Below are 57,671 nucleotides of genomic sequence, written 5' to 3'. Positions count from 1 at the left end.
GGCGGAAAATCGGCTTCACTGTTGTATGAGGATGAGCGGAAGTTTAATATCATGGTAAGATACAGCGAACAATTCCGTCAGAATGAAGAGGAGATAGGTAAGATATTGGTTCCGGCGATGGATGGAACGATGGTACCTATCAAAGAATTGGCAGATATAACGACGATTACGGGACCGTTATTGATATTCCGTGATAATCACGCTCGTTTCTGTGCAGTGAAATTCTCGGTGAGAGGTCGTGATATGGGTACGGCAGTTGCCGAGGCGCAGAAAAAGGTGAATGCTTCCGTACATCTGCCGGCAGGCTATTCGCTGAAATGGACGGGCGATTTTGAGAACCAGCAACGTGCCACAAAACGTCTGGCACAGGTTGTCCCTATCAGTATTGCTATCATTTTTATCATCTTGTTTATTCTATTCTCTAATGCGCGGGATGCGGGACTGGTATTGCTGAATGTACCGTTCGCTGCCGTGGGTGGTATTGTGGCTCTTCTGATAACGCAGTTCAACTTCTCCATTTCTGCCGGTATCGGTTTTATTGCCTTGTTTGGTATTTGTATTCAGAACGGGGTGATTATGATTTCCGATATAAAGGCGAATCTAAAACTCGGCTCGCCTTTGGAGAAAGCCACTAAGGAAGGAGTGCGCTCGCGTATCCGCCCTGTGATTATGACAGCGGCAATGGCAGCTATCGGTTTGATGCCCGCTGCCATGAGTCATGGAATTGGTTCGGAATCACAGCGTCCGTTGGCGATTGTCATTATCGGTGGATTGATAGGAGCGACTTTCTTTGCTTTGTTTGTCTTTCCTCTTATTGTGGAAGTGGTATATGAACGAATGTTATATGATAAAAATGGAAAGTTATTGCAAAGACGTATTTAGTTCATTTCTATTCTGTGGAAAAAACGTTCATAGATTAAATTTGTAGTTTTCAGTAGGTAGAGAGAGAAAGGGATAAAAGAAGGGTGATTAAAAAATCACCCGTACTTTTGTTCCTTTTTCTATTTCTGAAGATATATCCAGCTTTGCATGATAAGCAGAAATGATTTTCAGGGTCAGGCTAAGTCCGATGCCTTGTCCGGCATAGTCCCGGGTATTACTGCCCCGATAGAAAGATTGGAATATATGTTCTATTTCTTCTTGCGGAATACCGATTCCCCGGTCTTCTATATCAAGAATGACTTGTTGTTGCTCCCGGTAGAGAGTCACATTTACTTCTTTATCAGAATATTTGCAGGCGTTATCTATTATATTTTTTAATGCTATCTTCAACAGATATGGATTGGCTTTTACAGTCATCTGCGGGTCTGTCTCTTCCAAATGAAGATGGATTCTCTCATCGGAAGCTGTCAACTCTTTTAATATATCGGCCAGAATAATCTCTTCAATATTGTTTTTCAGGAGTTCTTCTTCTTGTCGTGAAAGAAAAAGAAGATGCCGGATCAGACTGGATAACCGTTTGCTTTCTGAAGAAATTCGTTGAAGGGATTCAATGTATTCTCCCGTGCTTCTTTCTTTCAGCAGACTGATTTCACATTCTCCCTGAATGGCAGTAATCGGATTGTTCAACTCATGTGAAGCATGACTGACAAAGGACTTTTCTGCCTTGAATGCACTGTCCAAACGGTCGAGCATACTATTTAATGTCTTTATCATGTCCTCCAGTTCGTCATTATTGCCAGTAGTCTTTAATCGGCGGTTCAGACTGTTGGCACGTATTCTTTTCAATTCCTTTAGTATGTGTTGCAGGGGAACCAGAATACGGCCGGAATATATTTTTCCGATAAAAAAGATCAGGACGGAACTGGCTAAGATGAGAAATATGGAAAGCAACAATAAGTGTTCCTTGATTTCTGTTCCGTAGGCATTCCGGGACATGACGAGTACGATAAAGTTGCCTTCATTATCCGGATAATAAAGGGCGGCTCCCAGTTGATCCTTATATTTGAAGGAGAAAGGGATGCTGTCCTGTCCTGCCAGCAGAAGAGCCTGCTGGTGTTGCGTGAGGTATTTATTCAGTGTATCACGTACTTCGGAAAGACTGTCCATATTTAAAAGAATCTCATGGGCTTCAGGCAGGAGTTCGTCATATTTGCGCTGGATAATCTGGTAGCTCTGTTCGTCTACTTCATCTTTTTCCCAATGCTTCTGTGCGGTCAGGTAGGCTTTTTCACGCAGGTAAGAAGCATAGAGCTTATTGATGTACTGCGTACTGAAAATATAAAATACAGCAATGATAATGACAGTAGTCAACACACTGATTAACGTATAGAAAAGAGCTATTTTGGAACCTATTTTCATAGCCGGGATTAGTGTTGGTGAGTTTAAGTATTCATGATATATCCTAATCCTACGACTGTATGGATCAGCTTTTTATCAAAGTCACGATCAATCTTTACCCGGAGATAGTTTACGTAAACATCTACGATATTGGTATTGGTATCAAAATTCTTGTCCCATACATCTTTGAGCAGAGTGATACGTGAGAGGGCAACCCCTTGATGAGTCATGAAATATTCGAGCAGGCGGTATTCTTTAACAGTAAGGTCGATGTCTATGTCACCCCTTTTGGCTTTTCGGGTATTGCAGTCCAATACCAGGTTATCGCAAGTCAATAGATTGGAAGGGACTTCTTTGTTGCGTCTCAACAGGGCTTTGATGCGTGCTTCCAGTTCCTGGAAACTAAAAGGTTTGACGAGATAATCATCTGCTCCCGCATCCAGTCCTTTGACGATGTCTTCGGTTGTTCCTAAAGCTGTCAGCATGATTACCGGGATTTGATACCCGAACATTTGGCGATAAAGGCGGCAAAGCTCCAAACCATTTATTTTAGGCATGATAATGTCCAGTATTAAAAGGTCGAAAGGTTCGTCCTGAAGGATTTTCCAACCCGTATCCCCGTCATGGCAGACGGTTACCGAATGCCCGAATTCTTTTAATCCCCGTTCGATGAAAGAGGCGATATTAATTTCATCTTCAACCAATAGTATCTTTGCCATAATTCAGATTGTTTATGTGCAAAGATACTTTTTTCCTGGCATCCGGAGAAAGAAATCCGCCCTACATTTAAGTGTTTCTCCTTTTTGAGTTGTACTATATACAAACAATAGATATGCTATGAAAATAAATTATGTCATTGGAGCTTTTCTGTGTGTGCTGGGATGTTACGGGTGTAGCAGTCCGAAAACGGAAGTGAAATCGCCGGACGGTCATATCAAAATGGCTTTAACAGTAGATGACAACGGTAAACCGTTGTATAACATTTTAGTAGATGACTCATTGTTGATTGAAAATTCGACATTGGGATTTACGGAGAAAAACGGTATCGACCTGGGCGGAGGATTTCAGATAAAAAACACGACTTTCGACAGTAAAGATGAAACATGGACGCAACCATGGGGTGAAAATAAAACCAATAGGAATCATTATAATGAGATGGCGGTAAATTTGGTCAATAAAGATCAGGTGGAGTTAACTCTCCGTTTCCGTGTGTTTGATGATGGGGTAGGGTTCCGTTATGAATATAATGTGCCCGCAGCGGATTCCCTATTGATTACGGATGAACTGACAACTTTCCGTTTTCGCCAAGACGGTACATCATGGTCTATTCCTGCCAGTGCCGAAACTTATGAATTGCTTTATGCGCAACGTCCCATTTCCGAGGTGGAGACAGCCAATACTCCTTTCACCTTTAAAACTGCCGATGGCGTCTACGGAAGTATTCATGAAGCGGCATTGTACGATTTCTCGGAAATGACTTTGAAGCAGGCAGGAAACTATACGTTGAAAGCTGAACTTGCTCCATGGCCTGATGGTGTGAAAGTGCGTAAAGGTAATCATTTCACTACTTCCTGGCGTACTATTCAGATTGTTCCGGATGCCGTTAGTCTGATTAATTCGGCTATGATTTTAAATCTGAATGAACCAAGTAAAATAGAAACGACCGATTGGATTCGTCCGATGAAATATGTAGGTGTATGGTGGGGGATGCATCTCGGCGTAGAAACCTGGAAGATGGATGAACGTCATGGAGCCACTACTGTCAATGCCAAGAAATACATTGATTTTGCCGCTACCAATCAGATTGAAGGCGTTTTGTTTGAAGGTTGGAATGAAGGCTGGGAAAGCTGGGGTGGTATGCAAAACTTTGACTTTACGAAACCGTATGCTGACTTTGACATTGATGAAGTGGTTCGTTATGCAAAGGAAAAAGGAGTTGAAGTTATCGGCCATCACGAGACCGGAGGGAATATTCCCAACTATGAGCGCCAGATGGATCATGCTATGCAATGGTACACAGACCACGGTATCCATGTCCTTAAGACAGGATATGCGGGAGCTTTCCCGAATGGTTATCTTCATCACAGCCAATATGGGGTCAACCACTATCAGAAAGTGGTGGAAACAGCTGCCCGTCACAAAATGACGCTGGATGCGCACGAACCTATTAAAGATACCGGTATCCGTCGTACATGGCCTAATATGATGACACGTGAAGGAGTGAGAGGGATGGAATGGAATGCATGGAGCGAAGGAAATCCTCCGTCTCATCATGTCATGTTGCCGTTCACCCGTATGCTGTCCGGTCCGCTGGATTATACACCGGGTACGTTTGATATTTTGTTTCTGAACACCAAAGATTCTCCCCGTCGCCAGAAATGGAACGATCAGGATAAAGGAAACAGCCGTGTGAATACAACATTGGCGAAACAGCTTGCTAACTGGGTGATTTTGTATTCTCCCTTGCAGATGGCATCTGATATGATTGAAAATTATGAAGGCCATCCGGCTTTCCAGTTCTTCCGCGATTTCGATCCGGATTGTGACGAATCGAAAGCATTGGCAGGAGAACCGGGGGAATTTGTAGCCATCGTGCGTAAAGCAAAAGGCAACTATTTCTTGGGAGCGGCAACGAACGAGAAACCCCGTACACTGGAAATAAAACTGGATTTCCTGGAACCGGGCAAACAGTATAAAGCTGTCATCTATGCGGATGGAGAGAATGCGGATTGGAAATCAAATCCTACGGATTACCGGATAACGGAACAAACGGTTACTTCTGAAAATACGTTGAACATACGAATGGCTGCCGGAGGCGGACAGGCTATTTCATTTATGGCACTTTAAAAAGATCGATTGATTATAAAGTTAGACTGTTAATAATGGAAATAGGATTCGTTTTTAGGTAGGAAGATAGAAAAATAGGTAGTATAAATAAAGTTAGTTAGAGGTTAGAAAAAACGGTGGACAGTGTTGAGGCTGTTCACCGTTTTTATTATTAAGCATGTTCTCATTATCAGTTTATATAATCCGTGCCTAATACTATGAGAATTATTGCAAGGATACTCATTGTGTTATCCGGGATAATTATCCCTTTGCTTCCTGATACATAAAGCGCTTGATTGACTTTTTCGCAGTCTTTTCAAATTCTTCAAAATGGATTTTAATCTTGCTTATTTGAGAATAGTTAGGAAGCTGTTGATTCAATTCGATACGGTTTTGCTCCATTACTTTCTGAATATCCGTCTGCTGCAATCCATGAGCGAAAGCATCGTCGAAATCCGGGTAGATCAGGGCTACCAGTTTTTCGTGCTGTAAGACGATCAGTGACTCCGAAACATACGGCATGTTGTTCAGCTTGCTTTCAATTTCTTCGGGATAGATATTCTGTCCGCTAGAGGTGAGAAGCAGGTTCTTACTACGTCCGCGGACTGTCACATAACCCTCTTCATCCAACGTACCGAGGTCACCGGTATGCAGCCAACCGTTAGCATCAATAATTTGCGCCGTAGCTTCCGGATTTTTATAATATCCCAGCATCATATTCATTCCTCTGCATACGATTTCTCCGGCATGTGTTTTCGGGTCCGGTGAGTCGATGCGGACTTCCATTCGGCTGGTTGCCTTTCCGCAGGAAGCAAGTTTCAGTGTTTCCCAACGGCTGGAACAAATAATCGGACCACATTCCGTCATACCGTAAGCGATGGTGTAGGGGAACCCTATCTTTTTAAGGAAAGCCTCTACTTCCGCATTGAAAGGAGCACCTCCGATAATAATCTCGTCAAAGTTTCCACCGAAGATTTCCATGGCAGCCTGTCGTGCCAGCGATTTGATTTTATCGTTCACAATAGGCACTTTCAGCAATAACTTGCCGATTTTGCTGTCTACTTTAGGAAGAATATCTTTCTTGATAATCTTTTCCACAATCAACGGTACACAAGAAATCACTTTGGGTTTGATTTCGGAGAAAGATTGGGAAATGATTTTTGGAGACGGCATACGCGTCAGGAAATAGATGTGTGCACCTGCAGAGAATCCGTAAAGGAAATCATATACCATACCGAACACGTGTCCCATAGGCAACATGGAAACGATATGATCTCCCGGTTTAACGGGAAGCATTTCGAAGCAATAAGCCACGTTTGACCAAAGACTGCGATAGGGGAGCATCACTCCTTTAGAGTAACCCGTGGTACCGGAAGTATAGTTGATGATAGCCAGTTCTTCCGGACGATCTTTCCGGTAACAAATATGTTCCGGTCGAAAGTTCTTGGGATACTGTTGACCGTAAATAGCGTTCCGGTGTTCAAAAGCGTAAGTGAGTTTTTCGTTCCGGGACACTAATGCCGAGAAATCAGCCAGCGAAGCGATGCCCTCTAACAAAGGCATGGCATCTTCATTCAGGTTCTCCCATGCCTGGTCGCCGACGAAAAGTAATTTGGCTTCGGAATGGTTGACGATATTATGAATATTATCTGCCTTGAATTCATGCAAAATGGGAACAATAACAGCTCCGTAAGTGATAGTCGCCAGGAAAGTAACTGCCCAGTGAGCACTGTTACGTCCGCAAACGGCTATTTTATCTCCCGGCTGGATGCCGGCACTCTCCAAGACGATGTGAAATTTAGCGATTTTACGCGCTACATCCTTATATTGGAGGGTAATTCCTTTATAGTCAGTTAAGGCATCTTTGTCCCAGTTTTTGATGATGCTTTGCTCAATATAATCAATGAACTGATGTTCTTGTTCCATTCGATTTTTGCACATTTAGTTTAAAACTGCGCAAAATTAATACTTCGTAGATGTAAACCGAATTTTAAATTCAAGTTTTACGGTTAATTAACGGAGGGGGAGCGAACAATTTTATCAGCCGGATAAAGGTCATTCGTGTTTCTTCCTTAGAACTAGTTCATTGGCCTATATAAAACATTTCGTCTCCACGCATGAAGATGAAACGAATGTCTTGCCAAGGCAAGAGGTTCCATGCGTGGAGACGAATCAGTTATAGTGTACTGAATAACTCTTTTCAGATGTTATTCTGAATCAGTATCTTCTTCTTTGGATTTTTCGGAAATAAGTAATAGTTTATCTCCTTCGTGCAGTTTCAGTGTTCCGTTGGGAATCAGGAACTCATCTCCGCGCTTCACGATCATTACCAGCGTGCCTTTCGGAAGATTCATATCTTTCAATGTGTCTGCTTCTTCCAGCATACTTTTGGTGATAGTCATGTCACTAAGATCAGAGTCTATTTCTTCCGGAAGTTCCACTCCGAAGTCGTTACCGGTTTTTTCCAGCGGTTTGGAAAGATTCAAAATCCGGGCGACGAAAGAAATGGTTGTTCCCTGTACGACCAATGAGACAATGGTAATAAAGAATACAATGTTGAAAATGAGGTTCGAACCTTCTACGCCCGCCACTACCGGATAGGTAGCAAAGATGATAGGAACTGCACCGCGTAATCCTACCCAAGATACGAAAATACGTGATTTCATCGTGATTTTCCGGAATGGAAGCAGACAAAGGAACACGCTTAACGGGCGCCCGATAATAATCATGAAAACACCAATCAACAATGCCACGGCAGCTACTTCGAGCATTTCGTGCGGGTTGACAAGCAATCCCAGGCAAAGGAACATGATGATTTGCGACAACCAGGTCAGTCCGTCCATAAAGGTGTAGATATCCTTACGGTGCATGATTTTATTGTTTCCCACCATGATACCGGCGATATATACGGCAAGGTATCCGTTACCTTTCAGTAAGTCGGTGATGGAGAAAGTGAAAAACACAAATGCCAGTAATAAGATGGGATACAAGGCTTGATTATCAATATTGAGCTTATTTAACATCCGGATAGCTAGCTTTCCAAGTACATATCCGGCAGCCGCGCCGACGATAAACTGGATGACAAAAGAGCCTACGATAGCTCCGACTCCCATACCTGACGATTGAATAAACTGTATCAGGACAATGGTAAGCATATAGGCCATCGGGTCATTACTTCCGCTCTCCAGTTCCAGCATGGGACGAAGGTTGTGTTTCAAGTTCATCTTCTGTGAACGGAGAATGGCGAACACCGAAGCCGAATCCGTAGATGACATGGTGGAGGCCAAAAGCAGGGAAGTAGTGATAGGTAAATAAATATTTGACCAGCTCATACCTGATATCCACCAGATAAAGAGTCCGGTGAAAAGAGCTGTAAGTAGTACTCCGACAGTGGAAAGCACGATACCGGGACCTAGAATAGGTTTGATTTCTCTGAATTTCGTATCCATACCTCCCGAGAAAAGGATAATACTAAGGGCCACCATACCGATAAATTGGGCGTCTTTCGCGTCGTGGAACTGCAGGCCGAGGCCGTCACTTCCAAACAACATTCCTACTACGAGGAACAATAATAAGGTAGGTACTCCAAAGCGGTATCCGGTTTTTCCAACAACGATGCTGACGAAAAGTAAGATAGAACCGATAAGTAGGGTGTTTTCTGCTGTAAATATCATAGGCAATATATTATAAAGTTATAAAATTGTCGTATTAATTCTCACCGTGCGAAGTTACACATTATTAACAACAAATAAAAACTCTTTTTGGATGTATTTTTGTGAAAAAAGGGAGTTAAATTGTCTAAAAAGACTAATTTTGCAAAGAATAATCTACATTATACTTATGGATTCAAATAATCTTACACCTTTGAGGAAAGGGGTGGTGGGGGTACAATTCTTGTTTGTAGCTTTCGGTGCTACGGTACTCGTACCGTTATTGGTAGGGCTTGACCCTTCTACAGCTCTGTTTACAGCAGGTATTGGTACGCTTATCTTTCATGCGGTTACGCGTGGAAAGGTTCCTGTCTTTCTGGGGAGTAGTTTCGCATTTATTGCGCCTATCATTAAAGCGACAGAACTTTATGGGTTGCCCGGCACCTTATCCGGCATGGTTGGAGTAGCATTAGTTTACTTTGTGATGAGTGCGCTTGTCAAATGGCAGGGAGTGAGGGTGATTGAGCGGCTGTTTCCTCCTGTTGTCATAGGACCTGTCATCATTCTGATAGGTTTGTCACTGGCGGGAACAGGAGTGAATATGGCAAAAGAGAACTGGGTACTGGCACTGCTTTCGTTGGTTACCGCAGTCGTTGTTTCAATGAAAGCCAAAGGGCTTTTGAAACTGATTCCTATCTTCTGTGGAATTGTAGTAGGGTATCTGGCTGCATGGCTTTTCTACGATTTGGATTTGTCCGGTGTCAGGGATGCTGCCTGGATTGGATTGCCGCAGTTTGTCTTTCCTAAATTCTCATGGGAACCTGTGTTGTTTATGATTCCGGTAGCCATTGCTCCGGTGATAGAACATATTGGTGATATTTATGTCGTTAATACGGTCACCGGAAAAGATTTCGTGAAAGATCCGGGGTTGCACCGCACCTTATTGGGTGATGGTCTGGCCTGTTTCTGTGCCGGATTGCTGGGTGGGCCTCCTGTGACTACCTATTCGGAAGTGACAGGAGCCATGTCACTGACAAAGATTACTAATCCGCAAGTGATCCGAATAGCTGCCATTTCCGCTATCTTATTCTCCGTTATCGGTAAAATCAGTGCATTATTAAGATCCATTCCAAGTGCGGTACTGGGCGGCATCATGTTATTGCTTTTCGGAACGATTGCTTGTGCGGGTATTGGTAATCTTGTGAATAATTGCATTGATTTGAGCCGTACCAGAAATATAATCATTGTATCTTTGACACTGACTGTCGGCATTGGTGGCGCTGCTTTTAATTGGGGCGATTTTTCATTGTCCGGCATTGGACTGGCAGCTTTGGTGGGAGTAGTTCTCAATTTAATATTACCCAGAGAGGATTGAAATTCTATTCAAAAAAACATCCACTATGCGGGAGTAAATGCAGGACTCCTGATTAAGCAGGAGTCCTCCTAATATAGAAAAAAAGATAGTGACGGTATATGATGGAAATAGTGACGGTATGGTTGTTGTATACCGTCACTATCCTTATCAAATACCGTCACTATTTTGTAGAAGAGAATCTGCTTGTAAAATACCCTTCTGTTTCCTTATCATTTATGATAGAAACTTCACAATATCTTCATCCACTGTACTGATACCTCCGATCCCGAATTGTTCGATCAATACGTTCCTGACATTCGGTGAAAGGAAAGCGGGAAGTGTAGGACCCAAATGAATGTGTTTCACTCCCAAAGCCAGTAATGCCAATAAAACAATGACCGCCTTTTGTTCGTACCAAGCGATGTTGTATACGATAGGCAACTGATTCACATCATCCAATCCGAAGATTTCTTTCAGTTTTAAAGCGATGACGGCCAATGAGTAACTGTCGTTACATTGTCCTGCATCCAACACTCTCGGAATGCCGTTGATATCACCTAAAGCCAGTTTATTATATCTGTACTTGGCACAACCGGCAGTAAGAATCACGGTGTCACCAGGTAATTTTTGAGCAAATTCCGTATAGTATTCACGGCTCTTCATACGTCCGTCGCATCCTGCCATTACAAAGAATTTACGGATAGCTCCGCTTTTCACGGCGTCCACCACTTTATCTGCCAGGGCTGTCACCTGTGCATGAGCGAATCCTCCGATAATCGTTCCGTTTTCAATGGCTACCGGTGGCTGACATTGTTTAGCATGAGCAATCAGTGCAGAAAAATCTTTCGGTTTTCCGTCTTTACGTTCGGGGATGTAATGTGCCCCGTCCAAGCCGCAGGCTCCTGTGATGTAAATACGATCCTTGTAGCTGGCATTTGCACGTGGCGGAACGATACAGTTACTTGTGAACAAGATAGGACCGTTGAAACTTTCAAATTCCTCTTTCTGCTTCCACCAGGCGTTTCCGTAGTTTCCTGCCAGATGCTTGTACTTCTTTAGTTGAGGATAATAATGTGCAGGCAACATTTCGCTGTGAGTATATACATCTACTCCTGTACCCTCTGTTTGTTCCAATAACTCTTCCAGGTCTTTCAAGTCATGTCCGCTGATTAATATACCCGGATTATTGCGTACACCGAGACTCACTTGTGAGATTTCCGGATTTCCGTAGCTGCTGGTATTCGCTTTATCCAGCTGTGCCATTGCCGATACTCCATACTTTCCTGTTTCCAAAGTCAGCTGAACCAGTTCTTCCACTGTAATATCATTGCGGGTCAGTTCAGACAAGGCATGTTGCATGAAAGCAAATATTTCCGGTGACTCGTAGCCCAGGTTATGCGCATGCTCTACGTAGGCAGCCATTCCTTTCAGGCCATAGTGTACAAGTTCTTTCAGTGAGCGGATATCCTCGTTGGGAGTGCGAAGCACACCGACAGTTTTTGATTTCTCTTCAAACTCATCTTCGCTTCCATTCCAAAGACATTCGTCGGGAGCATTTTCGATCTTTACCTTGTTGGCAAGTTCATTTTTCAGTTTCAGTCCTTCTTTGATTTTTTCAGTGATAGCCACTTTATCAAAATTGGCGTTGGTGATGGTAATGAACAAAGCATCATAGATAAATTTGTCTGCTTGTTCGGAAGGATGTCCATCTTTACGCAGATGTTCGTTGTAGACAGCAATTCCACGTACTACGAAGAGTAGTAAATCTTGCAGGTTAGCCACTTCAGACGTTTTACCGCACACACCTTTCAAGGTACAGCCGGTACCCATTGCGGTTTCTTGACATTGATAACAGAACATACTCATAACTTTTACGTTTTTAATTAGTCCAATATTTTATTTATTGAACGCAAAAGTAGAGGAAAAGTTTCAGGTGATTCTGTAACCAATGTTACAACAATGAATATTTTTTATCTAAAACACTCATTATTCGATTCATAAATCTTTAAACTGCTCCTATTATTGAATAAGCCGTACCAGTTGTTCTTTCTGTAAAATAGTGATATGCTTGCGATCGGCTATCAATAATCCATCTTCCTGCATGTGCGCCAGTTCACGGGCGAGGGAAGGACGGGATACTCCGAAATAATCACTCAATTCCTGTTGTGAACGGTCGAGGGTGATATGCGTCTGTTGTTGCTGTTTGTATAATCGGAGCAAGTACGAAGCAAGTTTCTGACGAATCGTTTTAAACGACATAAAGAAAAGCTTATCCGATAAAGTCCGTGCATAATTGGCAGAAAGATTCATATAGTTTTCCAAAAACTGCTCGTTCTTACGGAATAAACTCAATACACTTGATTTAGGAAGTTCGATAACCTCTGTCGGTTCGTTGGCAGTCACTTCCACCGGATAGCGGTTCTCCTCACCGAACAGAAACAGAGGGGCAATCGCTCTTGGAGCAGCGATGTCCTCCACTTTGATAAGACGCCCCGAATAATCAATCATCTCTCCACGCACGCTTCCTTTGGTCAGGATGACGAGGCGATTACACACAGCTCCCTGTTGAGCCAGGATTTCTCCTTTCTTATAAGAACGTGTATGGAAACTGATCTCTTCCAGATCGGCAAAAAGTCTTTCCGGAGTGATCCCTCGAAATAAGGGATTGTTGACGAGTACAGGTATCATATATCAATAGTTATTTGAATTTTAAAATAAACGTTGTTTCTTTCTCCCGCAGCAGAGTGAGACTCCCGCCCGAAAGACGCATGATCTGTCGTGAAATACTAAGTCCGATTCCGCTACCATTTTCTTTGGTGGTGAAGAAAGGAATAAAGATATGCTCTGCTATTTCCGACGGGATTTCAGGACCGTTGTTTTTGATCTCGATCCATATTTCTTCCATATCATTGCAATAAGCCCGAAGCTCGATTCTACCATCCGGCTGGCTGCCGATTGCCTGGATGGCATTCTTCAGAAGATTGATAACCACCTGGGCGATGAGGTTTTCATCCGCATACAGAATTAAGTCCGCAGGAGAAATCTCCGTGTGGAAACAAATGGTGTCACACGGATTCTGATGGCGGGCAAGTTCAATCATCCTTTCTATGAACGCTTTCACGTAGAACAATGACGGTTCCGGTGCAGGTATGCGTGTAAACTGCCGGTAAGATTCTACAAAAGAGAGCAACCCTTTTCCTGTGGTGCTGATGGTCTGCAACCCGTGACTGATCTCTTCGTCTTTATCCTCGGACATGGAAAGAAGAGTGTCACAAAGAGAAGTGATAGGAGTGACCGAATTCATGATTTCATGCGTCAGAACCCGTGTCAGGCGAATCCATGAATCTATTTCCTTTTCATCGAGTTCGGTATTGATGTCGTTCAGAGCCAGAATACGCAGATGCTCTTTGCGCACATTGATTTCCGATACACGTATGGATAGATTAACGGTTCCCCGTTCGTTGTGAAATATCACTTGCAGTTTGTCTCCGGGACGGCAGTTCTCTATTTTCTCCATGAGCGTAGTGTCTACTTTACTCAACTGATGGATATGCGTGAATATATTCAGCCCCAAAAGACGGAGTGCCTCCTTGTTCTTCTGATAAACAGCCCCATTGTCATTGAGTACCAGCAATCCTGTACTGACAAAATCCAGAATCAGCTCGTAATATTTCTCTTGTTGTGCGGTTTCCGCTTTTACATTATATAAGATATGTCCCACCCGGTTGAGTGCCCGGTTGATCTTTTGGCTTTCGGGAGTACCGTTTTCTTCGGGAAAATGAAAAGTGTTATCATTATTTTCAAGCGCGTTAATCATGAAAAGCACCTGCTTGGTGTGAAGCTGGTACAGGCGGATTTGCCAGATGATGCTAAGTACCAGCAGACAAAGACTGACGCCCAGCCAACCGTATGATTGATGAATACCGAACCAGACGGTCGATATACAGAAAAGTACAGTCAGCAAAACTCTGAACCAGTACCGAATCCCCAGTTGTTGGATCAGTGAGCTCATAATCCGAATTTTTTCATCTTGTTATAGAGCGTCTGCCGGGTTATTCCCAGTTGAGCGGCCACTGCCGATAGATTTCCCGCACAGGCATCGAGCGCTTTCCGTATCATCTGCACTTCCATTTCTTCCAGGGTGGAGATACTCTGTTCCTGAATGGCTATCCGTGGTACGGATAATTGGAATAATTCAGCAGGAATCAGCGGACTGTCATTGATGATAACCGCCTTTTCGATGACGTGCTCCAATTCGCGGATATTACCATACCAGGGATGCGCAGTCAATTTATCCTTTGCTTCGGGAGTGAACTTCATCAACGACTTGTCATATTGCTTGCAGAAGTGAACCATAAATCGTTCGGCCAATGGGATAATATCCTCTTTCCGTTCGCGCAGGGGAGGAATTTCCACATGAATGGTATTGATGCGGTAGAGCAAGTCTTCCCGGAATTCGCCTTTCGCTACCATCTCCTGCAGGTTCCGGTTCGTGGCACATATCAGTCGGATATCAATAGGAATTGGCGTGTTACTTCCCACTTTCACAATGCTTCGCCGTTGGATGGCGGTTAGTAGCTTTGCTTGCAGATGGTAGGGCAAGTTTCCTATTTCGTCGAGAAACAGCGTACTCTTTTCGGCAGCCTCGAACTTACCTGTCCGGTCGGCGTGTGCATCAGTGAACGACCCTTTTATATGTCCGAAAAGCTCACTCTCGAATAAAGATTCGGTGATGGTTCCCATATCCACAGCAATCATTTCTTTATATTTGCGGTTGGAAAGCGCATGGATTTCCCGTGCCAGCATCTCTTTTCCCGTTCCGTTTTCACCCGTTATCAAGAGGTTGGCATCGGTGACGGCAACCTTTTTAATCAAAGCCCGTAGTTGTTGCATAACCTTGCTTTCTCCCCAGTACATAGGCGAGTGAACAGGCTTTTCTTTACTTGCCGTTTTCCTATCGTTGTGCGTAGAGGTTGCTGCAGTTTGCAGCGTTTCCACCAGTTTCTGGTTGTCCCAGGGTTTGACGATAAAGTCCGTTGCTCCTTCTTTAATACCCCGGATAGCCAGTTCAATATCGGCATAAGCCGTAAAAAGTACGACCGGAAGATCCGGACGTACTTTTTTTATTTCATGTAACCAGAATAATCCCTCATTGCCGGTATTGATGCCCGATGTGAAATTCATGTCCAGCAATACCACTTCCGGCATTTCCTCCCGCAGGACGCTCGTCAGGGTGACAGGCGAGGAGAGTGCAACGACCTTTGAAAAATAACTTTTTAAAAGGATTTGTATGGCAGTCAGCACCCCTTTATTGTCGTCTACAATGATGATTGTTCCAGATTTACTCATTTTCGTTCAAGTTTGTAAAGCGCAAACTTACGAAAAAAGGATGTGATAATTCAAGAATCGTAATTCAAAATTGATTTTATCCCCCTTGTGTCTCCAATCATAACCACTGGAACTTCAATCCGAATGATAAACTAAGGTAGTCACGTGGACGGAGATAACTATTGTTTACCGCACTAATCACATAAAGGTCACACGTACTTATTTCATAGAAAAAGGTTACAGACTTGGCCATAAATCTACGTTGCGGGTCAATGTCATAGGTCAGGCGTTGTCCCATAAAGACATGGAAACGCACTTTGCTTGAGAAACCATAATACCCTTTCGGATAACGTTCCGGTTCGTTCACCCAGAACTGATTTCCAAATACGGTATTCACATAAAGACCACAGGCAAGAGGCTCTGTCGAGAATCCTTTTCCAATATTAATGCTCCAGGGCATATAGTTCTGCTTGAGCGTCATGGTCACTTTTGCTTTCTTCGAAGAATATTTCGGAATGAATCCGAGCAATACATCCGTTTCCCACTGATTACGTTTTCCATAATCCCATCCTGTACCGAAAGAGAGCAATCCCATATTTCCGGCATATTGTATTTTGGAATGAGTCGGGATAATCCGTTCCCAGTTTCTGCGGAAACGGTGAACCCGATTATCGTAGCGGGTATGTTTGGTGTGCTTCGGTGTGGCAGGCAACACGGAGTCCGCTTTGATAATGGTGAATGAAGACTCCCCGTTACGAAAGGTGATAATTGAATCATCCTTGATGATAAAACGGAGCGAATCATCCTTGTAGTTGTTGATGATTGTATCCCTCTTGCAGGTAGCAGACATCAGACCGGGAAGCAGGAGAAGCACGGACAGTACTCCCGCGCGTAAGATATAATTAGTATTTAACCAGCTCATATTCGTATTTTTCCGGAGTTATTGTAAATACCAGATAAGTACGGTAATCCATACAATCACTGGTAACATAATGTATTCCATCATCAAAAATCACATCGTCCTGATGGTGATGGGTATGGGCGGCCGTGCAGAACTGTATTCCTGCATACTGTTTGACATAGTGTTGGAATACTTTTGCCACATTATCATTGAACACATCCGTATAGGGACGCGCGTGCATACAAATGACCGTTTTTTCAAACTCATCCCGCCTGTTCGTTATCTCATTTTCCATAAAGGTAAAGTCCGGTACAGGTTCGGAGTAATCATACTCCAAAGCGTTGGTATTCAGGCAGACAAACTTCACATCTCCTGCGATGAAAGAGAAGTTTGTGGGGCCGAATACAGCCTTGTAGGTTTCCGCTCCCGTTCCCAGACAGTCATGATTTCCGATCAGAGCCACATAAGGCACATGAAGTCCGTTCATGATATCCCTTTGCCAAAGAAATTCCTTAGTCAGTCCGAAGTCACTCATATCCCCTCCGTGGATAACGAAGTCAATATCATTTCGTTGATTGATTGCTTTTACAAAATCTTCCGTTTCGTCATACCATCGTTGTGAGTCGCCCATTGTCACGAACCGTATCGTAGTTTTACCCTGGCAATTTGCTTCTATTCTTTCCATATTGTGGGCGTTGACCTCTGTTTCTCCGCTGATGCGGACGTCATACGGATGATAGTCTATCATACCGCATCCCGAAAGGAACAGGCACGAAAACAGTGCATATAAATTCTTCCTCTTCATCATTACTTTAATAGTTTAGAAAACTAGATGCAAAGATAAAGTTTTCTATCGGGATGGACAATCTCCCCATGGATAATAGAGACTGTTGGAACAATTTAAAGGAGAAATGGAATAGTCTCCCGGTTGTCTAAAAATTAGACGGTACTGTCTAATTTTTAGACAATATTCAGAAAGGTTGAAATGATAAACACTTGATAATGAATTGTTATTCTTTTTTGGCATGCTTTCTGCATTCTTGAAAATAGAAAAAACAGAAATAAAATATAATATGAAACAAATCTATTATGTGATCCGTACTTTATTGCGGGGGCATGGTTCCAACGTTATCAAAATCCTCTCTTTGGCGTTGGGGCTGACGATGAGCATCCTGTTGTTTGCCCGCGTGGCTTTCGAACAGAGCTTTGACAAATGCTTCAAAGATTATGATAACCTGTATCAGATCTTCTCCGTCTTTTCCGCCAATGGCCAAACCTTTGAGCCGCAGGAAATGAACTGCGGACCGGTGGCGGGTGCCATACAGGAGAACTTTCCTAAAGAAGTGGAAGCAGCCACCAGCTATTGTGTCTGGATGAGTGCCCCTCTTTATTATGGAAGTGTCCGTTTTGAAGCTAACAAAGTGACAGCCGATTCACTATTCTTTCAAACTATGGGTATCGATGTTTTGAGCGGTGTTCCGGAAAAAGAACTGATGCAGAAAGATGTTGTCTTTCTTAGTGACCGGTTGGCGCGTAAGATGTTCGACCAAGAAAACCCGATAGGCAAAGTAATCTCCTATAATAAAGAAATAGAACTGACAGTGAAAGGCACGTACGCCGACATACCCGAAAATGCTACCGTCAGACCGGATGCAGTGATTTCTCTGCCTACCGTATGGAGCCGTGGATGGGGAAATTACTCCTGGAGGGGAGGCGATAGCTGGATCGCATTTATCCGTTTTCGTCCCGGAGCAGACAAATCCGTGGTGAATGCACGGTTGAATGACCTGATAAAGAAATATCGTCCTGCGGAAGACCAGAAAGTGGTAGGTTATACCGCTTTTGTAAAGCCGATCCGTGATGTATACAGGGAAGAACCGGACGTGAAGCGGATGCGGAACATCATGTCTATCTTGGGAATAATCATCCTTTTTATCGCTACCTTGAACTACGTACTGATCTCCATCTCTTCACTCTCATACCGTGCCAAAGCCATCGGCGTACATAAGTGTAGCGGTGCAGGCAGCGGCAAAATCCTGGGAATGTTCCTATTGGAAACAGCTATCATTATTCTCTTCGCCTTGCTATTGATGGGATTAATCTTACTGAACTTCCGCGACTTTATAGAAGACACAACCGCCGTTGAACTCGGAGCCCTGTTCTCTTTAGACCGTCTTTGGGTACCCCTGCTGACGGTAGCTATCCTGTTCCTCATAGGAGGAGCACTGCCCGGACGCATCTTTGCCAGAATCCCCGTTTCACAAGTCTTCCGCCGCTACACAGAAGGAAAAAAAGGATGGAAACGCCCGCTATTATTCGTGCAGTTTGCCGGCGTAGCTTTCATCTGCGGATTGATGTATGTGGTGATGCTGCAATACTACTATGTCTTGAACAAAGACCTGGGATACAATCCGAAGCGCGTTGTCGTAGCCAATACTGATTTCGGCAATAAAGAAAACCAGGACTATGCCCTGACTTTCTTCCGTGACCTGCCTTATGTAGAGTCCGTGTCCAGTGCCGATTCCCATCCCGTCTATAGTTATAGTGGAACGATGATTCAGGATGAAAGTGGACAATCACTTTTCTCCTCCCGTTTTTGCGAAATGATGGAAGACTATCCAAAGATGATGGGTATGGTGATGAAGGAGGGGCGTATGCCACGGAATGAAAACGAAGTAGCCATCAATGAAACATACGGCGAATGGATGCATTGGGGAACAGAGCTATTGAACCGTACTGTCTATAATTCAGGCTACGTATGTAAAGTAGTGGGAGTGATTAAAGACTTCCGGATCGGTAATTTCACCAACCCGCAAGCACCCTTCATCCTGATGAGTACCAAGAATTTCGGAAACTGTGTTCATGTCCGGCTGAAAGAACCTTTTGCAGAGAATCTTCAGAAACTGAATAAAGTATCGGCAGACGCTTTCCCCGATAAAACGGTCGATTTCCGTTCGATGGAGCAGATGATAAAAGAGAGTTATAACTCCATCCGCGTCTTCAGCAATGCTACCATACTGGCGGCGGTTACCATGTTCTTTGTGATGATGATGGGATTGATAGGCTACACAACCGATGAAGTCCGCCGCCGTTCCAAAGAGATTGCCATACGTAAAGTCAATGGTGCCGAAGCCTCCGGCATTCTGGAAATGTTGGTGAAAGATGTGCTCTATGTAGCCGTTGCAGCCGTTGTGATCGGTGTAGCGGCATCATGGTACGTCAATGATATGTGGATGGATATGTTTGCCGAGCACGTGCCTGTCAGTTGGGCGGCGTATGTACTGATAGCGATTGTAAATCTTCTCGTTATCGTAGCCTGCGTACTTTGGAAATCGTGGCGGATTGCCAATGAAAATCCGGTGAATAGCCTTAAAAGTGAATAATTAAAAACATAAATAAAAAGAGTATGATTGAAATAAACAACATCAGTAAAGTATTCCGTATTTCCGAAGTAGAGACAGTTGCCTTGAATCACGTAAACCTTGAAGTAAAAGAGGGAGAGTTTGTAGCCATTATGGGCCCCTCCGGTTGTGGTAAATCCACTTTGTTGAATATTCTGGGTTTGCTCGATAACCCCACCGAAGGTTCCTACCGCTTGATGGGTGAAGAAGTGGGCGGATTGAAAGAGAAAGAACGTACCCATGTGCGTAAGGGCAAACTCGGATTCGTATTCCAGAGCTTTAACCTGATCGACGAGCTGAATGTTTACGAGAATGTAGAACTTCCTCTGACATACCTGGGCTTTAAAGCATCCGAACGCCGCCGCATGGTAGAAGACATTCTGAAACGGATGAACATCAGCCATCGTGCCAAACACTTTCCGCAACAACTTTCCGGTGGTCAGCAACAACGTGTCGCCATTGCCCGTGCCGTAGTGACCAACCCGAAACTGATTCTCGCCGATGAGCCGACCGGTAACCTCGACTCAAAGAATGGGGCAGAAGTGATGAACCTGTTGACCGAACTGAATAAAGAAGGAACAACCATCATCATGGTGACACACTCACAACACGACGCATCCTTTGCCCATCGTACAGTTCATTTGTTCGACGGCAGCCTGGTAGCCAGTGTGATAGCATAAACCAGATCAGAAGCAAGTATGAGACAAATCTATTATAGCATACGTACATTACTGCATGAGCGTACTTTGAATATCGTAAGAGTGCTCTCCCTTTCTTTAGGACTAACAGTTGGCATCTTGCTTTTCTCGCAAATAGCTTTTGAGATGAGCTATGAGAAATGTTACCCGGAAGCGGAGAATCTGATAATGGCGAGAATAGCGGCACAGAATATGACGACCGGCGAAGTGCAGGGTGATGACGGAATGAATTATGACTATACCGTCTGTGATCCGGTAGCTTTTACCTTGGCGCAGGATATGCCTGAAGAAATAGAATCAGCCACCTGTGTACTTCCTTCCCAGTTTTATCATATTTATAAGGAAGACAAACTGCTGTCAAAAGCAAATTACATGATGGTCGACACCTGTTTCTTTGAAACGATGGGTATACCCGTACTAAAAGGGAACGCGAAAGATCTCATCATCTCGAATAGCATATTTGTATCAGAACATTTTGCCCGTGAAACATTCGGTAGCGCAGACCCTATTGGGAAAACCCTTTCGGCCGACAAGCAGTTGGAGCTCACAATTCGCGGCGTCTATAAAGACATACCCGAAAATTCGATGCTCTCCCGTGACTTTGTGATTACCATCCACCGCGATGGTCGCTATGCGAGTGGTAACGGTTGGAATGGGAATGATATCTTTTATGCCTTTGCACGCTTGCGTCATGCGTCGGATATAGACAAGGTGAACAGCAAAATTCAACAAGTAATGGCAAAATACAGCCCCTTGCAATGGGATGACTGGAAGTTGGAATACAGCGTTGTTCCTCTTTCGAAACGCCATCTGGATTCTGCCGATACCCAGAAACGTTTGATGATATTCGGCTTCCTCGGCTTTTCAGTGTTTTTTGTAGCCATCATGAATTATATGTTGATTTCAATAGCCACTATCAGTCGTCGTGCAAAAAGCGTAGGAGTGCATAAATGCAGTGGAGCCAGTTCCGGAAACATCTTTGGCATGTTTCTGGCAGAAACCGGAGTATTGGTTCTACTATCCGTCCTGTTTAGCTTCCTGTTGATAATCAACATGGGCGAATTGATCGAAGACCTGTTGGGAACCAGCCTTGCCTCACTGTTTGCCTGGGACATCATTTGGATACCCTTGCTCACTGTAGTAGTCCTTTTCCTCCTGGCAGGAGGCATACCGGGAAAACTGTTCTCACGTATTCCCGTCACGCAGGTATTCCGGCACTATACGGATGGAAAAAGAGGATGGAAACGTTCATTACTATTTGTCCAGTTCACGGGTACCTCCTTTGTACTCGGATTATTGCTGGTTACCCTGTTACAATATTCTCACCTGATGAATGGAGATATGGGAATCAAGATTCCGGGACTGGTAGAAGCCGAAACCTGGATGTCCGGCGAAACAGTAGAACATGTAAAAGACGAGTTGCTCCGCCAACCGATGGTGGACGGGGTATCGGCATCCACACACAGCGTACTGGGAGAATATTGGACACGTGGATTGATTGGTAACGACGGCAAACGCATTGCCACCCTTAATTTCAATATGTGCGACTATGATTATCCGAATGTGATGGGAATCAGAATAACAGAAGGCACTACCATCAAGAAAAAAGGCGATCTATTGGTAAATAAAGAACTCGTTCGTTTGATGAAATGGACCGATGGTGCCGTAGGAAAATCAGTGAGTGGGGTAGAAGGTACCATCGTGGGAGTGTTTGATGATATTCGTAATAGAAGTTTCTATTCCAGTCAGTCTCCTATCGTATTGATTGCCGATAAAGAATCGGCCAATCACACCATCAATGTTCGTCTAAAAGAACCCTATGACGAGAACCTGAAACGCTTGAACGAATGTGTGGCAAAAACATTCCCGAATGTAGCCCTGAACTTCAATTCAGTAGACAGCATGATTCGCGAAGGCTATAAGAGCGTATACCGTTTCCGTAACGCAGTCTGGATTTCGTCCTGCTTCATCCTGCTTATTGTCATCACGGGATTGATTGGCTATGTGAATGGAGAAACTCAACGCCGCAGCAAGGAAATAGCCATACGCAAAGTGAATGGGGCAGAGGCCTCCGGCATCCTGAAACTATTGATATACGACATTCTGAATATCTCCGTAATCTCTGTGCTGATAGGTACTGCCGCTTCCTATTTTACAGGCCAAATATGGTTGGAACAGTTTAGCGAACGAATTGATATGGATCTGTTACTTTTTATAGGAATAGCCCTGCTGGTACTATTGGTTATCGTGGCTTGCGTGGTAGTGAAAGCCTGGCACGTTGCCAATGAAAACCCCGTAAAGAGCATCAAAGCAGAATAAAGAATAAAAACCAACAGGCGGAGTAAAGCAGTTAATGCTTTATTCCGCTACCGTTTCCGGATGTTGTTTAGACACTTTCTTAATGTAAATCATCAGACTGACAACCGCCGTAATAAACGCCAATGCATCCGATACTGGCATACTAATCCAGATACCTTCCAATCCCCACCAGTTGGGAAAGAGCAGCAAGCAAGGCAAAAGATAAAGCAACTGTCGCGTCAGCGAAAGGAAAATACTTATTTTAGCCTTCCCGATACTTTGGAAGAAGTTACCAATCACAATCTGCGCCCCTACAAACGGGAACATCAATACAGCCAGCCGGATACCGTCTACGGCCAAATCAATCAATTCATCGCTATCCGTGAAAAGAGCCGATACGGCATGAGGGAAGAACTCGCAGATAATAAACCCGCTACTGGTAATCACGACCCCGGAGATAATCCCCAGTCGCAATGTCTGTTTCACACGGTCTATCTTCTGTGCTCCGAAGTTATACCCCACAATAGGCTGCATACCCATCGTCAGACCTAACACAATCATCACATAAAGCGTCAGCAAACGGTTAATAATCCCATAAGCACCAATCGCCATATCGCCCCCGTAATTTTGCAGACTGTTATTGATGATAATCACAATGGCACACGCACACACATTCATCAGGAAAGGAGACATACCGATGGCGAAGATACTCTCCACAATCCTCCGTTTCATCTTCCAGATATTCCCCTCAAAATGCACCGTACTGTCTTTCTTGACAAAATGGCTCACCACCCACACCATACCGATCAACTGTGAAATCACCGTTGCCGTAGCAGCTCCCCTCATTCCCCATTCAAAGTGGAAAATAAAGATAGGAGCGAGGATAATGTTCGCTACCACCGTCACCATCGAAGTCAACATCGCCTTTTTCGGGTATCCGGTAGCACGCATCACGTTGTTCAACCCAATCATCGTATAAGTGATAGGAGTACCCAATAAGATCACCTGCATAAAGCTCCGCGCATAAGGAAGCGTCTCGCTACTGGCCCCGAAGAAAACCAATATATCATCCAGGAAGATGAAAGACAAAATACCAAAGAAGAACGAATTAGTGATACAGAGCATCAACGTGTGTGACAAGATTTCCGTAGCCCCCTTCATGTCCTTTTGCCCCAGACGGATAGACGCCAGCGTAGAACCGCCCGCCGATACCAATGTACAGAAAGCCACCACCAGATTCATCAGTGGAAAGCTGATGGCTAGTCCGGCAATCGCCATTGGGCCTACACCATGTCCGATGAAGATACTATCAATAATATTATAGATAGAAGTAATCGTCATTCCGATAATTGCAGGAATGGAATATTGTAACAGCAATTTGCCGATACTTTCTTTGCCTAAGATATGTGGGTCGTTCTTGCTCATGCGCTAGTAGATTTTGTTGGATAAAAACGTATGTTACGTTTTTTTTAGCTTTGCAAAGGTACGAATTATTTGCCTGATTCGATGATTATTCGGAACTTTGCAACGACGGATACACAAGGTTTAACGTTTAGGTAAAAAGAAAGTTTATATATGAATACAACGAAAACGATTGCGGCACTCTTCGATTTTGATGGTGTCATTATGGATACAGAAACGCAGTACACAGTCTTCTGGGACGAGCAGGGACGGAAATATCTGAATGAAGAAGATTTCGGCCGCCGTATTAAGGGACAGACATTATTGCAAATCTATGAAAAGTATTTCTCGGACCAACCCGAAGCCCAGCTTGAAATAAGCGCCGAACTCTACGTTTACGAGCAAAAGATGTCCTACGAATACATCCCCGGAGTAGAAGCCTTTATAGCCGATCTTCGCCGTAACGGTGCAAAGATAGCCGTAGTCACCAGCTCCAACGAAGAGAAGATGGCTAACGTCTACAATGCCCACCCCGAATTTAAAGGAATGGTAGACCGCATCCTGACCGGAGAGATGTTTGCCCGTTCCAAACCGGCTCCCGACTGCTTCCTGCTCGGGATGGAAATCTTTGAAGCCACCCCCGAAAACACCTACGTCTTTGAAGATTCTTTCCACGGCCTGCAAGCCGGAATGACTTCCGGGGCAACAGTGATCGGACTTGCCACCACCAATACACGTGAAGCCATCACTGGCAAAGCACATTATATAATAGACGACTTCACCGGCATGACCTACGACAAGCTCCTGATCCTGCATCGTTAAGAGAAAGAATAAATCCGAAACGCATTATTGCACTTGATAAATCGCTTCCTTATATTGTTAAGGAGCTTTTATTATACCTCACAGAATCCTTCCAACCGCCTCCCCAGCTATCCAAGCGAGGTGTTTGAAAGGATTTTTTGCATTTCCTTCTCTGTTATGAATTAAATGTTATAACTTTGCCGCGATTTTTGAAGGCGCTTGACGTCGTTTTAATTTTTAATCATTAATTTTTAATTTAAAAAGACATGGCTGGTTATATATCAGATGACTCAAGAAAGGTGACTACTCATCGCCTGGTTGAAATGAAACAGAGAGGTGAAAAAATATCTATGCTGACTGCTTATGATTACACAATGGCACAGATTGTAGACGGTGCGGGAATGGACGTAATCCTGGTAGGCGACTCCGCTTCCAATGTAATGGCAGGTAATGTGACAACACTTCCTATCACACTCGACCAAATGATCTATCATGCCAAATCCGTGGTACGCGGCGTGAAACGTGCGATGGTAGTGGTTGATATGCCTTTCGGATCCTATCAGGGCAACGAGATGGAAGGACTTGCTTCTGCCATCCGTATCATGAAAGAAAGCCACGCTGACGCTTTGAAGCTCGAAGGTGGTGAAGAAATCATAGACACGGTGAGACGCATCGTATGTGCTGGCATTCCGGTAATGGGACATCTGGGACTCATGCCTCAATCCATCAATAAATACGGCACCTATACCGTGCGTGCCAAAGACGACGCCGAAGCCGAAAAACTGATTCGCGACGCCCATCTATTAGAAGAAGCAGGCTGTTTTGCCATTGTACTCGAAAAGATTCCCGCAACCCTTGCCGAACGCGTAGCATCCGAACTGACCATACCTATTATCGGTATCGGTGCCGGTGGCCACGTAGACGGTCAAGTATTGGTGATTCAGGACATGCTTGGCATGAACAACGGATTCCGTCCGCGTTTCTTGCGTCGTTATGCTGACTTGTACACGGTGATGACCGATGCCATCAGCCGTTACGTTTCTGACGTGAAGAATTGCTACTTCCCCAACGAGAAGGAACAATATTAAATATAGTATATGGCAGTTAAATTGTGGACAGTTCATTTTATGCGGATATGTGTAGCTAATTTGCTGTTGTTTATATCCTTGTATGTGTTATTTCCGGTGCTTTCCGTAGAGATGGCCGACCGTCTCGGAGTGCCGGCTGCACAGACAGGAGTAATCTTTCTCTTTTTCACCTTGGGGATGTTCCTCATCGGTCCTTTCCATGCCTATCTGGTAGATGCATACAAGCGTAAGTACGTCTGTATGTTTGCTGCTGCCCTGATGGTAGTGGCGACCATCGGATACGCCTTTGTTACCAACCTCACAGAACTAATTCTGTTGAGCACCGTGCAAGGGCTTGCCTTTGGCATAGGCACAACAGCCGGCATCACATTGGCCATCGACATCACCAACTCCACATTGCGCAGTGCGGGAAACGTCAGTTTCTCCTGGATGGCACGTATGGGAATGATCGCAGGCATTATCCTCGGAGTATGGCTTTATCAAAGCCAATCCTTCCAAACCCTGCTCACTGTATCTGTCATAACCGGAGCTGTCGGAATCCTCATGTTATCAGGAGTCTACGTACCTTTCCGTGCGCCGATTGTCACCAAACTCTATTCCTTCGACCGCTTCCTATTGCTTCGTGGATGGGTTCCTGCCATCAATCTGATCCTGATAACCTTCATTCCGGGACTGCTGGTTCCCATGGTACACCCTTTCCTAAACGATTTCGTACTCGGAAACACAGGAATCCCCGTACCGTTCTTTGTAGGAACAGCCCTCGGATACATCGTTTCCCTGTTCTTTGCACGTCTGTTTTTCCTGAAAGAGAAAACACTGCGGCTGGTCATTATAGGACTCGGATTGGAAATCGTAGCCATCTCCCTACTGAATACAGACATCTCCATAGGCATTTCCTCCGTACTCTTAGGACTGGGCTTAGGCTTTATCCTGCCGGAATTTCTGGTGATGTTCGTAAAGCTATCCCACCATTGCCAACGCGGAACAGCCAACACCACCCATCTGCTGGCAACCGAAATCGGCATTTCCCTGGGAATCGCTACCGCCTGCTACATGGAATTGGATACAGATAAGATGCTACATACCGGACAGATAGTAGCATCCATTGCTTTACTCTTCTTTGCATTGATTACCTATCCTTATTATATAAAGAAGAAAGTAAGATAGGAGAGTAGCCGGAATTAATTCCGGCTAACTTGTTTTACTCCCTTTATAGTACGTAATTTCTTGATAAGAGCCTCCAAACGTCCCGTATCACCCACCATGACCGTCAGTGTTCCGGAGAACAAACCGTCGTTCGAGTCAATACCGATGGAGCGCAGCGTGATACCATTCTCTTTGGATATAATAGAAGTGATATTAGTCACGATACCAATATCATCATGCCCTACAACCCGCAGCGTGATAGGATATTGCGTACCTACCGATTTTCCCGCCCAACGAGCCTTCACAATACGATAACCGAAACGTTCGCGCATCTGATTGGCATTCGGACAGTCCGCCCGGTGTATCTTGATACCACCGCTTACCGTAACGAAACCAAACACATCATCCCCGTAAATCGGATTACAACATTTAGCCAACTTGAATTCCAACCCTTTCAGATTCTGATCGATTACCAGAACATCTTCCTTGGACGTCGTTTCCTCTTGTTGCGCAGCCTGCAAGTTATACCCTTCGGCACTGCGATACACAATTTCATCGTGCGTATCACTGTCCCGCTTCTGTTGCTCCACATACTTATCCAGAATCTCGTTAACGTCCAGTCCACCGTCGGCAATCCGCTGATAAAACTCCGTCACATTCTTGAAGCCCAAACGCTTGATGAGGCGCATCATGGTCGCTTCATCATATTCCAACTTACGATTCTTGAATTTCCGTTCCAGCGTCTCCTTGGCAAAAGCGTGCTGGCGTGCCACTATCTCTTTGAGAGCCTGCCTTATCTTGGTGCGCGCTTTGGAAGTCGTCACGATGTTCAGCCAGTCCTGCTTCGGCGTCTGGGTGTTTGAAGTCATGATCTCCACTTGGTCGCCGCTGTTCAGTTTCTGTTTGAGCTGCACATTCTTGCCGTTCACTTTCGCGCCGATACACTTGCATCCCAACTTACTATGGATATGGAAAGCAAAATCCAATACCGTAGCCCCTTTGGCGAGCTTGAACAAATCCCCCTTGGGCGTGAAGACAAACACTTCATCCTCGTAGAGATCCATCTTAAACTGATCCATCACTTTCAGTGAATCGTTGTCTGCATTCTCCAACGCCTCCCGCACAGAAGTCAACCACTCGTCCAGACCCGTTTCACCCTTGATACCTTTATATCTCCAGTGAGCAGCCAATCCGCGTTCCGCGATCTCGTCCATGCGGCGGGTACGTATCTGCACTTCCACCCATTTCCCTTCCGGGCCCATCACAGTGATGTGCAACGACTCGTAACCATTGCTTTTCGGGATAGAGAGCCAGTCGCGCAGACGCTTCGGGTTCGGCTGGTACATATCCGTAACAATCGAATAAACCTGCCAGCATTCCTGCTTCTCCTTAGCCGGGTCCGGCTCCGAATCGAGGATGATACGGATGGCGAACAAGTCATAAATCCCCTCAAAAGACGTTTTCTGCTTCTGAATCTTGTTCCATATCGAATGAATCGACTTGGTACGCCCCTTGATGTCGAACTTCAATCCTGCTTCCGACACCTTCCTCTGGATCGGTTCGATAAAAGCAGCGATATACTTGTCGCGGGACGCCTTCGTCTCGTTCAGCTTATCCTTGATAAAATAGTACGTTTCCTTCTGCGTATATTTGAGAGACAAATCTTCCAGTTCCGATTTCAGCTTGTACAATCCCAGCTTATGTGCCAGCGGAGCATACAGGTAAGCAGCCTCGTTCGCCACTTTGAGCCGGTCCTCCTCGTTGCCCGTGTCCTTGATTTGGCGCATCACATTCACACGATCCGCAATCATAATCAGGATTACACGCATATCCTCCGCAAAAGAAAGCAGCAGATTACGGAAGTTTTCCGACTCGATAGCCGGACTCTTCGCATACAGCTCGTTCGTTTTCACCAATCCCTTGATGATACTTGCTACGTCATCCCCATATTCGGCGTTCACCTCGTCGATAGACAATACATGCCCCTTCACGATTTCGTGCAACATGATACCGATCAGGCACGAACCTTTCATACCGATTTCCTCGGCAACGATCACTGCCGTTTGTAAATCTCTGATGACGGGATTCATCCCGAAGTTATTGCGTTGCAGACCGTTACACTGGGCCGCTTTGATAAGATGTCTCTTTAACTTTAGGCAATCCTTCCAGGAAATGCTATCTCCTGCAGATTGCAACAAATGCCGGTAGAGTGAAAAAAGCTCCTTTTTTTCCTCTGATGTAAAAAAGTCGTCCATATTCAATCTTGTTAATTCGATGTAAAATTAGTTTTTTTCCTGCACATTCAAAAGGAAGTAACAATTATTTGTTATCAGTAACTTATAAATATGGTTTGGTTATCAATATGTCACTTTTCAGCCCTAAAAGAACCAAAGTGAAGAACAATAAAAAAGAACCATTTTAAAGAACCGATTATGATAGGGCAGATTTTTTTTAATGAAGTCAAAGCTAGTTTTAATTTGAGGAAGCCGAAAAGTGACAAACCCACTAATATTTATTTGGTATGTCGAATAGATAAAAAACAGGTAAAGTTATCAACTGGAGTTAAGGTATATCCTGACCAATGGAATACTAAAAAACAGGAAGCATATCTAAGCCCACGGTTAACAGAATTGGATAATATAAATAACGCAATAGTAAACGATGAAATAAATAAACTCAAAGCTGATTTTATTGAATTTAAACGTTATATTTGCGATAATCCAAATGAGATTGATAATAGCTTATTTTTACTAAGGAAATATATTTACAAGGATAAAATAATGAAGCAAGAAGAACTACAAAGGCCAATTCAATGGTTGCGTAAGGCTATTGGACAAGATAAGTCTATAACATCAGAGGGACAGAGGAATACTTTGGCTATTTATTTGGGGCATTTGAAAGTATTTGAAGAATTTCTTAAGAAAACAGGTAGAGAGGGTATAACGTTTGCAGATATAAATTTGGCTTTAATTAAAGATTATGAGACTTATCTGTTTAATAGACCAGTAGGAAAAGGGAAAACTACCAAAACAAGTACAGTTGGAAATAAAGTAACAGCTTTAATTTCAATTATCAAGCGAGCAGAGCCATACGGTTTGATAGATATTTCTGCTGCAAAGTTGAACCAGTATAAGAAGCCTAGAAACAGAGAAGGTGATAATAATGGAATATATTTGACAGATGAGGAAGTAAATAGAATATATGCATTGGAACTTAACGGCTTGGAAGAAAAAGCAAGGGATGTTTTTGTATTGCAATGCTGGACAGGGCAAAGATTTAGTGATATGCAATTATTAAATACTGGAGTTATTAAAGATTCAGATAATGGGAAAATATTGGAAATAGTTCAAAAGAAAAGAACACATAAAGTTTCAATACCGTTGCTTCCTATTGCTTTAGAAATATTGGAAAAATATCATTTTCAAGTTCCAAAAGTACGTGAGAATACTATGCTGAAGTGTATAAAAGAGGCAGGAAAAAAGGCTGGAATAACGGAAAGGTGTATTGTGACGGAAGATAGGGGAGCTACAGTTACTAATACTTCTGTTTGTAAATACGAATTAATAGGTACTCATACTGGGAGACGTTCATTTATTAGTAATATGTTATTACGTGGATATGATAGTCATATTATAATGAAGGTAACTGGACATAAAACAGAATCTGCATTTAAGAAATATGCTAAAATAAGTTCAGAAGATGCTGCTAACTTGATGCTAGAAACAGAAGCTAACAAAGTTAACCAAGTTAATAAAGTTAAACAATCCAATGACGTTACACCTTCTAGTAATGAAAATATAGCAGAAGCAATAAGTAAAGGAATTGAAGCTGGTTTGAAACATAAGGATGATATAACTTATGACTTGTTATTTAATAGTCAGGAAAGTAATATTGAATCTTACGGGATAGATAGAGATGTGGATATAAGCCAATTCGATTTAAATAAGAACGAAATAGATTTCCTTGATAGAACAATGGATAGTTTTGATGTAGGAACGCCATCTTTGAAGGTCAGGAAAATACTGAATAGATTGCTGGAACTGGGAATAGTGGTACGACTTAAATAGATTGTATTGTATTTATCAAGGAACTTGCTGTTTTTGTTCGTGAGAAGCAATATCAACTGATGATATGGTTAAAAATATTATATTCAGATAGTTATAAAGTGAAAATTTGATGGGTAGTGGAAAAATTTCGATGTCCCCATATTCAGCCCGATATGGTCAGATTTTTCCACTACCATAGAAATATAAGATAAACATGGAAATAGAACAAATAAAACTCAATGGTGACGAACGTCTGATTGATGCGCTTAAATCAAGGGGATATAAAGATATACCAAGTAACGTTATTCTTGACAAGACACTAACAGGGATAGGTGCTACTTATGCAGAGTTACATTCATACCGTAATTCAATCATTATTGAACCCAATGTTCCAGTTATTGTGGGTAAAGCTGCAAAGAATAGTGATTGGTTAGCTGTTTACAGCGATACGACAGTGGCACAAATAAAAAAGTATTTGAAAAGAACTGATGTCAAGTACAAGAAGATTCTAACTACTCCCGAAGGATTTAAGAAAGTTAGGAAAGCAGCAGATAAGTCTTACAGTCTAATTCAAGAGACATACTTCTGTTTATTTGATGAGTGTGAGAAGTTGACGCAAGATTGTGACTATCGAGCAAGTATTTTACAACCTGTCTACGACTTCTTCGACTTTAAAGAGAAAGCGTTTGTATCTGCAACTCCATTGGAAATGTCACGCCCAGCATTTGAAGAACAGGGGTTTAGAAAACTGAAAATTGTTCCTCAATATGATTATAGGAAAGATTTACATTTGATTGTAACTTCAAGTTATGAAAGAACAGTTCGAGAAGAATTTCAACGACTGAAAGACAGCCCATGTGTTTGTATATTCCTCAACTCCGTAACTGGAATTAATGAATTGGTTAATTCTCTGCATTTAGAAGGGGAAAGCCGTATCTTTTGTTCAGAAGAAGGGGGTGGAAAGTTGAAAGACGCAGGCTTTACTAATGCCGTATCGTCAATAGATTATCCATTGGCAAAATACAATTTCTTCACATCAAGATTTTATTCAGCAGTTGATATTGAATTGAATGTAAAACCCGATATTCTGATACTTACTAATCTGAATAATGCTGTATATACAACCGTTGACCCATATACCGAAGCAATACAGATTCAAGGACGATTCAGAAGAATGTTTGAGGATAAACAGACATTTAACAGTTTAACGCATATAACAAATACCCGTGATTTGGGAGCTTTATCACGTGAAGAACTGGATAAACAAATAGACGAGTATAAAACTACTTATCAGTCTCTCATTGAAAGATATGATAAAACAACAAATTCGGCTCGTAAAACATCTCTAAAACAACAACTTAAACAAATCTGTGAGGATTACTTATTGGATGAACGATTAAATATTGATTATTTTGGTATAGATAATAAGTATAATGAAGAACGGGTTAAAAGCTACTATCAATCAGGAGAGAAGTTGTATGCTGCTTATGAAGCAACTAAATTCTTTCGAGTTAATTACGAAGAAAGACAAGAAATAATCGGAGAAGATGATATATTTAGAATAAAGAAAGCTCCAAATGAGAAAGAACGTATTCGTATATTTGCCACAAAACTAATCCAGTTGAATGAACAATGCAAGGAGAATCCAAGTATTGACAAGCAGTTTTTTCTAAAACTACTTCATGATTCATGTGATTTTGCAGATTTAATCATTGAAGCATACGAAGTTATACCGTTTGAATTGAAAAAACAAGCGGTATGGAACTGTTGCAATAAAAAGAAATTGGAAATAGCTTTGAAAGACCAAAAGAATGAAAATAAACGTTTTTCTCCAGAAGTTCTACGGGATATAGAATCATCTTTTAGACCATACATAGGAGATAATATAGCTAAGGAAGAAACTAAAAAGATGTTTACAGATATTTACAGTAGGCATTATATACTTCATAATGAGACAGGCATCACAGCAAAGGTAAATCAGCAAACTATTTGTGAATATTTTGAAGCAACACCACAAAATAAGAAGAAACCGAATGAGTGGAAAATCAAATGTATGTTGCCCCAATATGCTGCATTGGTAAATTAGTTGCTGTTTCTCTTGTAAAATAAAGTTTGTAATTGTATATTTGTGACCTCTATATTGGTAATCTATAAAATTAAGAGTTTATGAAAAAAATATTTTTTTTCTTTTTATTTGCTGTTATATCCTATACAGTATTTGCACAATCCGCTTCAGAACATTTGACTTTTAAAGGTGTGCCTATAAATGGGACATTAAATGAATTTGTTTCTAAATTGAAACAGAAAGGACTTGCTCACATTGGAACAGAAGAGGGAATCGCAATGTTAAAAGGAGATTTTGCAGCATATAAAAATTGTACTATAGCTGCTGTGTCTTTAAAACAAAAGAATTTAGTAGCCAAAGTTGGAGTAATATTTCCTTCTTTGGAAACATGGTCATCACTCTCAAATAATTATTTCTCCTTAAAAGAAATGTTAACTAAGAAGTATGGTGAACCAGCAGTTTGTGTAGAAGAATTTCAGAATGACTTTGGTAAAGATAACGACAATTTGAAAATACATGGAGTGAAAATGGATAAATGCAAATATGTTACAGGATATGCAACTGCAAAAGGAAACATTGAATTACATATTAAAGGTGATGTTATGAATGGGTGTTATGTGACACTTATTTATTTCGATAAAATTAATGGCGAAATAATTGAAGCTGAAGCAATGGATGATTTATAAATAAAAAACTACTCGATTAAATACAAAAAAAGCCGCAAGCGAGTACACTTACAAATGTGCTCAATTACGGCTTTTTTTGTGGAACTTCTAAATTCATGTCTAATACAAGGGATATAGCAGTTCGCAATTTTAAATATGGGAGTTAATTTTCCCAATGGAAGTGTGGGAAAATGCAAATATGACCTGTTTGATTTACATATAATTCAAGGAGTTGAACCATTGACAAACAGGTAGTTCTTGATTTTTAAGAATACTCAAAGTTACTCATAATAAACAAGGTAAAAAAATAAACAATACTCAATTTCTAATATTACTACTTAGCATATCTTTATATGGCAGTATAATACTCTCCTTTCTATTATAGTGAATAGTAATACATAGGCACGCAATAAAGTATAGGTACTTATATATAATACCCCCTACCTGTTAAAATAAGAGCCTAAATATATATCAGCTTATTTCTCTTATGATTTACTGAATTGAAAGTTACATGAGCGCATGAACAGTAGTTCTAACAACCCCCTAGGGTAGTTGGAAGAAAAGTGAAATATCTATTCTCCACGTAATCAATTTATAAATCATTTAAAATTTTATTCGTTATGAGAAATCTACAAATTATTGGCAATGTGCCACAGGTAAGAAGAGAAAGTAACTTTGGTGAATATGCAGAAGAAGCAACAATAATCGAAGAACAACCAAAAGTTAAAAAAGAGAATCCTCATTTCTTGGAAGCTAATACACTAGAGGTAACAATGCAACATTTAAAAGAAGATTGTATTACACCCGTATTCGCCAAAGACAATGAGCTTACAATTCCTCACCCTACATTTATTGATACTGTTTATGACGCTGCAAATACGTTTTTCAGTGGTGAAAGCATTGATAAGCCCGATATTCGTGTAAGTCACATTATCAAGGGAAGAATACCCGAAGCAATACACAAACCTGCAAATCAACTTCTTGAAAGTGATAAGACTATCTACTACGAAAGATGTGCTTTTATTATTCAGATTCCTACGATTTACGAAACGGTGAACGGAAATAAGCTAACTCTTACTATTGGTGGTGTGAGAGCTTATAATCACACAAATCTGTATTCAAAGAAAGGAGCAGAAAGGTTTAAGGTATTTATTGGCTTTACTTGTAAAGTTTGTACAAACTTGTGTGTATCAACAGACGGTTTTCTTAGTTGTTTGGAAGTTACTAATACCAAAGATTTATATCGGGCAGTATTGGAAATGTTTCAGAGTTATCAACCTGCAAAACATCTACATTTGTTGCAAACACTTAGTAACTCATATCTCACAGAACATCAATTTTGCCAATTACTTGGTAGAATGAGACTTTATCAATCATTGCCACAAGGTTATCAGAAAGATATTCCTAAAATGCTTATCACTGATTCACAAATAAATACAGTTGCAAAAGCATATATCAATGATAAGAACTTTGGGAGCTTGGGGAATGATATTAGTATGTGGAAATTGTATAATCTATTGACAGGGGCAAATAAGAGCAGTTATATAGATTCATTCTTGGATAGAGCGGTAAATGCTACTGAAATAGCAACGGGAATAAATGCCGCTTTGCATGGAGACACTAAATATAAGTGGTTTATTGATTGATTAAACAGGGGAATATTCAGAAATGGGTATTCTCCTATTTTATTAATTGTATTGCAATGGATAAAAAGAAAGAAACTATGGTTAGTAAGATTGAATATCTGAAAGAAACAATTTGTCATTGTGAGAATAATCTCCAATATATAAAGAGGTTACAAGCATTGAAATATTGGTTGCTGAAATTAGATGTCTTATTGGATAATTCCAATGATGAGATTTATAGAAAGTATTTCTATTCAGATAAGGGACATTCTTTCTTTGATAGAATCTGTTTATCAATAACAGATTATCAATATGGAAATAAACCTTTCAATTATTAATCTATTTAAAATAAAGAATCATGTTTTATTATAAGATACTTGTTTGGCTCTTTTGGGTGGTATTGTCTTTTATAACAGGTTGTGTTCCGTTAATCCTGCTTATTCTTTTAGTTGGCTTATGGGAAGTGGAAGAAGCGGATAAACGTCACTAACTACTTGTGTGTTCAAAACAGGAATGTGTTCAAATAAATCTACAAAGGTGGTTTGAACACATTCTTTCATGTTATCAATTTAATCAAAGAATAAAATGAAAACAGCCGTAATATACGCTCGTGTTTCGTCAAGTAATGACAGACAGGACACGAGCAGACAAATAGAGGATTTAAAGAAATATGCTATCTCACAGGATATAGAAATTGTGAATATATTCCAGGAGCATATTTCAGGTGCAAAGAAAATAGAGGAAAGACAGATTTTAGGAGAATGTTTGGAATACTGTAAACGTGAATCTGTGAATATCCTACTTTTGTCTGAATTGTCAAGACTAGGGAGAAGTACATTACAGGTTCTTCGCTCTTTAGATATATTGCATGAATCGAAAGTATCGGTTTACATACAGAACTTAGGCTTATATACTTTGCAACCAAATGGGGAAGTTAATCCAATTGCTTCTATTATGGTGACAGTACTTGCAGAAATGGCAAATATTGAGAGAAGTAATATTCAATACCGTTTGAATAGTGGTAGGGCAAATTATATCGCCAAAGGTGGTAAACTTGGCAGAAAGACAGGTTCAATCAAAACGAATGATAAGAAGAAAGAAGAATATAAAGAAGTCATAGCTTTACTAAGAAAAGGCTATTCAATCAGAAATATAGCTAAGCTACAAAGTATTGGTATTTCCACCGTTCAACGGATTAAAAATCAGTTTATAAAGCCATAAGCATGAAATATCGGTGGGGTGGAAAAATTCAGAAATTTAGTTTTTATATGGGGAGTCTTGAATTTTTCCACTACCATAAATTTATAAAGCAGAAATAGCCCTCAACTTTTAATAAACAATAGTTCTTGCTATTACAAACGCTTTTTGTAACTTTGTACCAATTTCAGATACCTAATGTGTTGGGGCTGAAAGGACATATTAGTTAACGAAGAGCGTTTTAAATATTATCCTATCATGAAATCTGGACAATTTCACTTGCACGGGATAGTAGGCAAGAACGCTCACGTCAATGTTATATACCTATCTTGTTAAGATAGTCTATATATCGTTTGGCGTGGGCTATTGTTTATTATTGTGCAAGGGCAGTCCAGAGCCTCATGATGATAATATTCGATAGTTCCCACGCTTTTCTCATTGTGTAATACTATCCAAAGGGAACAGGGTAGATAAAACGATATATAACTACGAATCAGACATTAAGAAACAACTTTTGCTACTATCTTTCAAGTAGCCAACTCAATTTTTGAGCAACTTATACTACAAATTAATTTATTAATCAAAAAAAGAAATAATGGCATATACTGTAAGAGATTTATCAAATGCTCAAAGGTTTGAGTATAAAGGATATGAAGTTTTTATGTATTGTGTTGAGGATAGTTTTTGGAGTGGAGAAAGAACTTATAAAGTTGATATAAGTATTAGTAACCATGTTTATTATAGAATAGCAGAAGATATACAGATAGCTCGTTATCAACAGCAGAGACAAAGTTATTTTCCAATGACTTATAATAATGGGTACAATGGAACTTATGACATAATGAAGAAACTAAAAGAACGCATATTGTTTAGTTCCTCTTTTAATGTTATTGTAAAACGTAAATTTACTATACTGAAAGATAATGAGCCTTATGTTAGAGATGCAATGGGACAAATAAAATCTATCATTGATAGTAAGTTTGGTAATGTGAATGATAAATTTAAAAATATTCAAAATATTATTTGACATGACAAGGATTGGTTGGATTATTGTAGGAATACTTGTTTATTTCCTGTTGGGTTGGATTTTAAAGGATATAGTTTTTTCTATTATCACAATCGAAGGTGATACTACAATGGGAGATATTTTGAAGTATGAGCAAATTGTTTACTCTGCCTTAACAGCTATTTATATCATTATAATGAATATTGTGCAAGGAGATGATAATGGAGACTCATCATCTCCTATTATGTTAGTTATTGCTACCTATTTAGGAGCAAGGTTTCTCCCTCTTTCAATGGGAAGCGTTATATTGTACAGTGTATTAAACATTGTGGCTATAATTTGGGGAGCTTGCGAGTTGAAAAAAGGCTAAATAAAAAGAAGGCTAATGGAAGAGTTTTTAATGATAATATTAGCAGGAGCAGTAGGTGGTTTTATCTTTTCACTCATAGTTAAATCTGAAAACAAAAGAAAACATAACTGATAAAATAAAGATTTATGGGAGCAGTAATAGGAATTATAATTTATGCGATAATAGCATATATTACCTGTCCACGTAAAGAAAATGGGAGTTTTGAGGAAGGAGCAATAGCATTGTATATCATCGTTCCTGTTGTGGTTTTGGCGATTTATTTTATATGTAATAATTGATTATTTTATAGAGAATAGTATTATTCATGAAGAATATATATGCGATTTACATATTACTATTAATGCTATTACTATCTTGTACTAGTAAAAAGGATAGTAATATACAGGCTACTATTGACAGTTTATTTATATATGACAATCATCCTACTTTGGAAATATCAGAAGCTAAATATTTGCAATGGGTAGATTCGGTATTAGGAGTAAAAGGTGTGAAACTGATTGATTATAGAAATGGGATATACCAATATGATGATACAAGGTTTTATTGGAATAGAACTTTTGATTATTTCTTAGTATATCCCTCTAGCTTTACACATGGAGAAGAATCAGATTTAGGCAATGGAAATCATTTCGTAAATGAAGATAGTACAATCTGTTTGAATGTGTATGCTACTTACTTCGATGTTTTTAAAGATGATTATTCGCTTCATGAATGGTTTGATATAATGATTGATACAGAAGTAGAACAAGGCAATAGAATTGTCAAGAAAGATATTACAGACCATAGTTATACTATTGAAGGTAATACTAAGGGTGGTAGATATTTTTATAGTAAAGCTACTCATAAAAAAGCTTATGAACGTGAGATTATTGTAACAGTGAAATTGAAGTATACAGATTCAAGAAGAAAAGAGGTAGAGAAACTTTTACCAAATATATTCAAATATGTCTCAACAAATGAGTTATAAAAAACAATGGTGCTACGAATTGAAGATATATCTTTCATTGGTGTATATGTAAATGATAGCTTTAGAGACTTTAAAGATATAAATGATTATGCCAATTATCATGTATCATTACTAAACAATAAAAGATATCAAGCTTTTAGTGGTGGAGATTTTATTGATAGAGTAGTTAAAGGTGGATATGCTACTGACCCTAATTATAAGAGAGCATTATCTAATGTATATAATCAGATAGCTAAAGCCCAAGAAGGAATGAAGATTCCTAAATTAAAGGGTGTAGGAGAACTTAGAAATAGAATATTAAGACAGTTCAATAGAGAAAAAGCTGCCAACAGAAATGAAGAACAATTAATTGGCTTCGATTGGAGTAGATATAAATCTAATAAACCTAAGCCAGAAACTACACCTACTCAAAGTGAACAGTTAGAGAATGGTGGTGTTATTAAAGCACAAGACGGAATAGTAACTCAAACTATTAATAAAGTTAAGAGTTTTCTTCCTAAAGAAGAACCTAAAGAGCCTATTAATGTTGTAGATGTTGCTAAAGAATATGCTCCTAGTGCTGTTGCTTCTATGCTTCTTGGTAATATAAATCCAATTATAGGACAAATACTAGGATTAAATCAGAATATAGATTTAACTAAAGCTCCTCCTAGTTTAGAAAAAGTTAATACTAATATGTGGAAGTTTGAAAATCCTAAAAATAAAGGATTAAGAGGTAATTTATATTATCCATTTAAAACTGCAAACGGAAACACTGATATAGGTCCAGGATATGACTTAGATATGCAAACAGCAGAGTTTAAAAAGAAAGCAGCAAATGGAATGACTAAAGAAGAACTTGATGCAATAATGCTTGAGAGGCTTAGAAAAGAAATTCCACACTTAGATGCAAAATTAAACAGTGTAACCAATAATAATGCTGATACTATTAGTCCACAAATTAAAGAAGGATTATTAGATATGTATTGGCAATTGAAGAATGGATTATACGATTATGATAACTTATTTGAAGGTATAGCTAAAGGAGATATTGATAAGATTAGAGAAGAATCTAAAGTTACATATAAATCTAAAAATACAGGTAAAAGGTATTTTGATTCTGGAAGATATAAACATAGGATAGATAACTATTTTCACTATTAAAGATTATGAGAACTATTATACTACTTATATTGCTTGTTTCCTCATGTCAAAACGAGCAAAAGATTTCAATACTAGAGAAGGAATTGAACATTCTATTCGATGCCAAGAATAATGAAAGGGATGAAAAATATAAAGAAAGATTTGATTCTTTATTACAGGTCTGTTTAAATGATTCTAACTCATTCACATATCCCTTTCATGATTTAAAGAGAAGTGGGAAGTTTAATATAATGCAATCTCCTGATAAAAAACTACGGGTATATAGTTATGAAGATTTTGGAGGAACTATGAAGTTCTATAAAAGTTATATTCAGTATAAAAGAAATGGTAAAATTATAGTAGAACAATTGGGTGATAGTATATATCCATTTAAAGGCAGATATACCTCATTGTATTATCAAATAGAAATGGGAAAGAATGAATATAAACTGTATGGGTATTGGCAAATAAGTAGTAATGAGATAGAATGTGATACAATAATTATAAATGAAAATGAATTATGACTGATGAACAATTAAATTATTATTATAATAAGGATGTAGATAAGAAACAGTGTTGGGTAAGTAAAGATTACAATTGCCCATTAAAGGAACAATGCAATGGATTATTTAAGCCAGAATGTAAAGAGCATATAGACAATGAAGAAGCCTGCCATGCTATTGATAAGATGATAGAATGGTATTACCAAGTAGAAGAACCTGAATTTCTAAAGTTCTATAATTGTCACTTAGAGAGACATGGAAGGAATTAGTTATTCCTTCCTCTGTTAGCAGGGATATTTAATGGACGTAAGTTACTAAGCTCATTAGTTCCACCTTCAGAAATAGGTTTAATATGGTCTACTTCCCAACCCAAAGGATGTTCAGCCTTACCATAAGCATCACGATGTATATACACACCACTGGCATCTTTGCGAAGTTCACCCAGTACTAAAGTGGCTTTAGAAAATATAACATCTAATTCTTCTTCTGTCCATTGAGGTCTGTGTTTGGGTCTAATCTGCATAACTATAGATTTAAATTAATAATATGCAAATATAATGAAAACAACTGATTATATAAATTGTAAGATAATTAAATATCAAAGAGGTGATAGAGTTCAGAGAAGAGATGCTATCAAAGATTATAGACCTCAAATTCAAGAGCCTATAAAGCAACAATATACTCCAACTTATTCTGAAATAAGTCAAGATAATAGAAGTGAATGGGAGAAAGAAGTATCTAGGCAAATCAAAGCTGATAAAGCTAAGAATGATAAACTTTATGGTAATCAGCATACTTGGAACTGGTCTGCACCATTTACCAATACTAGAATTACTAAAGATAATGCTAGTACCATGTTTGACTTTAATAAGTCAGCAGCAATGAGTACCTTTGCAACTGGAATAGGTGTTGCTAATCCTGTTGCTACTGCAACATCTATGGCAGGTTCACTAGTTGGAGCTGGCATCGGTAATAAAATAGCAGGGAATAAAGGAGCTTTGATAGGTGGCTTTGTTGGTGGAATGGTTAATCCCAATATTAGATTTGGAAAGAGCAGCTCTACTAATCCACTCTTTAATAAAGATTTAGTTTATGGTTCAAAGATAAATAATAAAATGGCAAAGTTAAGTCAGGAAGAAGTAGAAAGAGCTAATCAAGAGGGATATAATAATGCTGTTAAAACATTATCAAACCCTACTGTGGTTGAAACTGCAAATAGAAATGCTGCTTTAGCTAAACGCATTGGGATGGGGCCAGTGCAGTATGAAACAGCCCCTCATAAGCGCACCGAATTTAAGAATACCTCCGCTGCAAGTTTATATAGAATGACAGAAATGTTTCCAACATCTAAAGTTGTTCGTGCAGATTTAGGGGAAACTGGAGTTACTGGAAGGTTTAGAAGAACTAAAGAAGGAGATATTATAGAACTTGACAATTCGGTGGATAGTTCACAAGGAGCATTACAAGTTATGACTCATGAAAATTTGCATAAAGGAAGATATGGAGAATTTCCAATTCAAATGGAAAAAGTGAAGAGACTTATAGATGTTAATAGAGCTAAAGACGCACATCCAAGAGCTGCCGAATATTTATTAACACAGGGAGAAGTTGCTACTAACGCTAATGATATTAGGATAGCTTTAGGACTTACATTCGGGCAAAAATATCCCGGTTGGAAAGCCACTAAAGAAATGATTGATGCTTTTTCTAACTCAAATCATCCTAAATCATTTGTTACTAAATCTTTTAAACAAGATACTCATAGAGACTATAAGCGTATATGGGATGCGCTTACTGGTAAGTGGTTTATGTATCCAGCCGTGTTAGGGACAGGTATAAATTTAATGAATTATTAGTATGATGACAGTAGAGACTTTAATTATAAAGTTAGGTGCAAATCCTAAAGAAATATCTAAAGCTAAGATAATGCTATTGAATGACTTAGTAAGAAGCTATAATTTAGACTATATACGTAAATCTATCTATCTTAGCAAAGAGGAGATATTGCTAAGAGAAGCGGAGGGAGTTATATATGAATATTTACCAGAAATTGAAGGTATTATATATGAAGATTAGGTATTCCTACAATTAATACTTTGATTAATGGCTATGAATGAAACAAATGAATGGATTAGAGTGCAAAAGCATCCTATATTAAAATGTGGGGCAATAACTATAGAGAATAAGCAGGTTAATGTTATGGCACTGTTTAGGAACGGGAACGGTACTATAATGGTGTGTTACGATAAGGAAAGCGAATATGCTTTTAGAAGAGAGAATGATAGGTCTGATTGGAAGCCTATTAAGTATATTCCGAGAGAAATATTGAATGAATTAGGTGGAGGACCAATAATAGATGACTTTCCAAGAATATAAGAAATGAATAAATATGAACAAATGGATATATATAACATCAAAGCATCCCTATGATGCAGCTTGCTCACTTGGGATAAATAAAGAAGTCTCATTTATATTAACTGTCCCACATTTAAATTGGGATATGATAGAAGAGTACAAGTATTTAGCAGATAATCCAGATAATGCGGAGTTAGATGCAATAATAGTTAATGAGGTTGGGGTTATTGCCAATAGGAAGGTTTTAGAACATAATTTAAAAGAGCTTACAAAGATATTAAACAATTAAAGGCAGTTATTTTACATCTATCTGCCAAAGATGCAATACTTATCTTCCTCTACGCTTGCGACAATACGAAGCGATGTGTTGCCACACACCATGCCAATATCTCCAGTAATCCCGTACTGAAACTGGCTTTTCTTTACAATTGCATAATTTTCGCACTGGCTAATACACCTCCTTTCTAAATCAATATGTTCAGAATGGGGTTGGTATAACGTACACGAAGAAAGTATTGTATACAAAAATACAAAAAGTAAATTGATGAATGTTGATATGACATATTTTAACATTATCTATTTTGTTAAGTAGCTGATTTTTAGTAACTTTGTAGAAATAAAAGTAATCCAGTTCCCGCTAGAACCGTGAATAACTAATTAATCTCGTGGACTATTAATTATCTCATAATGTTTGCGAGGGGCTATGTTTATGATTATCTATGCAAAGATATGATTATTTTCTAAGATTAATAAAAAAAGGTGGTATTGCAGTACCACCTTTACTGTTACATCTACTTGATTGAAATAATCTTGTAACTAAAAACCAACTAAATTTACCTACGAGGTAATCTTCTTCGATGTTCTCTCACGAACTCGACTTTGCCAAATCTTGTACGTTTGTATGCGTGTACAAGAACAGGCTTCTTCAAAATTGTTTGTAACGTATATTCCATTACTTTCCATTTAGAAGTTAATAACTAATTAATCTAGTAGATACTTGTTCAGTTATTACTTGATAGGAAGGTGGAGATATACGTTACAAATATATAAAAAGATAATTATAAATTAATAATTAAACAAATGAATTATGGAAAATGAAAAGGTTAAAACTTTGAACGATTTAGATTCTTACAAGTGGTTTATTTTCTATTTTGATGAAAACTCTATAAACTTGCAATTTGATTGCAATAAAATAGAGGAATCATTAAAGGCACAAAGAGACAAGATAAAACAATTCTGTATTGATACATTAACGGGAATAGAGCATTATGCTGATGGATTCTTATTTGACACTAATGCTCATATATTCTCTACTCCTAAAACTAGAGGACTGTTGTTCTCATACGAAGAATATCCCATTCTTGATACTGATACTACTAAAGTAGTTGACGGAAAGTACCCTTTAGACTATGCTACTGAAATAATAGAATCTAATTTGGATGATATCATTGACTATATAGTACAATCGGGAACAGAAACATACAATGATAGAACCAGTAGAGGATTTGGGAATAGGTGGAGTCCTTATAATGAGGAGGAACGTAAACAAGTAATTAAACTGTTTAACTCTGGAACTTGGTATGATACACTTGGGTCCTTAAAGCATTTATATTATGAAAGAACCCCCAAAGGCTTAAGAATGTGTAACCTGACTGGCGAACCCTTACAAGCCAATGTTCTAGAACATATAGAAGATATTATTTTGAACATAAAAGACCATTATGAAACATTTGCCGTTGTTCCTAGAGGTAAATCTAAATTACAAGTTTATATGACAATTAGCAATGGAACAAATGGGGCTGAAGGATGTATTATTAATTCTATGGAAGATGTTCTAAATGTGCTTAAAAACTTAAGGAAATATAAAGGAGTAAATTGGTCACAGCTACTAGAAGTTGGGATAGATAATGCAGATGATTTATATTGGTGGTACGTGACATTCTCTATAGACACTACGGCTGTGTAATAAATTAATATAAATATGAGCAAATGGAATGACTGGGCAATTACTACTAAATTCCCACCTATAAAGCCAGGTTACGGTATGAATTGTAGAACGGATTATAAAATAGATGTAGTATTTAAAGTACGTACAGGTAAGGGATATTGGAGAGGAAGTAAGTATCTTTATGTATGCAATAATAACACTATTTACTTGTTAGGTTCAGATGCAGGAATACATCACGTAACAGAAGAGTTACCTAGTAACCTTGAAGCTAAAGTCCGTGAGTATAAACCTTAAATGAATTAATATGAATTAATATGAATTAATATGAATTGTAAATTAAAACGTAAAGACTTAGTACTTATTAAATGGAATAGCAAGTACATGACTGATAGAGAAGGATGCAGTCTATCAGAAGATGTTAGATACTTAGATAGAGATATAGAAACAAGTACAGTAGGTTACTTCATAGAAGAAGATGATAAAGCTATTGTACTTGCTTCAAGTATTTATGGTATTAATATACCTGATTCATTATGTAAGGATTGTATAGTAATTCCTAAAGCCTATATAAGTGAGACTATCGTTCTAGACGCTCAATTCGGTCCTCTAAATCACTAATAGTACTTTCTAAATCCTCAATCTTCTCTTGAAGTTCTTTAAATTTAGAATCGGAGTTAGGATATACGCCTATAATATAATCATCAATAACACAACTTATAACGTTGTATTCTACACCGTCTATGGTGTCTTGGCTGATGCAAAAATTAGTGTTTTTACATTTAGGACATTTAATGTGCATAATCTTAGATTTTAAAATTAATAATATGCAAATATATAAATAAATTATGAATAAATGAGATTCATAACTTTCGTAAGACAAATGTTTACTTCACATTCTGGAATCTCGTCTAAAAGAGTGTGTGGAGTAATAGGGTGGTTTGTTGCAGTTGCAGTACTTATATATTGTACTATAATGTGTATACAAGCACCATTAATGATAGATACATTTTTAATATGTGTTATGGCTTTATTAGGAATAGATTCAGTAACAGGTATTTGGAAAAAATTTAGTAACAATGAAGGAAACAATAAAAAGAATAATAAACAAGCTGAAGAATAAAGATAAATTACTGCATTTTATTGTAAACTTAATAGTAGTACTTTCAATAGGATGGATTAATCTACCTTTAGCTATTGGATTGGCTGTAGGTTTATCAGTAGGTAAAGAGTATTCGAAAACTCTTTCAATTATAAAAACAGCATTTGAAGAAATTCATTTGCTGTTTTTTTATTATCATTGCAAACAAAAACACTATGAAGCCAGTAGATAAGTTCTCAATCCAGTATAGCGAGTTGCTAGAGTATATATATCCAGTGACACAAGAATATTTCCCTGATTTTGATTATGATGAAGAAACAGGACAGGCATATATGTTGCCGTCACAAACGCCAGATACTTTTAAAGGAAGATACAACAGAGGAATATTGAAAGGTAAATTTTCCATTGATGCTTACATGCAGAATCGTGAATTGCAGGATTTACTTACTACATTAGATTTAGATGCTGAAAAGTTTTGGTATCTATTGCTTTTCTGCTATGATTGCAGTTGGGGTAAATGTATGGAGGGTATAGAAATAAAAGAATCCCCTAAAGAACAGATAGAAAAACTTGTTAATGCTATCAGTGAGGACTATAAAAGAGATACTCCGTTTGGTGCAGTCTTTAAAAGCCCAATTTGTATTACCTTGAAAATAGGTAGGAAGAATATCGTGATAGATAATAAGACGGCTATTGCTAGTATAGCAAAGTTTTGTGCAGACGGATTGGAAACAGTAAATTCAGACCAAATGAATACTGGTAGCGTTGATTTGAGTGATCCACATACTGAATCATTCTCCGTATTCGCTTATTATTTCTCACAAATGATTATCACTGCCTTGAATTATCAAGAACAGGTAAAAGAAAAGAGAAAGAAGGGAGCTAATATGTCTGACAAGGAAAAGACGCTGATTTCTCATCTACTATACTTCACTGGTATCGTGAGCAACGAAAGTGTGTTGGTTGATTATGACTACTTGAAGTCCCTGTTGAAGCAATATAAAGATAAGGACATAAGGAGTTTGAATGCATTTTATTATTGATTGAGACTTATTTTATTGTTTATTTCTGCTTCCTTATTCTCTAAATACTTCATTCTACAGCTTGTGAAGTAGGGGAATAAGAAAGCTGTGTTTTTTTATTCCCGTTAGCTTCTAAAGAAAAGGGCAATCTTTGTGGTATAAAATAATCGGTGAGCCAGATACCAAAATAAGTCCGCAGGGCAGCGGCAAGATTGACATGAAAAAAAATGAAGTAACAACATTAACCTCGTTAGTAAATGAAGGCAAAAAGATTGCACGTTTAAGCGGTAATCGTGATTTGAATGAAAAGATTGTGAAGGCTAAAATGGAAACACTTGAAGAGTGCGGACAGTTAATTCCTGCCATAGTGGTAGATGCTACTGATGTTATAAATCAAGGGCTGGAAGTTGTTGATTTTACTACAGGTGATATTATAAGAGAAGAAGAAGCTGTGGATTATTTGGTGTTGGTGGAAGGTAATCATCGCTATGAAGCGCACCTTAGACTTATGGCGAGTAATGAAGAACGGGATGAGCAAAAACGTTATAAGAGAGAATTTAAGTTATTGTATGCTTTGAATACGGAACTACCAATAGCTAAAATGTTATCAGAAATCAATATTGCTACTAATCCGTGGAAGGGCAGCGACTATGTGAAAGGAGCAAAAATAAACAATCAGCAAAAAAAACTACCTTTGTTGGATGCTATGAATAATTTAGTAAATAAAGGTTATTCTTTAACTTCAGCATCGAAGTGGCTGACCTTCACCTCAAGGATTAATAAAAAAGTTATGGATTGTGCCATAGACGGTAACATTGTTGACGAGTTGAATAATACCAGTGGCTTGGAAAGGGGGATAAGACTTTTACAAGCGGCAGAAGGTGTTTTTAAAGAAACGACAATACAGGCACGAACAGTAATCGACTGGATAATATCCAAGTATGAAAAAACCAGTGATAATCTCAAACCTGAATTTACAGACAAAATGGAACGTTTTTTGAAAAATATTAGTAAAGAAGATGCTGATTATATTGAACAAGCCAAGGGAACTAGAGGAGGTGATACGAAAGAAAATATTATAAATAATAAATTGAGTGGATTATGGGAAGAATTTGAAAAATAATCCGTAGAGACAAGAAGCCAGTAGGTGCTTCCTGCTGGCTTTCCAACAAGAATAATAACTAATAAAGATATATCATGATTAAGGAGAGTAAAGGCAATATGTATGAATTTGTGACACACACATGGAATCCTATTAAGGGTAAATGTTCTCATGGCTGTACCTATTGCTATATGAAAAAAATGTGTTCTCGTTTGAATACCCCCAGATTGGATGCGGCAGAATTGACCTGCTATCTTGAGTGCTCGAATTTTATTTTTGTAGGAAGTAGTATTGATATGTGGGCAGAAGATATACCCAGCCATTGGATTAAAATGGTTTTGGACTATTGTGATAGGTCTGCCAATAAATATTTGTTTCAAAGCAAAAATCCTTCCAGAATATTAGATTTTATAACTCATCCTGTCTTTCATCATTCAGTGGTTTGTACGACCATAGAAACCAATAGGTTTTATCCAGAAATAATGCGTAACTCACCAGAGATAGAAGAAAGGGTAAGAGCAATGGAGAAAATCGTGGATTTGGGCATAGATACCTATGTTACGGCAGAACCTTTGATGCAGTTTGATTTGGATAAAATGATAGAGTACATAAAACGATGTAAACCTCTACAAGTAAATATAGGGCGAAATACGAACAGAAAGGTACAGTTACCAGAGCCAACAGCAAACGAAGCGAAAGTACTTGTAATGGAACTGGAAAAGTTCACAACGGTGGAGATAAAGAAAAATGCAGGAATATGGTTTAAGTGAGAACCATAATCAGGGAAGAAAAACCAACTATCAGAAATGGTAGCTGGTTTCTCGTTTTTTTTGGGGGGGGGTATTCCGAGAATGATTCGGTATGAGAATGAGAAATATTGTTTTTCGAGATGATTTTCTCGGGCAAATTCTTATCTTTGTTGTGTTCAAATAACGCTGAAAAGTACATAAATGAATAACACTTCTTCGTAAATGACTGATAATGAAATATGGAAGGAAAATTAGTTTTTTTCCCGGTTATTCGGCAAGAAGTAAATAACATTTTGTATTTTTGGGCATCAATTAATAAAATTAGATATTATGATAACGACACAGGACAAAGAGTTGCTTGCCAAGAAAGGCATCACGGAAGAGCAAATTGTAGAACAATTAGCATGCTTCCAGACGGGTTTCCCCTTTTTGAAGCTGGATGCGGCAGCCTCCATCGAAAAGGGAATATTAGCTCCCGATGCAGAAGAACAGAAGGCTTATTTGGTCGCCTGGGATGCATATACCAACACAGATAAGACTGTTGTGAAGTTCGTGCCCGCCTCCGGTGCAGCGAGTCGTATGTTCAAGAACCTGTTCGAGTTCCTGTCTGCCGACTATGACCGGCCGACTACCAAGTTCGAACAGACATTCTTCGACGGAATCAAGAATTTTGCTTTCTATGATGACCTGAATGTAGCCTGCCAGCGTATCGACGGAAAAGATATTCCCGGACTGATCGAAGACGGCAACTATAAAGCAGTGGTATCCGCCCTGCTCGAAACAGCCGGACTGAATTACGGCGCACTACCGAAAGGTCTGCTCAAATTCCATAAGTATCCCGAAGGTTCACGCACGCCGATGGAAGAACATCTCGCCGAAGGAGCCTTGTATGCTGCCGGAAAGAGCGGTAAAGTAAACGTGCACTTCACGGTATCTACCGAACACCGTGAACTCTTCAAGAAGCTGGTAGCCGAAAAGGTAGACGAATTTTCCAAACGCTATGGAGTAGACTATTACATCACCTTCTCCGAACAAAAGCCGAGTACCGACACGATTGCCGCCGACATGGACAACCAACCTTTCCGTGACAACGGCAAACTGCTGTTCCGTCCCGGTGGCCACGGCGCACTGATCGAGAACCTGAACGACCTCGATGCAGACATTATCTTCATCAAGAACATCGACAACGTAGTGCCCGACAGACTGAAAGCCGACACCGTTACTTATAAGAAACTGATTGCCGGAGTGCTCGTGACTTTGCAAGAACAAGTATTCGAATACCTTACCCTGCTCGACAGCGGTAAATACACCCACGACCAGATGATGGAAATGCTTCAATTCCTGCAAAAGAAACTCTTCTGCAAGAATCCGGAGACGAAAGACCTCGAAGATTCCGTACTCGCCATCTACCTGAAAAACAAGTTCAACCGCCCGATGCGCGTCTGCGGAATGGTGAAGAACGTAGGCGAACCCGGTGGCGGCCCGTTCCTTGCTTACAACAGCGACGGAACCATCTCCCTGCAAATCCTCGAAAGCTCACAGATCGACATGGACGATCCGGAAAAGAAAGAAATGTTCGAGAAAGGCACACACTTCAATCCGGTAGACCTCGTATGCGCCGTGCGCGATTATAAAGGACATAAGTTCGACCTGGTGAAGTATGTAGATAAAGCAACAGGCTTCATCTCCTACAAATCGAAGAACGGCAAAGACCTGAAAGCTCTCGAACTTCCCGGCTTGTGGAACGGAGCGATGAGCGACTGGAATACCGTCTTTGTAGAAGTGCCACTTTCCACTTTCAACCCGGTAAAAACAGTGAACGACTTGTTGCGTGAGCAACATCAGTAAAGAGTCTGAATTTAGAAACGCAGATTACCGCAAAGGAAATAGGCTAAATCTGCGATAATTTGCGTTAATCTGCGTTTCTCAAATAAAAAAGAGTGTTTAGAATGAATCAGATAGAGAAGATCATCGATATTGCTACTTGGAACAGAAGAGAACATTACGAACATTTCAGTGCTTTTGACGATCCGTTTTTCGGAGTGACCGTTCAGGTAGACTGTACGCGCGCATATCAGGAAGCCAAAACCAAAGGCATATCCTTTTCCCTGTTAGTCCTCCACCGGATAACGACTGCCGCTGCTGCGGTAGAAGAATTCCGTTATCGCATCGAAGGCGATAAGGTGGTGTGCTATGACAGCCTTCTGCCCGAAGCCACCGTAGGCCGTGACGACCATACCTTTTCTTTTGCCGCCTTTGAATACGATCCGGACGAACTCGTTTTTATCCGTCGGGCAAAGGCAGAAATGGAACGTTTGCAAGTCACTACGGGACTCAACAAAGGAGGCACTTTCCATCCCAATGCCATTCATTATTCGGCAGTGCCGTGGCTCTCATTCACCGACATGAAGCACCCCACCAATATGCGTTCGGGCGACAGTGTTCCCAAAATCTCCACCGGAAAGTACTTCCGTGATGGAGAAAGACTGATGATGCCCGTTTCCGTAACCTGCCATCATGGGTTGATGGACGGCTATCATGTGGCACAGTTTATTGAGAAGCTCCATTTGTAACTTCCGTTCTGAAAAGACAAACCAGACTATTATATGAGAGTAAAGATACCCAGATGGGAAATCGCCGTAATCTGTTCCGCTTTGCTTTTCCCCGGCACTTCGCTTAGTGCGCAGGAGGTAGGGCAGGAAGAGAAAGAGGTGAAGGAAATGCGGCAAGACGTAGAACAGCTCCAGCAGGACGTCCGCCAACTTCGTGAAGAAGTGCGGAGATTGCAGGAAGAAATTCATGGCTTCCGGCACAACAGCTTCCCGCAATGCGGAGCCGACACTGTAGCTCCCTACGTTCCCCACCATTTCATTCACCGGTTGGGGATAGAGGCGCGGCCGCAATACGTGTTCCCCACCAATCCTTTCCTGCAAGGCGAGAACGAACGGTGGAAACCCATCCAGAGTTCATTTGCCGCTCATCTGAAATACTCTTTCAAGTTTCGTCCCAACACCTGTGCCGACCGCATCTATGGCGGAGCTTATCAAGGTTTCGGCTTGGCTTTCACCACCTTTGGCGACAAAAAGCAACTGGGTGATCCGATGACGTTCTATGTCTTTCAAGGTGCACGCATTGCCCGTTTCAATCCCCGCCTTTCGCTCAATTACGAGTGGAATTTCGGTATTTCTGCCGGATGGAAACCTTATGACAACGATTACAACTCCTACAACGGAGCCGTAGGCTCACGGGTGAATGCCTACCTCAATGCGGGTATCTACCTTAACTGGTCGCTTTCCCGTTATTTCGACTTTATCATCGGCGGAGACTTCACGCATTTCTCCAACGGCAACACCAAGTTTCCCAATGCAGGTGTCAACACCACCGGAGCGAAAATCGGACTGGTGTACAACTTCAACCGGGAAGAAGCCGACCTCACTAAATCATTGGTTCATCCCTACGTTCCCCGTTTTCCGCGACACGTCAGTTATGACCTTGTGTTGTTCGGCTCGTGGCGTCGCAAAGGCGTCTATGTGGGCGAGAAACAGATTGCATCACCGGGCAGCTATCCCGTAGCGGGGTTCAACTTTGCTCCGATGTACAATCTCAACTATAAGCTGCGCTTTGGAGTTTCGCTGGATGGTGTCTATGACGGTAGTGCCAATGTGTACACCGAAGATGCGCTGGTGGAGTACGATGCAGGCAGTGGTTCCTCTCGTCGTAAATTTCTCGTGCCGGGCATTCAGAATCAGCTTGCGCTCGGACTTTCCGGACGGGCAGAATACGTGATGCCGTTTTTTACCATCGGTGTCGGCTTGGGAACGAATGTACTGGGGCGTGGCGATTTGCGCGGACTGTATCAGGTCTTTGCGTTGAAGATCAACGTCACCCGGAGTTCATTCCTTCACATCGGCTACAATCTTCAGGATTTCCAGACCCCTAATTATCTGATGCTCGGTCTTGGTTTCCGTTTTAATAATAAATATCCTAAAGTACGTCATTAACCCCCAATACGCCATTACCCCCAAATGGAAAATATCATTCGTAAAATCAGGCAAATCTATCCGGTTTCCGACGAAGCACTTCAAGCGCTTCAGGCGAATATGGAATTAAGGTATTATCCCAAAGATACCCGTATCGTTCAGGCAGGCGTCACAGACCGCCTGGTATATTTCATTGAAGAGGGCATCGCCCGTTCCGTATTCCACCACAACGGAGAGGACACCACTACGTGGTTCAGTCAGGAGGGCGACGTCACGTTCGGCATGGATTCGCTCTACTATCAGCAACCATCGGTAGAAAGCGTTGAAACGCTTTCCGATTGCAAAATCTACGTCATCCACATCGACAAGCTGAATGCCCTCTACGAAACATATATCGACATAGCCAACTGGGGAAGAATCCTGCATCAGAATGTGAATAAGGAGCTTAGCCACATGTTTGTGGAGCGCCTCCAACTTTCGCCCAAAGAACGCTACGAACAGTTCAACCGTCGCTATCCCGGATTAATAAACCGAGTGAAGCTGAAATATGTGGCTGCTTTTCTGGGCATTTCCATCTATACCCTTAGTCGGGTACGTGCTAAAAAATAGCGATTAGCAGGGCTTTTTTGCTTTAGAGCAAAGAAACTTCGTAGCGCAAACCGTATCTTTGCCTTCTGAAAATACTAACTTACTAATAGAAAAACAAATGTCGAACATTTCTGCTTCAGCTTTTTCAGACACCAAGGCGCATTATGATCTTCTTGACGGACTTCGCGGTGTGGCGGCTCTTATGGTGATATGGTATCACGTATTCGAGGGCTTCGCTTTTGCCAGTAATAGCGCTATTGAAACTCTGAATCACGGATATTTAGCCGTGGATTTCTTTTTTATCCTTTCGGGTTTTGTGATCGGTTATGCTTACGACGACCGTTGGGGTAAAAGTCTCACCATGAAAGATTTCTTTAAACGCCGATTGATACGTCTTCATCCGATGGTCATTATGGGTGCCGTTCTCGGTGCTATCACGTTCTGTATTCAGGGGAGTGTGCAATGGGACGGGACGCACATAGCTATCTCCATGATAATGTTGTCTCTGCTTTGTACGATCTTCTTCATTCCTGCCATGCCGGGTGTTGGGTACGAAGTTCGTGGCAACGGTGAGATGTTTCCGTTGAATGGTCCTTGCTGGTCATTGTTTTTTGAGTATATCGGCAATATCCTGTATGCGTTGTTCATTCGCCGCTTGTCCAACAAGGCACTGACGGTGTTTGTGGTGTTGCTGGGCGTAGCGTTGGCGGCGTTTGCTGTTTTTAATGTCTCCACTTATGGAAACATAGGAGTGGGCTGGACGCTGGATGGGGTTAACTTTTTGGGTGGTTCCTTGCGTATGCTTTTCCCTTTTTCGTTGGGTATGCTTATGTCGCGCAATTTCAAGCCTATGAAGGTGAAAGGTGCATTTTGGATATGTACTATTGCGCTGATTGCCCTGTTCTCTGTTCCTTATCTGGAAGGGTTGGAGCCGCTTTGCATGAATGGTGTTTATGAAGCGTTTTGCGTGATTGTGGCTTTCCCTATCATTCTGTGGATAGGAGCGTCGGGCACCACCACGGACAAGCAATCGACAAAGATATGTAAGTTTTTGGGAGATATATCTTATCCGGTTTATGTGATACATTATCCGTTGATGTATCTGTTCTATGCATGGCTGATTGAGAATCAACTCTACACGTTAGGTGAAACCTGGCACGTAGCTTTGTGTGTCTTTATTTTGAGTATTATTCTTGCTTATCTGTGTTTGAAGCTGTATGATGAACCAATACGTAAATATTTGGCTAAACGTTTCTTGAGTAAGAAATGACGTTTTCATTTCATGAAGTTAAAAAGAAAAACTCCAGCTAATGTAACTTTATCCGTCACCATAGCTGGAGTTTTTCTTATATAAAATAAGACTTTCTTTATCTGCAAATGAGCTTTCTTCTATGTTTTCATCTTAGAAATGATTAGATGTGATTAACAGAACTGCTTGCTCATCTTATAATTGGTGAGACACATTTGATTAGCTTTCCGCTTTTGCTCTTCATCGACCTGAAAACCTTGTTTTTCAAAAAATGGTTTTGCCGTGATGCTAACTTCCGATGTTAATCTTTTCGCACCTCTTTCTCGTGCATATGCTTCGAGATGCTTATACAAAGATGTTGCGACACCTTGATGCTGAAAGTCCTTGTGAACGAACAGCGTGTGCATATATCCGTCATCGTTTACAGAGCCAAAGCCTACAATCACGCCTTCTTCGTTTTCTGCAACCACATAATGTTGTTCTTCGAAAAGCTCATTCCAGTGTGACGTATCGTCTCCGCACGAAGCCCAATCTGCTACTTCTTCGGCTGTATAATCTTTTCGGTTCACAGTCAGAACTGTATGCTGATATAGCTCTTGCAGTGCTGGAATATCAGACAGGTTTACTTGGCGGATTTTATTCATCTTATCTCTGAATTTCTTGTATTAATGAACTTCTACTTTCTCTGCAATTCTCTTAGCCTTGTCGCGCAACGCATCCAAATCAGAATCAAGCGGAGCATAACAAAGTACCACACCCATACGGCGGTTGACACGTGTAAACGGTTTGCCGAAAATGCGGAGATAAGTATCTTCTTCTTTGGTCACTTCTTCTAGTCCGCGATATTGAGGACGTTCCTGGCTGGCAATCGGGGAAAGGATCACAGCGCTTGCGCCTATCCGTTCTTGTTTGATGCCGGGAATGGGCAGGCCGAGTACGGCACGCAGATGCAATTCAAATTCATTCAGGTTTTGTGTGCCCGCCAGTGTCACCATACCTGTGTCATGCGGACGAGGAGAGAGTTCGGAGAAATAGACTCCATTATCATGGCTTAGGAAGAACTCAACTCCCCAAAGTCCTGCACCTGTGAGGGCACGGGTTACTTTCTCCGCCATCTCTTCCGCTTCTTTCAAATGGGCGGGATCAATGTGTGCAGGCTGGAAACTTTCGCGGTAGTCGCCACCTTTCTGCACGTGTCCGATAGGAGGGCAGAAGAGGGTAGGGCCGTTCTTTTGGGTAACGGTGAGCAGGGTGATTTCGCTGTCGAACTTGATAAATTCTTCAATGATAAGTTCGCGAATATCGCCACGACTGCCGCTGCATCCGTATTCCCAGGCATGTTCGAGTTCGTCGGCACTCTTCACGAGCGATTGTCCTTTGCCGGAAGAAGACATCAATGGTTTAACGACACAAGGGAAACCAATTTTATCGGCAGCTTCTTTCAGTTCTTCCAGAGTTTTGGCATAGAAGTATTTGGCTGTTTTCAGTCCGAGTTCTTGGGCGGCAAGGTCGCGAATGGCTTTGCGGTTCATCGTGAAGTTCACGGCACGAGCGCTGGGAACTACCTGGATACCTTCTTTCTCGAAGTCGTATAAGCGTTCTGTACGGATGGCTTCAATCTCCGGAACGATGATGTCCGGGCGGTGTTTCTTCACCACGCGTTCCAGCTCTTCACCGTTCAGCATGTCGAATACTTCAAATTCATCGGCCACTTGCATAGCCGGTGCTCCTGCATAGGAGTCGCAAGCAATGATGTGCTGGCCTTTACGTTGAGCTGAAATTACAAATTCTTTTCCTAGTTCGCCAGAACCGAGTAACAGTATTTTCTTCATCATTTTGAGTGTTTTATATTAGTGGTGCAAAATTACAGCAAAAAAATGAGATAATAATTGTATGTGGCGTTATTATATTGCTCTTTTATGCAAATTGGGAACTTTATAAAGATGGATGTGAATCTTAATGCAAAAATGCGGAATATATAAGGAATAGAATAGATAGGAGAAAAACAGGAAATATGGCTTTAAACTTTCTTAAGGAAAACATGAAAATACGGACTTTTCTGTGTTCGAGCACAAAACTAGTTGTTTTTGCCACTATTTCTTGTTTTTGCTAATCCATTGATTTTTAACAAAGAGATAGGAAACTCGATGGGTTAATTTAGTTTATTGATAGATTATTGCCCCCAAACTTGTTTTGCTATTGATTTGTAGCAGAAATTTGCCTGAATTGGTCAATCTGTAGTCATTGTAGGTCTAATAAGTGTTATCGAACGACAAATTATGAAAAAGGAAGCACAACGACACGGAATTGTTTCTACATTTGCGCAGTTGTTTCTTTAACTATTTCTAAGGACAGAAGTTTATGGGATATAGAAAATAGTTGAACAAAAACTGAACTCAACTGTTTATTATAATAATGAAATAGGTAAAACGCGAAAAATGTGCATTCCTTTCATATTATAAAGTCAAAAAGGAGAGAAAAGAATAATATAAATAAATTAGAGATTGCTTATGTCACAGATTATCGGACATATCTCGCAGGTGATCGGCCCTGTGGTCGATGTGTACTTTGAGGGTACGGATGCAGAATTGGTGCTGCCAAGCATCCACGACGCACTGGAGATAAAGAGGCCAAACGGCAAAATACTGGTTGTAGAAGTTCAGCAACATATCGGCGAAAATACGGTGCGTACCGTAGCGATGGACAGTACTGACGGACTTCAGAGAGGCATGAAAGTGTATCCCACCGGAGGCCCGATCACGATGCCGATTGGCGAACAGATTAAAGGACGACTGATGAACGTAGTCGGTGATTCGATCGACGGTATGAAAGGACTCGACC

General features: G+C 40.5%; 53 protein-coding genes and 1 pseudogene (1 of these 54 running past the window's edge). 39 read left to right on the top strand and 15 right to left on the bottom strand.

What is annotated here, in order from left to right; translation table 11 throughout:
• Positions 1 to 882 carry the final stretch of an efflux RND transporter permease subunit gene (locus BSCG_RS02825; RefSeq protein ID WP_008777337.1) on the top strand. Its footprint begins 2,244 nt before the window's first position, so 882 of the gene's 3,126 nt are visible here — the last part of the coding sequence; its start codon lies beyond the left edge, outside the window; it ends in the stop codon at positions 880 to 882.
• A gap of 87 nt (positions 883 to 969) precedes the next feature.
• Here the strand turns inward: BSCG_RS02825 and BSCG_RS02830 are convergent, their stop codons facing one another.
• Both BSCG_RS02830 and BSCG_RS02835 read right to left on the bottom strand, forming a co-directional pair.
• A complete protein-coding gene (locus tag BSCG_RS02830) occupies positions 970 to 2,301 on the bottom strand; it encodes a sensor histidine kinase (protein ID WP_008777336.1) in 1,332 nt (443 codons plus the stop codon).
• 23 nt (positions 2,302 to 2,324) lie between these two features.
• Positions 2,325 to 2,999 (bottom strand): response regulator transcription factor, encoded by a 675-nt coding sequence (locus BSCG_RS02835; RefSeq protein ID WP_004303523.1) that lies wholly within the window; start codon positions 2,997 to 2,999, stop codon positions 2,325 to 2,327.
• A gap of 118 nt (positions 3,000 to 3,117) precedes the next feature.
• Between BSCG_RS02835 and BSCG_RS02840 the strand changes: the two genes are divergently transcribed.
• A complete protein-coding gene (locus BSCG_RS02840; RefSeq protein ID WP_008777335.1) occupies positions 3,118 to 5,127 on the top strand; it encodes a glycoside hydrolase family 97 protein in 2,010 nt (669 codons plus the stop codon).
• A gap of 240 nt (positions 5,128 to 5,367) precedes the next feature.
• Here BSCG_RS02840 and BSCG_RS02845 read toward each other — a convergent pair whose 3' ends face one another.
• Positions 5,368 to 7,032, bottom strand: coding sequence for a long-chain fatty acid--CoA ligase (locus BSCG_RS02845; protein WP_004295728.1), 1,665 nt, complete (start codon positions 7,030 to 7,032; stop codon positions 5,368 to 5,370).
• A gap of 281 nt (positions 7,033 to 7,313) precedes the next feature.
• Entirely contained in the window at positions 7,314 to 8,780 is a 1,467-nt protein-coding gene (locus BSCG_RS02850; RefSeq protein WP_004295729.1) for a potassium/proton antiporter, read from the bottom strand.
• A gap of 166 nt (positions 8,781 to 8,946) precedes the next feature.
• Between BSCG_RS02850 and BSCG_RS02855 the strand changes: the two genes are divergently transcribed.
• On the top strand, positions 8,947 to 10,131 hold the full coding sequence (locus BSCG_RS02855; protein WP_008777334.1) for a uracil-xanthine permease family protein: 1,185 nt from the start codon (positions 8,947 to 8,949) through the stop codon (positions 10,129 to 10,131).
• Positions 10,132 to 10,344: 213 nt separating this feature from the next.
• Here the strand turns inward: BSCG_RS02855 and hcp are convergent, their stop codons facing one another.
• The 6 genes from hcp to BSCG_RS02885 all read right to left on the bottom strand — a co-directional run bounded on the left by hcp (position 10,345) and on the right by BSCG_RS02885 (position 17,144).
• A complete protein-coding gene (hcp, locus tag BSCG_RS02860) occupies positions 10,345 to 11,976 on the bottom strand; it encodes a hydroxylamine reductase (RefSeq protein WP_004308810.1) in 1,632 nt (543 codons plus the stop codon).
• Between the two features lie 153 nt (positions 11,977 to 12,129).
• Entirely contained in the window at positions 12,130 to 12,798 is a 669-nt protein-coding gene (locus BSCG_RS02865) for a Crp/Fnr family transcriptional regulator (RefSeq protein WP_004308811.1), read from the bottom strand.
• Positions 12,799 to 12,808: 10 nt separating this feature from the next.
• Positions 12,809 to 14,122: a sensor histidine kinase gene (locus BSCG_RS02870; protein ID WP_004308812.1), complete on the bottom strand. Its 1,314-nt coding sequence runs from the start codon at positions 14,120 to 14,122 to the stop codon at positions 12,809 to 12,811.
• Positions 14,119 to 15,459, bottom strand: coding sequence for a sigma-54-dependent transcriptional regulator (locus BSCG_RS02875; RefSeq protein ID WP_008777333.1), 1,341 nt, complete (start codon positions 15,457 to 15,459; stop codon positions 14,119 to 14,121). The genes BSCG_RS02870 and BSCG_RS02875 overlap by 4 nt, the downstream gene beginning before the upstream one ends.
• A 97-nt stretch (positions 15,460 to 15,556) precedes the next feature.
• Positions 15,557 to 16,360 carry a hypothetical protein gene (locus BSCG_RS02880; protein WP_004295735.1) on the bottom strand — a complete coding sequence of 268 codons (804 nt, stop codon included), beginning with the start codon at positions 16,358 to 16,360 and terminating at the stop codon, positions 15,557 to 15,559.
• Complete coding sequence (locus BSCG_RS02885) at positions 16,341 to 17,144, bottom strand: metallophosphoesterase family protein (protein ID WP_032848902.1); 804 nt, start codon at positions 17,142 to 17,144, stop codon at positions 16,341 to 16,343. Before BSCG_RS02885 ends, BSCG_RS02880 begins: the two co-directional genes overlap by 20 nt.
• 268 nt (positions 17,145 to 17,412) lie before the next feature.
• On the opposite strand from BSCG_RS02885, the gene BSCG_RS02890 reads away from it, so the two are divergent.
• From BSCG_RS02890 to BSCG_RS02900, 3 genes are read left to right on the top strand one after another with little or no spacing between them, the layout of a single operon-like run.
• On the top strand, positions 17,413 to 19,722 hold the full coding sequence (locus tag BSCG_RS02890) for an ABC transporter permease (protein ID WP_032849811.1): 2,310 nt from the start codon (positions 17,413 to 17,415) through the stop codon (positions 19,720 to 19,722).
• Between the two features lie 23 nt (positions 19,723 to 19,745).
• A complete protein-coding gene (locus BSCG_RS02895; protein WP_008777331.1) occupies positions 19,746 to 20,420 on the top strand; it encodes an ABC transporter ATP-binding protein in 675 nt (224 codons plus the stop codon).
• Positions 20,421 to 20,438: 18 nt separating this feature from the next.
• A complete protein-coding gene (locus tag BSCG_RS02900; protein ID WP_004295739.1) occupies positions 20,439 to 22,757 on the top strand; it encodes an ABC transporter permease in 2,319 nt (772 codons plus the stop codon).
• Between the two features lie 39 nt (positions 22,758 to 22,796).
• Here the strand turns inward: BSCG_RS02900 and BSCG_RS02905 are convergent, their stop codons facing one another.
• Positions 22,797 to 24,161, bottom strand: a complete 1,365-nt coding sequence (locus BSCG_RS02905; protein WP_004295740.1) for an MATE family efflux transporter — start codon at positions 24,159 to 24,161, stop codon at positions 22,797 to 22,799.
• A 150-nt stretch (positions 24,162 to 24,311) separates the two neighbouring features.
• On the opposite strand from BSCG_RS02905, the gene BSCG_RS02910 reads away from it, so the two are divergent.
• The 3 genes from BSCG_RS02910 to BSCG_RS02920 all read left to right on the top strand — a co-directional run bounded on the left by BSCG_RS02910 (position 24,312) and on the right by BSCG_RS02920 (position 27,193).
• Entirely contained in the window at positions 24,312 to 24,959 is a 648-nt protein-coding gene (locus BSCG_RS02910) for an HAD family hydrolase (protein WP_004295741.1), read from the top strand.
• A 245-nt stretch (positions 24,960 to 25,204) separates the two neighbouring features.
• The gene (gene panB, locus BSCG_RS02915) at positions 25,205 to 26,026 is read left to right on the top strand and encodes a 3-methyl-2-oxobutanoate hydroxymethyltransferase (protein WP_004295743.1); all 822 of its coding nucleotides are present in this window, start codon (positions 25,205 to 25,207) and stop codon (positions 26,024 to 26,026) included.
• Positions 26,027 to 26,035: 9 nt separating this feature from the next.
• On the top strand, positions 26,036 to 27,193 hold the full coding sequence (locus tag BSCG_RS02920; RefSeq protein ID WP_008777330.1) for an MFS transporter: 1,158 nt from the start codon (positions 26,036 to 26,038) through the stop codon (positions 27,191 to 27,193).
• Between the two features lie 14 nt (positions 27,194 to 27,207).
• On the opposite strand, the gene BSCG_RS02925 is transcribed toward BSCG_RS02920, so the two are convergent.
• Positions 27,208 to 29,427 (bottom strand): RelA/SpoT family protein, encoded by a 2,220-nt coding sequence (locus BSCG_RS02925; protein WP_008777329.1) that lies wholly within the window; start codon positions 29,425 to 29,427, stop codon positions 27,208 to 27,210.
• 177 nt (positions 29,428 to 29,604) lie between these two features.
• Between BSCG_RS02925 and BSCG_RS02930 the strand changes: the two genes are divergently transcribed.
• From BSCG_RS02930 to BSCG_RS02985, 13 genes are all read left to right on the top strand, one after another.
• Entirely contained in the window at positions 29,605 to 31,239 is a 1,635-nt protein-coding gene (locus BSCG_RS02930) for a tyrosine-type recombinase/integrase (RefSeq protein WP_008777328.1), read from the top strand.
• 193 nt (positions 31,240 to 31,432) lie between these two features.
• Positions 31,433 to 33,304: a hypothetical protein gene (locus BSCG_RS02935; protein WP_008777327.1), complete on the top strand. Its 1,872-nt coding sequence runs from the start codon at positions 31,433 to 31,435 to the stop codon at positions 33,302 to 33,304.
• Positions 33,305 to 33,384: 80 nt separating this feature from the next.
• A complete protein-coding gene (locus tag BSCG_RS02940) occupies positions 33,385 to 33,969 on the top strand; it encodes a hypothetical protein (RefSeq protein WP_004320913.1) in 585 nt (194 codons plus the stop codon).
• A 599-nt stretch (positions 33,970 to 34,568) separates the two neighbouring features.
• On the top strand, positions 34,569 to 35,594 hold the full coding sequence (locus tag BSCG_RS02945) for a DUF3871 family protein (protein WP_008777326.1): 1,026 nt from the start codon (positions 34,569 to 34,571) through the stop codon (positions 35,592 to 35,594).
• 56 nt (positions 35,595 to 35,650) lie between these two features.
• The gene (locus BSCG_RS02950) at positions 35,651 to 35,911 is read left to right on the top strand and encodes a hypothetical protein (protein WP_008777325.1); all 261 of its coding nucleotides are present in this window, start codon (positions 35,651 to 35,653) and stop codon (positions 35,909 to 35,911) included.
• Positions 35,912 to 36,158: 247 nt separating this feature from the next.
• Positions 36,159 to 36,794 carry a recombinase family protein gene (locus BSCG_RS02955; RefSeq protein WP_008777324.1) on the top strand — a complete coding sequence of 212 codons (636 nt, stop codon included), beginning with the start codon at positions 36,159 to 36,161 and terminating at the stop codon, positions 36,792 to 36,794.
• Between the two features lie 571 nt (positions 36,795 to 37,365).
• On the top strand, positions 37,366 to 37,797 hold the full coding sequence (locus BSCG_RS02960; RefSeq protein ID WP_008777323.1) for a hypothetical protein: 432 nt from the start codon (positions 37,366 to 37,368) through the stop codon (positions 37,795 to 37,797).
• 1 nt (position 37,798) lies between these two features.
• Positions 37,799 to 38,146: a hypothetical protein gene (locus tag BSCG_RS02965; protein WP_225493269.1), complete on the top strand. Its 348-nt coding sequence runs from the start codon at positions 37,799 to 37,801 to the stop codon at positions 38,144 to 38,146.
• Between the two features lie 125 nt (positions 38,147 to 38,271).
• The gene (locus BSCG_RS30160) at positions 38,272 to 38,424 is read left to right on the top strand and encodes a hypothetical protein (RefSeq protein WP_165601819.1); all 153 of its coding nucleotides are present in this window, start codon (positions 38,272 to 38,274) and stop codon (positions 38,422 to 38,424) included.
• Positions 38,425 to 38,450: 26 nt separating this feature from the next.
• Positions 38,451 to 39,113 (top strand): hypothetical protein, encoded by a 663-nt coding sequence (locus BSCG_RS02970; protein ID WP_008777321.1) that lies wholly within the window; start codon positions 38,451 to 38,453, stop codon positions 39,111 to 39,113.
• Positions 39,114 to 39,119: 6 nt separating this feature from the next.
• Positions 39,120 to 40,256, top strand: a complete 1,137-nt coding sequence (locus BSCG_RS02975) for a glucosaminidase domain-containing protein (protein ID WP_008777320.1) — start codon at positions 39,120 to 39,122, stop codon at positions 40,254 to 40,256.
• Positions 40,257 to 40,261: 5 nt separating this feature from the next.
• Complete coding sequence (locus BSCG_RS02980; RefSeq protein ID WP_008777319.1) at positions 40,262 to 40,759, top strand: hypothetical protein; 498 nt, start codon at positions 40,262 to 40,264, stop codon at positions 40,757 to 40,759.
• On the top strand, positions 40,756 to 41,007 hold the full coding sequence (locus tag BSCG_RS02985; protein WP_008777318.1) for a hypothetical protein: 252 nt from the start codon (positions 40,756 to 40,758) through the stop codon (positions 41,005 to 41,007). The genes BSCG_RS02980 and BSCG_RS02985 overlap by 4 nt, the downstream gene beginning before the upstream one ends.
• On the opposite strand, the gene BSCG_RS02990 is transcribed toward BSCG_RS02985, so the two are convergent.
• Positions 41,004 to 41,261, bottom strand: coding sequence for an HNH endonuclease signature motif containing protein (locus BSCG_RS02990; RefSeq protein ID WP_008777317.1), 258 nt, complete (start codon positions 41,259 to 41,261; stop codon positions 41,004 to 41,006). The genes BSCG_RS02985 and BSCG_RS02990 overlap by 4 nt on opposite strands.
• 34 nt (positions 41,262 to 41,295) lie before the next feature.
• Here BSCG_RS02990 and BSCG_RS02995 point away from each other — a divergent pair, with 34 nt between their 5' ends.
• The 16 genes from BSCG_RS02995 to BSCG_RS03070 all read left to right on the top strand — a co-directional run bounded on the left by BSCG_RS02995 (position 41,296) and on the right by BSCG_RS03070 (position 54,851).
• Positions 41,296 to 42,594, top strand: a complete 1,299-nt coding sequence (locus tag BSCG_RS02995; RefSeq protein ID WP_008777316.1) for a hypothetical protein — start codon at positions 41,296 to 41,298, stop codon at positions 42,592 to 42,594.
• A 1-nt stretch (position 42,595) separates the two neighbouring features.
• Entirely contained in the window at positions 42,596 to 42,814 is a 219-nt protein-coding gene (locus tag BSCG_RS03000) for a hypothetical protein (RefSeq protein WP_008777315.1), read from the top strand.
• Between the two features lie 27 nt (positions 42,815 to 42,841).
• Positions 42,842 to 43,114 (top strand): hypothetical protein, encoded by a 273-nt coding sequence (locus BSCG_RS03005; protein ID WP_008777314.1) that lies wholly within the window; start codon positions 42,842 to 42,844, stop codon positions 43,112 to 43,114.
• Between the two features lie 13 nt (positions 43,115 to 43,127).
• A complete protein-coding gene (locus BSCG_RS03010; RefSeq protein WP_008777313.1) occupies positions 43,128 to 43,382 on the top strand; it encodes a hypothetical protein in 255 nt (84 codons plus the stop codon).
• 798 nt (positions 43,383 to 44,180) lie between these two features.
• Positions 44,181 to 45,059: a hypothetical protein gene (locus tag BSCG_RS03015; RefSeq protein WP_008777312.1), complete on the top strand. Its 879-nt coding sequence runs from the start codon at positions 44,181 to 44,183 to the stop codon at positions 45,057 to 45,059.
• Between the two features lie 78 nt (positions 45,060 to 45,137).
• Positions 45,138 to 45,335 (top strand): hypothetical protein, encoded by a 198-nt coding sequence (locus BSCG_RS03020; protein WP_139016519.1) that lies wholly within the window; start codon positions 45,138 to 45,140, stop codon positions 45,333 to 45,335.
• 30 nt (positions 45,336 to 45,365) lie between these two features.
• Positions 45,366 to 45,659, top strand: a complete 294-nt coding sequence (locus tag BSCG_RS03025) for a hypothetical protein (protein ID WP_008777310.1) — start codon at positions 45,366 to 45,368, stop codon at positions 45,657 to 45,659.
• 458 nt (positions 45,660 to 46,117) lie between these two features.
• Positions 46,118 to 46,372 carry a hypothetical protein gene (locus tag BSCG_RS03030; protein WP_008777308.1) on the top strand — a complete coding sequence of 85 codons (255 nt, stop codon included), beginning with the start codon at positions 46,118 to 46,120 and terminating at the stop codon, positions 46,370 to 46,372.
• Positions 46,356 to 47,183 carry a hypothetical protein gene (locus tag BSCG_RS03035; protein WP_008777307.1) on the top strand — a complete coding sequence of 276 codons (828 nt, stop codon included), beginning with the start codon at positions 46,356 to 46,358 and terminating at the stop codon, positions 47,181 to 47,183. The genes BSCG_RS03030 and BSCG_RS03035 overlap by 17 nt, the downstream gene beginning before the upstream one ends.
• Before the next feature lie 130 nt (positions 47,184 to 47,313).
• The gene (locus tag BSCG_RS03040) at positions 47,314 to 48,285 is read left to right on the top strand and encodes a hypothetical protein (protein WP_229084332.1); all 972 of its coding nucleotides are present in this window, start codon (positions 47,314 to 47,316) and stop codon (positions 48,283 to 48,285) included.
• A 74-nt stretch (positions 48,286 to 48,359) separates the two neighbouring features.
• Positions 48,360 to 49,034, top strand: coding sequence for a DUF5131 family protein (locus tag BSCG_RS03045; protein WP_008777305.1), 675 nt, complete (start codon positions 48,360 to 48,362; stop codon positions 49,032 to 49,034).
• Positions 49,035 to 49,343: 309 nt separating this feature from the next.
• A complete protein-coding gene (locus tag BSCG_RS03050; protein WP_008777304.1) occupies positions 49,344 to 50,861 on the top strand; it encodes a DUF4301 family protein in 1,518 nt (505 codons plus the stop codon).
• Positions 50,862 to 50,962: 101 nt separating this feature from the next.
• A complete protein-coding gene (locus tag BSCG_RS03055; protein WP_004295747.1) occupies positions 50,963 to 51,586 on the top strand; it encodes a chloramphenicol acetyltransferase in 624 nt (207 codons plus the stop codon).
• Between the two features lie 33 nt (positions 51,587 to 51,619).
• On the top strand, positions 51,620 to 53,014 hold the full coding sequence (locus tag BSCG_RS03060) for an acyloxyacyl hydrolase (RefSeq protein WP_004295748.1): 1,395 nt from the start codon (positions 51,620 to 51,622) through the stop codon (positions 53,012 to 53,014).
• Between the two features lie 24 nt (positions 53,015 to 53,038).
• Entirely contained in the window at positions 53,039 to 53,602 is a 564-nt protein-coding gene (locus BSCG_RS03065; RefSeq protein ID WP_004295749.1) for a Crp/Fnr family transcriptional regulator, read from the top strand.
• 97 nt (positions 53,603 to 53,699) lie between these two features.
• Complete coding sequence (locus BSCG_RS03070; RefSeq protein WP_004295750.1) at positions 53,700 to 54,851, top strand: acyltransferase family protein; 1,152 nt, start codon at positions 53,700 to 53,702, stop codon at positions 54,849 to 54,851.
• A 152-nt stretch (positions 54,852 to 55,003) separates the two neighbouring features.
• Here the strand turns inward: BSCG_RS03070 and BSCG_RS03075 are convergent, their stop codons facing one another.
• The gene (locus tag BSCG_RS03075; protein WP_004308860.1) at positions 55,004 to 55,474 is read right to left on the bottom strand and encodes a GNAT family N-acetyltransferase; all 471 of its coding nucleotides are present in this window, start codon (positions 55,472 to 55,474) and stop codon (positions 55,004 to 55,006) included.
• Between the two features lie 21 nt (positions 55,475 to 55,495).
• Positions 55,496 to 56,662 carry a formate-dependent phosphoribosylglycinamide formyltransferase gene (gene purT / locus BSCG_RS03080; protein WP_004303468.1) on the bottom strand — a complete coding sequence of 389 codons (1,167 nt, stop codon included), beginning with the start codon at positions 56,660 to 56,662 and terminating at the stop codon, positions 55,496 to 55,498.
• Positions 56,663 to 57,340: 678 nt separating this feature from the next.
• Here purT and BSCG_RS03085 point away from each other — a divergent pair.
• A pseudogene (locus tag BSCG_RS03085) lies at positions 57,341 to 57,671 on the top strand (F0F1 ATP synthase subunit beta); the annotation flags it as partial.

It is taken from the genome of Bacteroides sp. 2_2_4 (genome assembly GCF_000157055.1).
Taxonomy (GTDB): domain Bacteria; phylum Bacteroidota; class Bacteroidia; order Bacteroidales; family Bacteroidaceae; genus Bacteroides; species Bacteroides ovatus.
Note: the sequence above shows the minus strand (reverse complement) of the source record. Positions and strands in the feature narration are given on the sequence as shown.

What these genes read in the sequence shown, in the direction of transcription:
- BSCG_RS03005 (WP_008777314.1), top strand. Translation starts at nt 42,842, where the DNA reads ATGGCTATGAATGAAACAAATGAATGGATTAGAGTGCAAAAGCATCCT.
- BSCG_RS02965 (WP_225493269.1), top strand. Translation starts at nt 37,799, where the DNA reads ATGACAAGGATTGGTTGGATTATTGTAGGAATACTTGTTTATTTCCTG.
- BSCG_RS02940 (WP_004320913.1), top strand. Translation starts at nt 33,385, where the DNA reads ATGAAAAAAATATTTTTTTTCTTTTTATTTGCTGTTATATCCTATACA.
- BSCG_RS03020 (WP_139016519.1), top strand. Translation starts at nt 45,138, where the DNA reads ATGAATTGTAGAACGGATTATAAAATAGATGTAGTATTTAAAGTACGT.
- BSCG_RS03025 (WP_008777310.1), top strand. Translation starts at nt 45,366, where the DNA reads ATGAATTGTAAATTAAAACGTAAAGACTTAGTACTTATTAAATGGAAT.
- panB (WP_004295743.1), top strand. Translation starts at nt 25,205, where the DNA reads ATGGCTGGTTATATATCAGATGACTCAAGAAAGGTGACTACTCATCGC.
- BSCG_RS03045 (WP_008777305.1), top strand. Translation starts at nt 48,360, where the DNA reads ATGATTAAGGAGAGTAAAGGCAATATGTATGAATTTGTGACACACACA.
- BSCG_RS30160 (WP_165601819.1), top strand. Translation starts at nt 38,272, where the DNA reads ATGGGAGCAGTAATAGGAATTATAATTTATGCGATAATAGCATATATT.
- BSCG_RS03075 (WP_004308860.1), bottom strand. Translation starts at nt 55,474, where the DNA reads ATGAATAAAATCCGCCAAGTAAACCTGTCTGATATTCCAGCACTGCAA.
- BSCG_RS02980 (WP_008777319.1), top strand. Translation starts at nt 40,262, where the DNA reads ATGAGAACTATTATACTACTTATATTGCTTGTTTCCTCATGTCAAAAC.
- BSCG_RS02875 (WP_008777333.1), bottom strand. Translation starts at nt 15,459, where the DNA reads ATGAGTAAATCTGGAACAATCATCATTGTAGACGACAATAAAGGGGTG.
- BSCG_RS02910 (WP_004295741.1), top strand. Translation starts at nt 24,312, where the DNA reads ATGAATACAACGAAAACGATTGCGGCACTCTTCGATTTTGATGGTGTC.
- BSCG_RS02945 (WP_008777326.1), top strand. Translation starts at nt 34,569, where the DNA reads ATGAGAAATCTACAAATTATTGGCAATGTGCCACAGGTAAGAAGAGAA.
- BSCG_RS02830 (WP_008777336.1), bottom strand. Translation starts at nt 2,301, where the DNA reads ATGAAAATAGGTTCCAAAATAGCTCTTTTCTATACGTTAATCAGTGTG.
- BSCG_RS02995 (WP_008777316.1), top strand. Translation starts at nt 41,296, where the DNA reads ATGAAAACAACTGATTATATAAATTGTAAGATAATTAAATATCAAAGA.
- BSCG_RS02925 (WP_008777329.1), bottom strand. Translation starts at nt 29,427, where the DNA reads ATGGACGACTTTTTTACATCAGAGGAAAAAAAGGAGCTTTTTTCACTC.
- BSCG_RS02905 (WP_004295740.1), bottom strand. Translation starts at nt 24,161, where the DNA reads ATGAGCAAGAACGACCCACATATCTTAGGCAAAGAAAGTATCGGCAAA.
- BSCG_RS02865 (WP_004308811.1), bottom strand. Translation starts at nt 12,798, where the DNA reads ATGATACCTGTACTCGTCAACAATCCCTTATTTCGAGGGATCACTCCG.
- BSCG_RS03015 (WP_008777312.1), top strand. Translation starts at nt 44,181, where the DNA reads ATGGAAAATGAAAAGGTTAAAACTTTGAACGATTTAGATTCTTACAAG.
- BSCG_RS02990 (WP_008777317.1), bottom strand. Translation starts at nt 41,261, where the DNA reads ATGCAGATTAGACCCAAACACAGACCTCAATGGACAGAAGAAGAATTA.
- BSCG_RS02955 (WP_008777324.1), top strand. Translation starts at nt 36,159, where the DNA reads ATGAAAACAGCCGTAATATACGCTCGTGTTTCGTCAAGTAATGACAGA.
- BSCG_RS02870 (WP_004308812.1), bottom strand. Translation starts at nt 14,122, where the DNA reads ATGAGCTCACTGATCCAACAACTGGGGATTCGGTACTGGTTCAGAGTT.
- BSCG_RS03070 (WP_004295750.1), top strand. Translation starts at nt 53,700, where the DNA reads ATGTCGAACATTTCTGCTTCAGCTTTTTCAGACACCAAGGCGCATTAT.
- purT (WP_004303468.1), bottom strand. Translation starts at nt 56,662, where the DNA reads ATGAAGAAAATACTGTTACTCGGTTCTGGCGAACTAGGAAAAGAATTT.
- BSCG_RS03030 (WP_008777308.1), top strand. Translation starts at nt 46,118, where the DNA reads ATGAAGGAAACAATAAAAAGAATAATAAACAAGCTGAAGAATAAAGAT.
- BSCG_RS02900 (WP_004295739.1), top strand. Translation starts at nt 20,439, where the DNA reads ATGAGACAAATCTATTATAGCATACGTACATTACTGCATGAGCGTACT.
- BSCG_RS02970 (WP_008777321.1), top strand. Translation starts at nt 38,451, where the DNA reads ATGAAGAATATATATGCGATTTACATATTACTATTAATGCTATTACTA.
- BSCG_RS02890 (WP_032849811.1), top strand. Translation starts at nt 17,413, where the DNA reads ATGAAACAAATCTATTATGTGATCCGTACTTTATTGCGGGGGCATGGT.
- BSCG_RS02845 (WP_004295728.1), bottom strand. Translation starts at nt 7,032, where the DNA reads ATGGAACAAGAACATCAGTTCATTGATTATATTGAGCAAAGCATCATC.
- BSCG_RS02930 (WP_008777328.1), top strand. Translation starts at nt 29,605, where the DNA reads ATGATAGGGCAGATTTTTTTTAATGAAGTCAAAGCTAGTTTTAATTTG.
- BSCG_RS02950 (WP_008777325.1), top strand. Translation starts at nt 35,651, where the DNA reads ATGGATAAAAAGAAAGAAACTATGGTTAGTAAGATTGAATATCTGAAA.
- hcp (WP_004308810.1), bottom strand. Translation starts at nt 11,976, where the DNA reads ATGAGTATGTTCTGTTATCAATGTCAAGAAACCGCAATGGGTACCGGC.
- BSCG_RS02850 (WP_004295729.1), bottom strand. Translation starts at nt 8,780, where the DNA reads ATGATATTTACAGCAGAAAACACCCTACTTATCGGTTCTATCTTACTT.
- BSCG_RS02855 (WP_008777334.1), top strand. Translation starts at nt 8,947, where the DNA reads ATGGATTCAAATAATCTTACACCTTTGAGGAAAGGGGTGGTGGGGGTA.
- BSCG_RS02935 (WP_008777327.1), top strand. Translation starts at nt 31,433, where the DNA reads ATGGAAATAGAACAAATAAAACTCAATGGTGACGAACGTCTGATTGAT.
- BSCG_RS03035 (WP_008777307.1), top strand. Translation starts at nt 46,356, where the DNA reads ATGAAGCCAGTAGATAAGTTCTCAATCCAGTATAGCGAGTTGCTAGAG.
- BSCG_RS02895 (WP_008777331.1), top strand. Translation starts at nt 19,746, where the DNA reads ATGATTGAAATAAACAACATCAGTAAAGTATTCCGTATTTCCGAAGTA.
- BSCG_RS02880 (WP_004295735.1), bottom strand. Translation starts at nt 16,360, where the DNA reads ATGAGCTGGTTAAATACTAATTATATCTTACGCGCGGGAGTACTGTCC.
- BSCG_RS02885 (WP_032848902.1), bottom strand. Translation starts at nt 17,144, where the DNA reads ATGAAGAGGAAGAATTTATATGCACTGTTTTCGTGCCTGTTCCTTTCG.
- BSCG_RS02835 (WP_004303523.1), bottom strand. Translation starts at nt 2,999, where the DNA reads ATGGCAAAGATACTATTGGTTGAAGATGAAATTAATATCGCCTCTTTC.
- BSCG_RS03010 (WP_008777313.1), top strand. Translation starts at nt 43,128, where the DNA reads ATGAACAAATGGATATATATAACATCAAAGCATCCCTATGATGCAGCT.
- BSCG_RS03060 (WP_004295748.1), top strand. Translation starts at nt 51,620, where the DNA reads ATGAGAGTAAAGATACCCAGATGGGAAATCGCCGTAATCTGTTCCGCT.
- BSCG_RS02920 (WP_008777330.1), top strand. Translation starts at nt 26,036, where the DNA reads ATGGCAGTTAAATTGTGGACAGTTCATTTTATGCGGATATGTGTAGCT.
- BSCG_RS02840 (WP_008777335.1), top strand. Translation starts at nt 3,118, where the DNA reads ATGAAAATAAATTATGTCATTGGAGCTTTTCTGTGTGTGCTGGGATGT.
- BSCG_RS03050 (WP_008777304.1), top strand. Translation starts at nt 49,344, where the DNA reads ATGATAACGACACAGGACAAAGAGTTGCTTGCCAAGAAAGGCATCACG.
- BSCG_RS03055 (WP_004295747.1), top strand. Translation starts at nt 50,963, where the DNA reads ATGAATCAGATAGAGAAGATCATCGATATTGCTACTTGGAACAGAAGA.
- BSCG_RS02975 (WP_008777320.1), top strand. Translation starts at nt 39,120, where the DNA reads ATGGTGCTACGAATTGAAGATATATCTTTCATTGGTGTATATGTAAAT.
- BSCG_RS03065 (WP_004295749.1), top strand. Translation starts at nt 53,039, where the DNA reads ATGGAAAATATCATTCGTAAAATCAGGCAAATCTATCCGGTTTCCGAC.
- BSCG_RS02985 (WP_008777318.1), top strand. Translation starts at nt 40,756, where the DNA reads ATGACTGATGAACAATTAAATTATTATTATAATAAGGATGTAGATAAG.
- BSCG_RS03000 (WP_008777315.1), top strand. Translation starts at nt 42,596, where the DNA reads ATGATGACAGTAGAGACTTTAATTATAAAGTTAGGTGCAAATCCTAAA.
- BSCG_RS02960 (WP_008777323.1), top strand. Translation starts at nt 37,366, where the DNA reads ATGGCATATACTGTAAGAGATTTATCAAATGCTCAAAGGTTTGAGTAT.